We start from the raw sequence: 55,355 nt of genomic DNA on the forward strand, positions 1-55,355 counted from the left end.
ACACCACCGATGTCGTCATCCTGTGCAACCCCAACAACCCGACGGGCATGGCGTTCGGCGCCGACGCCCTGGCCGACTTCCTGGCCAGGGTGCCCTCCCACGTGCTCGTCGTGCTCGACGAGGCCTATCGTGACTTCACCGGCCCCGACCTGGCTTTCGAGGCGACGGGGTTTCTGGAGCAGCACCCGAACCTCGTTCTCCTGCGCACGTTCTCGAAGGCCTACGCCCTGGCCGGTCTGCGGGTGGGTTACCTGGTCGCGTCGGATGCCATCGTCGCGGCGGTCTCGGCGGTCCTGCCGCCGTTCCCCGTGGCGGCAGCCGGGGTGGCGGCGGCGGTCACGTCGCTCGGCGAACCCGAGGTGCGCGACGACCTCGTGCACGCGGTTCTGGCCGGGCGTGAGGCGATGACCGAGGTGCTGGTCTCGGCCGGTTTGCCGGTGGTGCCGGGGAACGGCAACTTCCTCTGGATTCCGCTGGGCCCGGCGTCGGCCGAGCTTGCGGGGCGTCTGCGCGAAGCCGGCATCACCGTGCGGCTGTTCGCCGGCGAAGGGGTCCGGATCACGGTCGGCGAGCCCGGGCTGGCCGAGGCGGTCGGGCGAGCATTGGCGATCGCCGAAACCGGCGCTTAGACTGTGAATTCATGACCGCCTCGCCGCCCGACGCGACCCAGGACGCCCCGCAGGGCCACCAGGATCCGGCTCCAGAAATCCTCGACGATTCCCTCGTCGTCACGCCGAGCCCGCCGCAGGCGCGGTCGGTGGGGATGCCGCCGCTCGGCCCGCGGATGCCGGCGCTCCGCAACGGCATCGCGACCCTGCGTCACCTCGCCGGCACGCCCGGTTCGGTGTCAGCGGGCGCGATCGCCCGGCAGCTGAACGTGCCACGAAGCTCGATGTACCAACTGCTGCAGGTGCTCGTCGACGAGGGTCTCGTCGTGCACATCCCCGAGGAGCAGGGCTACAAGCTGGCGATCGGCGTCTTCGAGCTGGGGTCGGCGTACCTCCGGCACCAGCCTCTCGAGCATCTCGCCCGCCCGCTGCTGATGAAGCTCGCCGCGCAGATCGATCAGACCACCCACCTCGGTGTGCTGCACGGGCATGAAACCCTGTACCTGCTCAAGGAGCAGCCCCCGAAGCCGACTCCCTTGGTGACGGCGGTGGGAGTGCGCCTGCCGGCGCCGCTCACGGCATCCGGCCGGGCGCTGCTCGCTTATCTGCCTCCGACCCAGCTGGCGGCGATCTTCTCGACCAAGGATCGATTCATCGACCGCACGGGCCGTGGTCCGCGGTCGTTGCGCGAGCTCAAGGTCGTGCTGGCCGAGGACCGCGACCGTGGCTGGTCGTACGAGCGGGGTTCGGTCACCGAGAACGTGTCGTGCATCGCCGCCGCCGCTCGCGACCACAACGGGATGCCCGTCGTCAGCATCGGGGTGTCGTTCGTCACTGACCGGGTCGACGACGCCACCCGCGATTCGTATGCCCGGCTGATCGTGAACACCGCCGACGCTCTCGGCCGTCGCTTCAGCGGACGCCGCCGCCAGTAGCGTTCCGCCGGCGTCACCCTGGTTCACAACTCCTGCAGTTCGTGCCCGCGGCGGCCCTGAGTGGGTCGTGGGGGCCTGCGCGGCCGCGGGTGGGCGGAGTTATGCACGTTCGCGGGTGGGCGGAGATGCGCGCGGCCGCGGATGGGCGAAGTTATGCGCCGTGGGGCGTGATGGCGGCGAAGAAGTCCGCGAAGCGGTCTGAGCCGACGGTGGGCGCCGAGCCGGCCGAGACCGCCTGGCTCAACGCGATCACCGACGAGGTGGGGGTGTGGCCGCTGGCCGCCCCAGCCCGGAGGTTCATCACCAGGGTCGGGCAGAGCATCAGGGCAAGCCTGACCACACGCTCCCAGTCGGCAGGCAACCAGCTGCGTCCGGCGAGCTCGCGCAGGAGCGGCCGCCACAGGTTCTCCTCCTTGGAGGCCAGGAAGCGCTCACGCAACGGGCTGAGCGCCCAGTCGTGCTCGACCTGCAGCCGGTCGCCGTCGCGGCGCACCGAAACGGTGTACCGCTCGGTGGCAGCGCCGGGCTCGTACAGCCAGAGTGGGTGCGCGAACACGTTGTGGAAGGTCGCCTTGACGTCGGCGAGCAGGGTGGGCACATGCCGGCCGGCGAAGGCGGGGTCGAAGGCGACCAGTTCCACGTCGTCGCCGTCGCGCGTGAACCAGATGTTGGCGTTGTGGTCATCGCCGTGCGCGATCACCGCTCCAGAGTCGGTGAGCCGCTCCGGGGCGAGTCGGTCGCCGGCCTCGTCGAACAGCGAACCGAGGGTACGGCCGTATTCGACGCCGTTGATGGTCCACTGCAGGTCGGCGAGTTCATGCCAGGGGATGCTCAATTCGCCGAGCTGGAAGTCCTGCCCCTCGTAGAAGCTCTTCACCCGGCCGCCCCGTCCGGCGGGCTGGCCGGGCGACGTCAGGCGGTGGTGGAACAGCTGGTGGAGTGGCTCCGCGGCGATCTCGGTGACGGATGCCTCGTGGAGCGTCGCCAGCAGGCACTCGGTGTTTCGCCGGTCGCGCTGCTCCTGGGCGCGCACGATCTCGTCGGCGGTTGCCGGTCGCGCGGGAGCGGACGCGCCCCCGGGGGTGCCTGGGGCAGCAAGCCCAAGCTCGTGTGCCCGTGCGACATCGGCGAGCCGGGCATCCTCCCGCAGCCGGTAGAGCAGGATCTGCCGGCCCGGTTCACCGTTGGCGAAGACCGGCACGTCGACGAGGTAGCCGTTCTCCCGCAGCATCTCGGCGTTGTAGTACTCCGTGATCGTCGTGTCCTCGCCTTCTTCGCTGTGGAACTTGAAGAAGTACCGGTCACCCTGTTCCAGCACGGCCAGCCCGTTCAGCGAGTTGAGGCTGTACTGGTCGGCATTGATACTCGCTGAGCGAACGGGAGAGCCGGTCACCTCGGAGATCAGCCGGGAAACCAGGTGCTGAGCGGTCTCGGGGTCTCCGTCGAGGATGCTCTGACGGGCCATGGTGGCGAGAGGTGGCAGCTGGCTCACGGGTGGATCTCCTTCTGGCGGCAAACATATGCGTCCTCCGAGCCTGACATCCCGGAGGTAACCTCGACTCACGGATCTGCCGCAGTCCAGTGCATTATGAAATGACGGACGCTCACCAGCGTGCGTTCCGTAGTCCCGCCCGGTTCTGAGATCTGGGACACAAGCATCCCGATCGTTCCTGCGACGGCCGCTCGGCGGCCTCTAATGGAAGGAACGACCGTGTGGAAGGAGACCATATGACGACCGCCCTACTACTCGACCGTGACCTGACGGTTCGAGTCGGCACCGTCGATCTGCCTGCCCGAGCGCCAGGAGATGTGCGCATCCGTCCTGAGTGGGCGGGCCTCTGCGGCTCCGACCTGCACGTCTTCGGGACCGGCGCCTGGGTCGACTACTGGCCGGCGGTGCTCGGCCACGAGGTCGTGGGTGTCGTCAGCGCCTCGGACGACCCGGGCGTTCCCGTCGGCAGCCGCGTGGTGGCCGATTCGCGTTACGGCTGCGGCGACTGTTCCGACTGCACCCGTTCCCCACGGTTCTGCGCCAACCTGACCTGGCTCGGTGAATCCCGGCCCGGCGGCTACGCCACCGAAATGGATGTTCCGTCCGGCAGGGTCTACCCGGTGCCCGCAGGCCTCGAACTGGACGTCGCGGTCCTCGCCGAGCCGCTGGCCGTCGTGCTCCGCGCCCTCGACGGCGTCGCTGTCGAACCCGACCGCGTGCTCGTGCTGGGCTGCGGACCCATCGGCGCGCTCATCCTCACGGAGCTGAGTCGCCGCTTCCCGTCTGCCGCTGTTTCGGTGAGCGAGCCGCAACCGGCTCGCGCCCAGGCCGCCAGCCAGCTCGGTGCCACCGTCGTGACGACGCCGGATCCGGATGCCTACGACGTCGTGATCGACGCCGCCGGATTCCCCGGCGCCCTCGGTGTCGCATTCTCGGCAGTACGCCGTGGCGGAACGGTGCTCGTCGTTGCGATCGGCGCCCACCCCATTCCTTTCACCGCCCAGGAGCTTGTGGAGAAGGGCATCACCCTGATGGGCGGAATCGGGTTCGACGACGAGGACCTTCCGCGAGCACTCGCCGCCCTGGCCGAAGCGCCGGAACGCTACGCCGGTCTCGTCACCCACCGCGTCGACCTCACCGCCTTCCCTGACTTCCTCGGCTCGCTGCCCGGCCTCAACACCGGCAAGGTGCTCGTGCGGTGCCAGGCATGACCGCGCGCCGCTACCTGATCACCGGGGGCACCAGCGGGATCGGCCGTGCCGTCGCCCGTCACCTCACGGCATCCGGCCACCGCGTCTGGATCACCGGCACCCGCACCGAAACCGTCGACGCCGCACTGGCGGAGGGGGCAGGGGTGGGCGGAAGCGCGTGCGACATCGCCGATCCCGCAGCCGTGGCCGCGGCGTTCGCGGATGCCGTCACGGCGCTCGGCGGCATCGACGGCGTGTTCGTCAACGCCGGCATCGACGGCCAGGGAGTGGAGGCCGAGAAGCTCGACCCCGAGCTGATGCGGCGCCTGTTCGACGTGAATGTGGTGGGTGTGCTGAACTGCGCCCAGCAGGCGCACACGCACCTGGACCGCCCCGGAGTGATCGTGGTGAACGCCTCGGTCAACGCCCTTCGCCCTGAGCTGCACTTCGCCGACTACAACGCGAGCAAGGCGGCCGCCCTGTCGGTGGCCCGTTCCCTTGCGTTGGAGTGGAGCGCCGGCGGGATCGCCGTCATCGCCGTCTGCCCCGGCTATTTTCCGTCCAGGATGACGAACCCGTTCCTGTCCGACCCCGAGGTGGCGCCCGGCCTGCTCGCACAGATCCCGGCCGGCCGGTTCGGCCACGACCAGGACATCGGCGCGCTGCTCGAATTCCTCCTCGGCCCCGATTCCCACTACCTCACCGGCGCCGCCATCCCCATCGACGGCGGCCGCAATGTCTGACCTCAACCCGACCACCCAGCGACACCCCAGGAGAACCATGACCAACGCAGTGAAGCCCATCCTCGAACGTGGCGCCTGGCACGAACTCGACCACGACCAGCGTGCCGACCTGACCACGCGCGGAATTGAGAAGATCTTCGATCCCGAGCTGCGGGCATCCGTGCTCGACATCATCGAGGACGTGCGCCAGAACGGCGACGCCGCGCTGGTGCGGGCCCTCGCGACCTTCGACAAGGTTGAGATCGCGCCCGAGAACATCAAGGTAAGCGCCGAGGAGTTCGCCGCCGCGCGGGCATCGCTCGACCCGAAGCTTCTCGCCGCCATCCGCGACAGCATCGCGCACGTCCGCCGTTTCAACGAACAGCTGATGCTGCACGGCAACTGGCGTTTCGAGACCGCCCCGGGTGTCATGGTGGGCGAGAAGGCCACCCCGATCGAGAGCGCGGGCCTGTTCGTGCCGAGCGGCAAGGGTTCGTATCCTTCCGTTCTGATCCAGCTCGCCACCCCGGCCGTCGTTGCCGGCGTGAAGAACATCGTCGTGGTCGTTCCGCCGGTGCCGGGCACCAACGGAACCGTCGACCCGGCGGTACTCGTCGTCGCTGACGAACTGGGCCTCACCGACGTGTTCCGGGTGAACGGCCCCGCCGGCATCGCGGCCATGGCCTTCGGCACCGAATCGGTGCCGAAGGTGCGCAAGATCGCCGGCCCGGGCAGCCCGCCCGTCGCCTGCGCGCAGATCGAGGTACAGCGCTACGGCACGGTCGGCGTCATGCTGCTCGGCCCGAGCGAGAGCCTGATCCTCGCCGACGACTCCGCGAGCGTCACGCTGCTCGCCGCCGACCTGCTCAACGAGGCCGAGCACGGCCCCGACTCGTCGAGCGTGCTCGTCACCGACTCACAGGACCTTCTCGACGCCCTGCAGGTGGAGGTCGCCCGCCAGGTGGAGCTGCTGCCGGAGCCCCGGCGCACCTACGCCCTGTCGTCGCTCGGAGTCAACGGCGGCGCTGTGCTGGCCCGAGACCTGGCCGAGGCCGCGGAGGTCGCCAACGCCTACGCCCCTGAGCACATGCAGCTCGTGGTGCGGAACGAGGAGGCGATCCTCGACCTGATCGTCGACGCGGGCGAGGTGCTGCTCGGCCAGGACACCACGGTCTCGATGGCGAACTTCGTGCTCGGCTGCCCGGCCTCCCTGCCGACCAGCGGTTACGCCAAGGTGAGCAGCGGCATCACCGCCGACGCCTTCCGCAAGCGCACCGCGATTGCGAAGGCCGACCGGGCCGGTCTCATCGCGATGAGCGAGACGGTGCTGGCTTTCACCGCGCACGAGGGATTCCCGGCACACGGCAACGCCGTGCAGATCCGCCTCGACGAATCGGCCGCGATCCAGTCATGAAGCTCACCGAGATGCTCGACCTCGTCGGCGTGCGCCGGCGGTCGACTGCCGATGGGCCGCGCGCCCTGAGGCAGGTCTTCACGACCGCGGACCTGGGCCGGAAGGCCCGTCGCGCGCTTCCGAAACCGGTGGTCGATTATCTCGACGGCGGGTCGGATGCCGAAACGAGCCTGGCCGCGAACGAGGCCGCCTTCCGCGACGTCCGTTTCCGGCCTGCCGCGCTCAGGGACGTCACGACGGTCGATACGGCGACGACGTTCCTCGGCTCCGACTACGCCCTCCCGCTCGGGCTCGCCCCGACCGGGTACACCCGGATGATCTCCCCGCTCGGCGAGACGGCGGTGTTGAACGCCGCCACCCGCGCCCGGGTGCCGTATGTGCTGTCCACCATGGCCACGACCACCATCGAGGAGTTGGCCCGAACCTCGCCGCGGGCCGAAGACCTGTGGTTCCAGCTCTACGTGCTCAAGGACCGCGGCATGACCCACGACATGGTCCGCCGAGCCGCGGATGCCGGCTCGCCGGTGCTCGAGATCGCGGTGGACACGGCGGTGTCGGGCAATCGGCTGCGTGACCGCAGGAACGGGCTGACCATTCCACCGCGGATGACCCTGTCCACCCTGTTCGACATCGGGCTCAAGCCCGGCTACTGGGCGCGGATGTCCACCCAGCCGGCCCTGGACTTCTCCAACATCCGGGCGAGTGACACGACCGGCCGGTTCAGCGGCGGGTCGATCGCCGACATCTCGGCGCAGTTCGATCCGGCGGTGACCTGGGACGATGTCGCACGCATCCGCGAGCTGTGGCCGAACAAGCTGGTCCTCAAAGGCACCCTGGGCGCCGTCGACGCGGCCACGGCGGTGTCGCTCGGGGTCGACGGCATCCACCTCTCTAACCACGGCGGCCGTCAGCTCGACCAGGCGGTGCCGCCGGTGCACCTCATCCGGGGAGTGCGAGAAGCGGTCGGGCAGGACGTCGCGGTACTCGTCGACTCCGGTGTCCGCACCGGTACCGACATTGCGATCTGCCTCGCCCTGGGAGCGGATGCCGCGTTCATCGGCCGCCCGTACCTCTGGGCCCTCTCGGCGGCGGGTGAAGCCGGCGTCGACAAGGTCATCGGCATCCTCGGTGACGAACTGCGTCGCACCATGGCTCTGCTGGGCGTGACCTCCATCGCCGAGCTCCGCGACCAGGGAGCCCAATTGCTGGAGCCCGGTCGCAGCTGACATCAGTCGATGGACGGACCGTGAACCGCCATCGCTTGGCCCGTGGGCTGAGCGATGGCGGTTCTCGCGTGGGCCGCCGAGCTGTCCGAAATCTCAGAATGTGGCGTTCCCGCCAAATGTGAGAAAGTTTTCGTTTCACGAAACATGGCCGTAACGGGCACTCCCCGAGGCGACGTACTCACGCTGATTCACGCGAAGAGGAACTCGCCCTATGTTTCGGGCTGATTAACGCCGTCCTGCGGGGCGGGAGTTCAGGCATCCTGGACCGAGTCCCACCCGCGTTCGTGGTTAAAACCGACCCCATTTCGTCACTTACGCTGACACCAGCAGTGCTGCGAAAGATCCGGCCACTTGCCTCGCGCGACCCCCTGCGTCGTTCGAATTGTCGTCTCATCCCCCACCCCCGCCAGCAATTGGAGTCGTTCCATGTTCCGTACGAGAAGCCTCGCCCTCACCGCAACCGCCGTCGCCGGCATCGTCGCCCTGTCCGCCTGTTCCTCCGGAACCTCCTCCACCGCATCGGACGAGGAGCTCACCCCGTTCACCCTCGGCACGAACTCCTGGGTCGGATACGGCCCCTGGTACGTCGCACAGGAGCAGGGCTACCTCGAGGACGAGGGAATCGACCTCGAGATCTTCAACTACGACGAAGCCGACTATGTGGCCCTCGCCACGACCGGCCAGGTCGACGGCATCAACCACTCCATCAACGACTGGCTCGTGAACTACAACCAGCACGAGTTCGAGCTGGTGCTGCTCGAAGACGTGAGCCTGACCGCCGACGCGATGATCGGTGGTGCCGGCGTCGACTCGGTCGCCGACCTCGTCGGCAAGGAGGTTGCGTTCGGTGAAGGCGGCGTCAGCGCCCTCGTCTACTACGACGCCCTGGCCAAGAACGACATCGACCCGGCTGACATCACCACCGTCAACCTCGAGCCGGCCGACGCGGGCAACGCCCTGATCGCCGGCCAGGTCGACAGCGCGGTGACCTACGAGCCGTACGTCACCACCGCCCTCACCGCCAACCCGGACTCCAAGGTCATCTACTCCGCCGGCGAGACTCCCGGCCTGATCAGCGACGGCCTGTTCGTGTCCCCGGAATACGCGGAGGAGCACCCCGAGGTCATCGAGGGCCTGGCCGCGGCCTGGGACAAGGCGGTCGCCTTCACCCTCGACAACCCGGAAGAGGCGCAGACCATCATCGGCGAGGCGACCGGCGTGCCGGCCGACCAGCGCGAGACGATGTTCGAGGGGCTCGAGTTCTACACCCTGGCCGACAGCGCTGACATGCTGGCCGACGGCGGTGCCTTCGGCGCCGACATCATGCCGTCCATCCAGGCCGCCATGCTCGCCGCCGGCATCCTCGACGCCGAGGTCGAACTCGGCGACGACGCCATCGACACGTCCTACCTCACCACGGTCCTCGACCGCTGATTTAGGGAAACACCGTGAGCAACACACTGACCCACACACGGCCGGCCGGCGTCGAGTCCCCGGGGCGCGCGAAGCCCCGCCGGCGTAAGCCCGCGTTCCTCCGGCTCGACGGCACCATCAGCCGGGCACAGGCACTCGTGCTCTCCCTCGCCGGCTTCGGCCTGATCCTGCTGGTGTGGACCCTCGTGTCGGCATCCGGCATCCTGAACGACGCACTCTTGCCCAACCCGGTCAACGTCGTCGGCCGCATCGGCGAGCAGGTGGCCAGCGGCGAGATCTGGGGTGACATCGGCATCTCGTTCCTGCGGATCATCGCGGCCTTCCTGCTCGCCGCAGTCGTCGCCATCCCGCTGGGCATCCTGATGGCCCGGATCCGTTTCTTCGAGGCGCTGCTGGTGCCCCTGTCGGAATTCATCCGCTACATGCCCGTCGTCGCCTTCGTGCCGCTGTCGATCGTCTGGTTCGGCGCGGAGGAGTCGCAGAAGCTCTTCATCATCTGGATGGGTACCTTTTTCGCGCTCGTCCTGATGGTCGTCGACGACGTTCGCCGGGTTCCGCGTGAACTGGTCGAGATCGGCCGCACCTTCGGTATGAGCGATTCGCGAGTGCTCGCTCGCATCGTCTGGCGCGGCGCCCTGCCGGGGATCTGGGACTCGCTCCGGCTGGCTATGGGCTGGTGCTGGACCTGGCTGCTCGTCAGCGAGGTCGTCGCGGCCAGCTCGGGACTCGGCTACCGCATCAACCTGGCCAAGCGTTACCTCGACACCGAGCTGATCATCGGCTACATCATCGTGCTCGGGCTGCTCGGCCTCATCATCGATCAGCTGTTGCGTCTCAGCGGAAACCGGCTGTTCAAGTACCTCGGAAAGGGCCGCTCATGAGCCTGCAATTCTCCAACCTCGGCGTTCGCTTCGGCACCGAGAAGAACCCGTTCTGGGCCGTGCGCGGCGCTGACCTGACTATCGCCGACAACGAGTTCGTGTCTGTCGTCGGGACCAGCGGCTGCGGCAAGAGCACACTGCTCTCCGTCGGAGCGGGCCTGCAGGACAAGACGGAGGGCGTGGCCCTCATCGACGGCGTGCCGATCGACGGCCCGGGTCGCGACCGGGGCGTGGTCTTCCAGAGCTACACGCTGCTGCCGTGGCTGACCGCTGCCGAGAACATCGAGTTCGCGCTGCGCGAGGTGGGCGTCGCCCGCAGGGAACGCAAGGACCGCGCGGCGGAGATGCTCGCCGCGGTGGGGCTGACCGGGTTCGCGGACCGTTACCCGGCGGAGCTGTCCGGCGGTATGCGCCAGCGGGTGGCCATCGCGCGGGTGCTGTCGTACCGGCCGACGACGCTGCTGATGGATGAACCGTTCGGTGCGCTCGACGCTCTCACGCGCCAGCTCATGCAGGAGCTGCTGGTGACAATCTGGGAGCAGACGCCGATGACGGTTTTGTTCATCACGCACGACATCCACGAGGCGGTCTTTCTGTCTGACCGGGTCGTCGTGATGACGAACAAGCCGGGGCGTGTGAAAGCCGACATCCCGATCGCACTGCCGCGCCCGCGGACGCACGAAATGGTGCGGAGCAACGAATTCGTGGCCCTGCAGGAAGAAGTGCTCGGTCACATCCGGGACGAGACCCTCCTGGTGGAGCACCTCGTCTGACGCTACTTGCATGCGGGTGCGCATAACTCCTCCGGAAGTCGGCGCCGGCCTCGGTGCATGCCGAGGCCGGCGCGGCCCAGTGCCGCTGCCGAGGGTGTACAGGCGGAGTTATGCGCACGTGCGGGCCGCGATCAGGCCAGCGTGCACCACTGTTACGACCTGCTCAGGTCGGCTCCCTAGGCTGGACGCATGACCACAGAATCGATCGCAGGGCAGACCGCTCCAGGCAGCTACGTCGAACCGGGCGAGGAGTACACCCGCGACACGAACTACATCGAGGACCGCATCACCCGCGACGGCCGCGACGGCTGGCCCGTCGAGTCTGGGCGGTACCGCCTCGTCGCAGCCCGCGCCTGCCCCTGGGCGAACCGCACGGCGATCGTCCGCCGCCTGCTCGGACTCGAGGACGTCCTCTCGCTCGGCATGCCGGGACCCACGCACGATGCCCGTAGCTGGACCTTCGACCTCGACCCGGACGGACTCGATCCTGTGCTCGGGATCCACTGGCTGCAGGATGCCTACTTCCGCCGGTTCGCTGACTATCCGCGCGGCATCACGGTGCCCGCGATCGTGGAGGTGGCATCCGGCAAGGTGGTCACGAACAACTTCCCGCAGATCACCCTCGACTTCGAGACCGAATGGACCGAGCACCACCGTGAGGGCGCGCCCGACCTCTACCCGGTCGCGCTGCGGGCCGAGATCGACGAAGTCAACGACCTCGTGTTCCGCGACGTGAACAACGGCGTCTACCGGGCCGGGTTCGCCGGATCGCAGGAGTCGTACGAGAAGGCGTACACCCGGTTGTTCGACCGGCTCGATTGGCTTGAAGAACGGCTCACCACCCAGCGGTACCTCGTCGGAGACACGATCACCGAGGCCGACATCCGCCTGTTCACGACGCTTGCCCGGTTCGACGCCGTCTACCACGGGCACTTCAAGTGCAACCGCAACAAGCTCAGCGAGATGCCGGTGCTCTGGGCCTACGCCCGCGACCTGTTCCAGACCCCGGGCTTCGGCGACACCACCGACTTCGTGCAGATCAAGCAGCACTACTACATCGTGCACTCGGACATCAACCCGACCGGGATCGTGCCCGCGGGCCCGGATGCCTCCGGCTGGCTCACCGCGCACGGTCGCGAATCGCTCGGCGGCCGTCCGTTCGGCGACGGCACCCCGCCCGGCCCGCCGCTCGAGGGCGAGCGGGTCCCGGAGGGGCACGGCGCGTAGGCGCCGCTCGCTGTTGTCCGCCGTGTAGTCACCCGGTTCGGACGGGGTCATCCGGTGCGCCGGGTGTTTTCGACCGGAACGGATGACCCGGCGGGTGTGTCGGGACCGGATGCTCCGCGGAGCCGGTGGGTGGCAGCATCCGTTGGCTGTGCGGGGGTCGGGGCGCACGGAGGGCGGCAATTACGTGCCCGTTGTCGGCGAGTGTTGCTGCCGTCGGCCGCCAAGTCACCCGGTTCGGACCAGGTCATCCGGTGCGCCGGGTGTTTTCGACCGGAACGGATGACCCGGCGCGGCACGTGAAGACCCGGCCCTTGCATATATAAGTGCGCGCTGATACATTGGCGACATGGACACCAACCTGACCAAATTGCACGAGATGACTGACAGCCAGATCCCCGCTGTGACGCGCACCGTGGGATCCCGACCCGTCGGCGGTGACGACGCCCGCGTCGCCACGCTGACCCAGACGTATCCGTTCGCCCAGGCCGAGGTCTGGAACGCGATCACCACCCAGGACCGGATCTCACGGTGGCTCGGCCCGGTCTCCGGCGACTTCAAGCTCGGCGGCCGCTACCAGATCGAGGGCAACGCCAGCGGCGAAGTGCTCGAGTGTGCCGAACCGAACACGCTGCACGTGACCTGGGAGTACGGCGGCGACATCAGCTGGGTCACCGCGACCCTCCGAGGCGACGAGAACGAGACGACGCTCGAGGTCGAGCACGTCGCCCACGTCGGCGTCGAGGACTGGAAGATGTTCGGCCCGAGCGCGGTCGGCATCGGCTGGGACATGATGTTCCTCGGCCTTGCCCTGCACCTCGGATCGGGCGACAGCCTGAACCCCGAGGAGTCGGCTGCATGGAGTGTGTCGGCCGACGGCATCCGGTTCATGTCGCGCAGCAACGACGCCTGGCGCGACGCCAACATCGCGGCCGGTGAAAGCGAGGCGGATGCCACGGCGGCGGCCAAGCGCTGCCTCGACGCGTACACGGGAGTGGAAGCCGGCCCGGACGCCTAGTGCACGCCTTCGACATCCTCGGGGATCCGGTCAGGCGCCGGATCCTCGAACTCCTCGCCGCGGGAGAGAAACCTGCGGGGGCGATCGTCGAGGCGATCGCTGAGGAATTCGGGATCAGCCAACCCGCCGTCTCGCAGCACCTCAAGGTGCTGCGAGATCACGGGTTCGCGACCGTGCGCACGGACGGCAGGCGGCGGATCTATGCCGTCGAAGCCGACCCGCTGCAGGAAGCCGACGAGTGGCTCGGCGCGTTCCGCGGCTTCTGGACCCAGCGACTCGACGCGCTCGGCACCGAGCTGAAACGGGGGAGCGGCTCCTAGTCGAAGAGGTCGGAGAGCCAGCTCTCCTTCTTCTTCTTGCGGTAGCCGTCCTGGGTGCCGTACCGGCGGTCGTTGTCGTAGGAACGGCTGTTGTCGTTGTAGTTGCGCTCGCCGTACTGCGGGGTGCCATAGTTCTGCTGGGGCTGCTGCGGCGGCACTGGCGCGACGATCGGCGCGGCCGGGGCGGCGCTCTTCGCTGCCTCGTTCTCGGCACGCTCGATGATCTTGTCGAGTTCACCGCGGTCGAGCCATACGCCACGGCATTCCGGGCAGTAGTCGATCTCGATGCCGCTGCGTTCGCTCATGACGAGCGTTGCGGAGTCAGTTGGGCACTTCATGATGTCCTCCAAGACGAAAGTTACCGGTTCATCCTAGGGACGCTGCTCGTGATGAAACTGGGAGTCGCCGCCGCGGATGGCTCTCCCAGATTCGCGCGACCCCGCGCTCGTAGACTCGGCACATGATTCGTCGACTCGCACCGCTCCTGGCCGTCCCCCTTCTCCTCCTGACCGTGGGCTGCAGCCAGGTGGGGGATGCCGCGAAAGACATCGCGAGTTCGGCCGCCTCCGAGGCGGGCTCGGCGGCGGTCGCCGAAGTGCGGGAACAGATCTGCACGCCGCTGCAGGACGGAACGGTCAGCGAGCAGGACCAGCAGGTCCTCGCCGGCCTGCTCGTCGCCGCCGAAGCCGCCGGCGTTCCCATGGAGTTTGTCACCCCGCTCGAGGAGATCGCCGAATCCGGCGACCAGGCGCCGGCCGACGCTGTCGCCGCCCTGCAGGAGGCGTGCGACACGCCCGCTCAGGGCTAGCCCTACGCGGGCTGCAGCGCGCCTTCGATCACCGCGAGGATCTCGGGCGCATCGGGAACCGTCGTCGGACGAAAGCGGTGCACCTCATCATCGGGGGTGATCACGAACTTCTCGAAATTCCACTTGACCTTGCCGGCCTTGCCGTCGGCATCCGGGGTCTTGGTCAGTTCGGCGTAAAGCGGGTGTGCGTGCTTGCCGTTGACCTTGGTCTTCTCGAACAGCGGGAAGGTCACGCCGTGGTTGATGCGGCAGGTCTCCGCGATCTCTTCGCCCTCACCCGGTTCCTGGAAGAACTGGTTGCTCGGAAAGCCGAGAACGACGAAACCGCGGTCGCGATACTTCTGGTACATCGCCTCGAGGGCGTCGTACTGCGGCGTGAGCCCGCACTTCGAGGCAACGTTGACGACGAGGACGACCTTGTCGGAGTGCTCGGCCAGTGTCGTTGTCGAACCGGAAAGGGTGGTCAGGGGAATGTCGCGAAGGCTCATAGGGCGAGCGTAGCCACGGATGCTGTGGGCTGGCCCCGGGTCACGATCGCGGCGAGCCGGCTGTCGACGATCCTAGGATGAGAGGCATGCCCGCCACCGTTCTCCTCGTGCACGGCCTACGCACCTCGGCCACTCTGTGGCGCCACCAGGAAGAGCACCTCGGCGCCCTCGGCATCCCGACCCACGCCATCGACTTGCCCGGGCACGGGTCGCGGCTGGGCGAGCGCTTCTCGGTCGAGCTGGCCCTGCAGGGCATCGGCGACGCGGTGACGGCGGCCGAGGCATCTGGCGTGAAGCCGTACCTGGTCGGGTTCTCGCTCGGCGGCTACCTCGCGATCGAATGGGTGGCGCGGAACCCCGGCCGGGTCGCGGGCTTGCTCGCGGCCGCCTGCGCGACCGTTCCCCACCCGGTCATCATGCACGGGTGGCGCGGAATCTCGAGGGTGATCGCCCTGTTCCCCGACCGGGGCCGGGCCCTCAACGACTTCACCGTGCGGCTGTTCGTGCCCCAGCCCGGCGCGACCGATGTGATCGCCGGGGGAGTGGCCCTCGACGTCATGGACGACGTGCTGCTCTCTCTGCTGTCGCTCGACCCGCTCGAGCGGCTGGCCGAGATCGACGTGCCCGTGCTGTTCGTCAACGGCCGCTTCGACCACGTCCGCGCGCACGCCAACCGCTACCTCGCCGCCACGCGCAACGGCCGGCTCGTGACGGTGCCCGGGGCCAGTCACATGGTCAGCGTGGTTCGGCCGCACGAATTCACGGATGCGCTCCTGGAGGGCTATCGCGAGGTGACGGCAACGGGCTGAATCGTTCGTTCAACAGGGTGCGCGGGTGAATTGGCACCTTCCACAGGAGGATTCGACCGACATCGACAGCTGGCTCCTGTTGAACGCGGGCGGACCCGCCAGGCGGGCTCTGAACTAACGCGCGGACCAGCCGCCGTCCATCGTGTAGCTCGCACCGGTGACCATCGCGGCGTCAGGAGAGGCCAGCCAGGCGACGAGTGACGCGACTTCGTGGGGTTCGACGAGACGTTTTATCGCGCTCTCGGTGAGCATGATCTTGGAGAGCACATCTGCTTCGGGGATGCCGTGAACCGCCGCCTGGTCGGCGATCTGCTTCTCGACGAGGGGCGTGCGCACGTAGCCGGGGTTGACGCAGTTGCTCGTCACGCCGTGCTCACCGCCCTCGAGCGCGGTCACCTTGGACAGCCCCTCGAGGCCGTGCTTCGCCGTGACGTATGCGCTCTTGAACGGGGACGCGCGCAGGCCGTGCACCGAGGAGACGTTGATGATCCGGCCGAATCCGGAGGCGTACATGCCGGGAAGGGCGGCCCGGACGAGCAGGAACGGCACCTCGAGCATGAGCGTGAGGATGCGACGGAAGTCGGCTGGGTCGAAACTCTCGATCGGGCTGATCTTCTGGATGCCGGCGTTGTTGACGAGGATGTCGACGCCGTCCATCGCGGAGGCGAGGGCGCGATCGGTCACAGCATCCGGGTCGAGCAGGTTGACGGCCCAGCTGGACCCGTTCAGCTCGCCGGCGAGTTCCGCTGCACCGTCCTGGTCCATGTCGGCGATGACGACGTGCGCGCCGCGGCTGGCGAGCGTGCGGGCGACCGCAGCCCCGATTCCGCTGGCGCCTCCGGTGATCAGCGCTCGTTTGCCGGCGAGCGGGGTCTGCGACAACCCGGTGTCAGTGGTGGGCTGGAGGATGTCGGTCATTCGAAGTCCTTGCAGGAAGAGAGGGGGGCGGATGCCGCGGGTAACGACGACCGGTCAACGCGAGCGAGCGCGCCGACCGGTCATCGAGAGGAGAGCCGGCGAGGCACGAGCCCCGCCGGCCGGGAATCAGCGCTCGACCGGAACGTTCACCGGTTCGAGACCGTGCTTGCGAGCGTCGACCGCGTCGACCTCGAACAGCGACGCGCCACGGGTCTCCCGCAGGGTGATGACCGCGACCGCCGTGATGGCGCAGGCGATGAGCAGGTAGATCGCGACAGGAACCCACGACTCGAACTGCTTGAGCAGCGCCGTGGCGATGATCGGCGCGAGCGAGCCGGCGATGATCGACGTGACCTGGTAGCCGAGCGAGACACCGGAGTAACGCATGCGGGTCGGGAACATCTCGGCCATGATCGCCGGCTGGCCCGCGTACATCAGTGCGTGGAAGCAGAGACCGATGGTGATGGCCGCGACGATGAGCACCGGGTTGAGCGTGTCGAACAGCGGGAAGGCGAAGAACGCCCAGGTGGCTCCGAGGATCGCACCGGCGAGGTACACCGGCTTGCGCCCGACCTTGTCAGACAGTCGCCCGACCTGCGGGATCACGAGGAAGTGCACGATGTGCGCGATCAGCAGGGCAAGAAGCAGCTGGCTCGTGTCGTACTCGTGCACGGTGACGAGGTAGACGATCGAGAAGCTGACGATGATGTAGTACAGGATGTTCTCCGCGAACCGGAGGCCCATGGCGCTGAGGATGCCGCGCGGGTACTTCTTGACGACCTCTTTGACGCCGTAGCTGATGGCCTTCTCGGCCTCGACCTGGGCGCGAGCCTCGAGGAAGATCGGGGCTTCGTTGACGTGGGTGCGGATGTAGTAGCCGATGACGACGATGATCGCCGAGAGCCAGAACGCGATGCGCCAGCCCCAGCTGAGGAACTGGTCCTCGGGCAGGATCCACGAGGTGGTGAGCAGCACGAGGGTGGCGAGGAGGTTGCCGACCGGCACGGCGGCCTGCGGCCAGCTGGCCCAGAAGCCTCGTGACTTGCTCGGGCTGTGCTCGGCTACGAGCAGGACGGCGCCGCCCCACTCACCGCCGACAGCGAAGCCCTGCACGAAGCGGAGGACGACGAGAAGCGCGGGAGCCCAGTAGCCGATCGAGTCGAAGCCGGGGAGGCAGCCCATGAGGAAGGTGGCGACACCGACGAGGATGATGGTCAGCTGCAGCGTGTGCTTGCGGCCGAGCTTGTCGCCGATCTGGCCGAAGACGATGCCACCGAGCGGGCGGGCGATGAAGCCGACGGCGTAGGTCAGGAAGGCGGCGATGATGCCGTCGAGCTGGCTGCCGGCGTTCGGGAAGAAGACCGCCCCGAACACGAGGCTCGCGGCCGTCGCGTAGAGGAAGAATTCATACCATTCGACGACGGTTCCGATCATCGATGCGGCGACGATCTTTTTCAGCCCGGATTTCGGACCCGTCGTGCCGGGGTCGGCCCCATCGACGCGTTTGTTGACACTCATGTTCTGTCTCCTCTGTGTCGTCTCTGACACACTGGTGGGTCGGGTTGCGCGCGCCCGAATAGGGCGACGGCCTAACTGAGTATTCGTGCAGACGCGGGGCACGACAATGCCCAGCTTTCCACAGGGCATGTGCATACTTGCAGAATGAGTTTCCTCACGACGGAGTCGCGACCCCCCAACCCCGACGACCTGCTCGTGCTGCTGGCGGTGGCGCGGAGTGGTACCTACACGGTGGCGGCCGACACCCTCGGGGTGAACCACACCACGATCTCGCGACGGATCTCTGCGCTCGAACGGGACCTCGGCGGCCGCGTGCTTTCCCGCACGGTCGGCGGCTGGGAGCTCACCGAACTCGGCAGCCGTGCGTTCGAGGCAGCGGAAAGCGTCGAGACGGCCGTGTCCCTGCTGGCCGGAGTCCCTGGTGAGGTGCAGCGCCTGTCCGGGGTGGTGCGGCTGTCGGCGACCGACGGGTTCAGCGCCTACATCGCCTCGCCGGCCGTCGCGGAACTGCAACGGGCCCATCCGAAGCTCACCGTCGAGATCATCACCGTCACCCGGCCGGTGCTGCAGTACCGGTCAGGCCTCGACATCGAGATCGTCGTCGGCGAGCCGCACGCGCACCGGGCGGAAGCCATCGAGTTGGGGTCGTACATTCTCGGCATGTACGCCTCCCGGGACTACCTCGACGAGCACGGCGTGCCGACGCGGGTGAGTGAGCTGGAGGAGCATCCGCTCGTCTACTTCGTCGACTCGATGCTCCAGGTCGATGCGCTCGACGCGCCCCGCCGGCTGGTGCCGACGATGCGTGACGCCTTCACCTCGACCAACGTCTTCGTCCACGTCGAAGCGACCCGGGTGGGGGCGGGAATCGGATTCCTGCCCTGCTTCATGGCCGACCGGCATCCGGACCTGGTGCGGGTGCTGCCCGACGAGATCCAGGAACGGCTGCCGTACTGGATGGTGCTGCGCCCGGACTCACTGCGCCGCCCAGCGGTGGCCGCGGTGGCGAACGCTCTCCGCAAGCGAACGAAGGCATTCGAGGCGCAGCTGCTCGGTCGCGGCTGAACCACGACCGCGAACCGCTGAAAATGAGGGGTGCGCGTTGCGCTCAACCCCTCATCTCCAGCAACTCGCGGCGGGTGTGGTGCGGCTACTTCTTCCCTGCGGCCGCGCCTCCGGTAGCGAACCGCTGCTGCAGAAGCACCGCGATGACGATGATCAGTCCCTTGGCGACCGCCTGCACGGAGGTGTCCAGGTTGTTCTGGGTGAACACGTTCGTCAGGGTGGCGAAGATGAGCACACCGAGCACAGTGCCGACGATCGTTCCTCGGCCACCGATGAGCAGCGTGCCACCGACGACGACCGCGGCGATCGCGTCCAACTCGTAGAGCATGCCGTGGGTCGAGGTTCCTGCGGTCGTGCGGCCGAGCATCATGATCGCGGCGATACCGACCGTGAAACCGGAGAGCACGTAGACCAACAAAAGGTGTCTCTTCACCTTGATACCGGCGAGGCGGGATGCTTCGAGGTTGCCGCCGATGGCGACCGTCCGGCGCCCGAACGTGGTGCGGTTGAGCAGAATCCAGCCGGCGACGGCGACGAGGGCGAAGATCCAGATGAGCACGGGAACCCCGAGCAGGTTCGCCCGGATGAACTCGAGGAAGTCGGTGCTGGTGACGATCTGCGTGCGCCGCCCGGAGATGAGTTCGGCGATGCCGCGCGCGCCGACGAGCATGGCGAGGGTCGCCATGAAGGCGACGACGTTGCCGTAGGCGATGACGATGCCGTTCACCAACCCGGCCAGCGCACCGACAGCGAGCGGGACGATGATCATCAGCAGCCACGAACTCTGCTCTGCCGCCGCCTGGATGGCGGGGAGGGTGGCCACCACGGTGGCCAGGCCCAACACCGAGCCCACCGACAGGTCGATGCCGCCGGCGATGATGACGAACGTCATGCCGATCGAGATCACCCCGATGATCGACGCGTAGCGGATGATGGTGAGGAAGTTGTTGACATCGGCGAAACGGTCACCTGCGGTGATCGTTCCGATGATGATCAGGGCGATGAGGGCGATGACGAGGCCGAGGTTGCGCCCAACCGATCCGCCGAGGATGCGCTTCAGAGCGCTGGGGCGCTCGGTCTGGTGAGATGCACCCGGGAGCGGCGCGGCATCCGTGAGGACGGGGGACTTCTGCTCGCTCACGCGGCACTTCCTTTCATAACGAGGTCAAGCACGCCGGGTTCATCGATGTCTCCGGCGTTCGACTCAGCGAGCACATCGCCGTCTCCGATCACGAGCACGCGGTCGGAGAGGCCGAGGACCTCTTCGATCTCGCTCGAGACGACGACGATGGCGGTTCCTTCGGCGGCGAGCCGGCGGATGAGGGCGTAGATTTCCGCGCGCGCCCCGACGTCGACGCCGCGCGTCGGTTCGTCGAGCAGCAACACGTGTGTGCCGTGCACAAGCCAGCGCGCCAGCAGGATCTTCTGCTGGTTGCCTCCGGAGAGGGTCCGTGCCGGCCGGTCGGGATCGGCCGGCCGCAGTTCGAGGGCCGAGATCTGCTCACGGGCAGCGTCTCTCTCGCCGCCTTCGTTGAGGAAGCCGCCGCGGGCGAACCGGCTGAACGTCGACAGAGTGACGTTCTTGAAGATGGGTTCGGCGAGGATGAGGCCCTGGCTCTTGCGCTCTTCGGGCGAGAACCCCATGCCCGCGTCGACGGCAGCCGTGACCGAACCCGCGCGCAGCACCTTGCCCTGGACCGAGACGGTTCCGGATGTCGCTTTACGCGCCCCGTAGATCGTCTCCAGGATCTCGGACCGGCCAGATCCGACGAGTCCGGCGAGGCCGACGATCTCGCCGGCACGCACGGTGAAGTCGACGTCGGAGAAGTGACCGCGGAGGTGGAGGTGGCTCACTTCGAGGAGGATGGGGGCGTTTCGGGGAACGGGAACGGCCTCGGGGAAGACGTTGGCGACCTCGCGACCGGTCATGAGCCGAATCAGCTCCGGCGTCGGCGTCTCTGACACCGCAAGACCGCTCGCGGTGCTGCGGCCGTCTTTGATCACCGAGATGCGGTTGCCGATCTGCCGAATCTCCTCGAGCCGGTGCGAGATGTAGACCACGGCGATGCCCTGCCTGGTCAGTTCGCGGATGACCCGGAACAGGTTCGCCACCTCGCCGGAGTCGAGCACGGCGCTCGGCTCGTCCATGACGATGAGCTTCGCGTCGTGCGAGAGGGCGCGTGCCATGCTGACGATCTGCTTGTTGGCTGCCGAGAGCTGGCCGACTTCGGTGTTCGGCGGGAGGTCGCCGTGCCCGAGCCTCGTGAGCAGCTCGCGGGTGAGCCGGTTCGCGTGGGCGACCTTCAGCATCCCGCCGGTTGAATGTTCGTGGCCGAGGAAGATGTTCTCGGCGATGCTGAGGCCGTCGACGACGTCGAGTTCCTGGTACATCGTGGCGATGCCGAGCTTGAGGGCGGCGATCGGGTCGGCGATGGTGACGGTCTCGCCCTGCCAGAGGATCTCGCCTGCGTCGGGCTGGTGCACACCGGCCAGCGTCTTGATCAGAGTGGACTTACCTGCACCGTTCTGGCCGAGTACGCAGTGGACTTCACCGGCGCGGACGTCGAGGTTGACGCCCTTGAGTGCCTGCACGCCCGCAAAGGTCTTGGTGATGCCGCGAACTTCGAGCAGCGGCGATGCATGGTCTTCTTCGATCATGCGAGCCAATCTAACACACATATGACGATCAACAATCAGAAGTCGGCCGATTTTCGCCTTACTTCTGTTAGTGTGGCATCGTCAACGTCGACATCGGCACGCGATCCGACAGCAAGACGAGTCGTGGCCCCCTCCTCGTTGGCACCTTGCGACTGACCTAACTGGAGGAAATTCACATGCTTTCACTATCAACGCGGCGTCGACTGCTCGTTGCCGCGGGCGCTTCGCTTGCTGCCGCTCTCGTGCTCACCGGTTGTACCCCGGGTGATTCCGGCACCGAAGTCGAACCGACCGGCGCATCGGCTGAAGAGAACGAGGCGGAGGGTGACACGGTCACCATCGGCTTCTCTGGCCCCGCCGCCGACCACGGCTGGCTCGGCGCCATCAACTCGGCCGCCATCGCCGAGGCCGAGAAGTACCCCGACATCGACCTCAAGGTCGCCGAGGGAACCAACGACGCTAACCTGCAGATCAGCCAGGTCGAGACGTTCATCAACGATGGCGTCGACGCCATCGTCCTCCTGCCCACCGACGGCGCCGCGCTCACCGACGTTGCCATTCAGGCGATGGAGGCCGGCATCCCGGTCATCAACGTCGACCGCGAATTCTCGAGCACCTTCGCGTCGCGCGTCACCATCCTCGGTGACAACTACGGCATGGGTGTTTCGGCCGGTACCTACATCTGCGAAAAGGTCGGCGACAACCCGGATGCCGTCGTGGCCGAAATCGCCGGAGTCGACTCGCTTCCGCTGACCCAGGACCGCAGCCGGGGCTTCGCCGACGCGCTCGACGACTGCGGACTCGAGGTTTCGAACCGTGTCGCCGCTGACTTCACTGTTGCGGGCGGCGCGGCCTCGATGGAGCAGCTGCTCTCAGCGGCACCCAAGATCGACGCGCTGTGGAACCACGACGACGACCAGGGCGTTGGCGTGCTCACGGCGGCTGACGCCGCAGGCCGCGACGAGTTCATCATGGTCGGTGGCGCCGGGTCCAAGAACGCCATGGAAGCGATCCAGGCCGGCGACAGCGTGCTGGAGGCGACGGTCATCTACCCGTCCACCCAGGCAGCTGACGGCATCCGCCTCGCCCGCCTCGTCGTCCAGGAGAAGGCGATGAGCGACCTGGTCGAGATCGAGGTTCCGAACCGCATCGTTCTGAACGCACCTGTCGTGACGAGCGAGAACGTCGAGAAGTACCTGCCGACCGCGTTCGAGTCCTAGGAAAACCGGGCGGGGCGCCCTCGGGCGCCCCGCCTTTTCGCATCACCGTTACGCCGCATCACCGCCCCCGGGCGTCGCCAGAAAGAGGAATCGTGTCAGACATCCCACCACTTCGCATTGCCATGATCGGCTACGGCTTCATGGGGGCCGCACATTCCCAGGGCTGGCGCGTCGCCCCACGGTTCTTCGACCTGCCGGCCCGGCCGGAGATGACCCTGCTCGTCGGCCGCAACGCCGAGGGCGTGTCCGCCGCGGCTGAGAAGCTCGGCTGGGCTGAAACGGCAACCGACTGGCGGGATGCCGTCGCTCGCGACGACATCGACGTCATCGACATCGTCACCCCCGGCGACTCGCACGTCGAGATCGCCATCGCCGCGCTCGAGGCCGGCAAGCACGTTCTCTGCGAGAAGCCCCTGGCGAACACGGTCGAGGAGGCACGGGCGATGGCAGATGCCGCTTCTCGCGCTGCGGACCGTGGCGTGTACGCCATGGTCGGCTTCACCTATCGTCGGGTTCCGGCCGCGACCTTCGCGCGTGACCTCGTGGCATCCGGTGCGGTCGGGGAGGTCCGTCAGGTGCGCGCCATGTACCTGCAGGACTGGCTCGTCGACCCCGAAGTGCCGCTCGCGTGGCGACTGCAGAAGCACCTCGCCGGTTCCGGTGCCCTCGGCGACATCGGCGCGCACGCCATCGACCTGGCGCAGTTCATCACCGGCCAGAAGCTCACCAGCGTGAGCGGCATGATGGAGACCTTCGTCAAGCAGCGCCCGAAACTGGCCAGCTCCTCGGGACTGGCGGGGACGGCATCCGATGAGATGGGTGACGTGACCGTCGACGACCTCGCCCTGTTCACCGGCCGGTTCGACGGGGGAGCGGTCGGATCGTTCGAAGCGACCCGCATGTCGACCGGGCGCAAGAACGCCCTGCGCATCGAGGTGGCCGGGTCGAACGGCGCGATCAGCTTCGACCTCGAAGACCTCAACTCGCTCGGCTTCTACGACGCCACGGCGCCGGCCGGGCGGCAGGGTTTCACCAAGATCCTCGTCACCGAGCCCGAACATCCCTACCTTGAAGCGTGGTGGCCCACCGGCCACATGCTCGGCTACGAGCACGGATTCTCCCACCAGGCCCGCGATTTCGTCGTGGGCGTCGTCGGCGGCACGCAGCCGACACCGTCGTTCGACGACGGCCTGCAGGTGCAGCAGGTGCTCGACGCTGTGGAGCGCAGTGCCGAATCCGGCAGTGCGTGGACCGCGACATCCGACTCGGCCGCATCGACGGCATCCGTTCGTAACTAAGGAGTACTCATGCCTCGCCCCGTCACTCTGTTCACCGGCCAGTGGGCCGACCTGCCGTTCGAAGAAGTCGCCCGCCTCGCCTCGGAGTGGGGTTATGACGGGCTCGAGATCGCCTGCTGGGGCGACCACCTCGACCCGTGGCGCTGGGACGACAAGGAGTACGTCGCCGGCAAGCTCGCTGTGCTCAAGAAGTACAACCTCCAGGTGCACGCGATCTCCAACCACCTCAAGGGTCAGGCGGTCTGCGACGACCCGATCGACCAGCGGCACCGCGACATCCTGCCCGACGTGGTCTGGGGTGACGGCGACCCGGAAGGTGTTCGGCAGCGTGCGGCGGAGGAGATGAAACACACGGCGCGGCTCGCGGCTGCGCTCGGCGTGAAGACGGTGACCGGGTTCACCGGGTCGTCGATCTGGAAGTTCGTGGCCATGTTCCCGCCGGCCTCAGAGGCGATGGTGGATGCCGGCTACCAGGACTTCGCCGACCGGTGGAACCCGATCCTCGACGTGTTCGATGAGGTCGGCGTGCGGTTCGCGCACGAGGTACACCCGTCGGAGATCGCGTACGACTACTGGACGACCGTGCGGACCCTCGAGGCGATCGGGCACCGCTCCGCCTTCGGGCTGAACTGGGATCCGTCGCACATGGTGTGGCAGGACATCGATCCGGTCGCGTTCCTCTGGGACTTTCAGGACCGGATCTACAACGTCCACTGCAAAGACACCAAGAAGCGCATCAGCAACGGCCGCAACGGGCGGCTCTCGTCGCACCTGCCGTGGGCGGACCCGCGCCGTGGCTGGGACTTCATCTCGGTCGGCCGCGGCGACGTTCCCTGGGAGAACGCGTTCCGCATGCTGAACGCCATCGGCTACACCGGCCCGCTCTCGGTCGAGTGGGAGGACGCCGGGATGGATCGGCTCGTGGGCGCCCCCGAGGCGCTCGAGTTCGTGCGGTCGCTGGCGTTCGAGCCGCCGGCGGCGGCGTTCGACGCGGCGTTCAGCGCGAAGAAGTAGGGGCTGACCACCCCCGCTGGCTGGAGGGAGCGAAGCGACCGAAGCCGAGGCCTCCGCACGAGGCCTCCTCCGCTTCAGTCGCTGCGCTCCTTCAAGCGAGCGGAGAGTGCGGCGAGTGGGGTGTGCTGGGGTGGCGCAAGCGGGACGGGCGTGGGTTCAGCGCGCGGCGGCATCCGGGCTCCATCGCGGTTGCGCGGGTCGGATGGCCTCGCGCGGGTGCAGTTGCGCCCGCGTGGAGCTAAAACACCCGCGCAGGCGGTCGTTGCGGGCGGTCGTTGCGGGCGGTCGTTGACGGGCGGATGCCGCGGGCTGCGCGACGGGACGGGCGAGGGTTTGGCGCGCGGCGGCATCCGGGCTCCATCGCGGTTGCGCGGGTCGAAACGTCTCGCGCGGGTGCAGTTGCGCCCGCGTGGAGCTATAACACCCGCGCAGGCGGTCGTTGCAGGCGGTCGTTGCAGGCGGTCGCTGACGGGCGGATGCCGCGGGCTGCGCGACGGGACGGGCGAGGGTTTGGCGCGCGGCGGCATCCGAGCTCCATCCGAGCTCCATCCGGGCTCCATCGCGGATGCGCGGGTCGGATGGCCTCGCGCGGGTGCAGTTGCGCCCGCGTGGAGCTAAAACACCCGCGCAGGCGGTCGTTGCGGGCGGTCGCTGACGGGCGGTCGCTGACGGGCGGATGCCGCGGGCTGCGCGACGGGACGGGCGCGCGTTCAGCGCGCGGCGGCATCCGTGTTCCATCGCGGTTGCGCGGGTCGGATGGCCTCGCGCGGGTGCAGTTGCGCCCGCGTGGAGCTATAACACCCGCGCAGGCGGTCGTTGCAGGCGGTCGTTGCAGGCGGTCGCTGACGGGCGGATGCCGCGGGATGCGCGACGGGACGGGCGAGGGTTTGGCGCGCGGCGGCATCCGTGTTCCATCGCGGTTGCGCGGGTCGGATGGCCTCGCGCGGGTGCAGTTGCGCCCGCGTGGAGCTAAAACACCCGCGCGGTGGGTCGTTGACGGCGGGATGCCGCGGGCGGATGCCACGGCGGGATGCCGCGGGCGGATGCCACGGGGCGGCGCGAACGGGACGGGCGTGCGTTCAGCGCGCGGCGGCATCCGCGAGGTCGACCACCATGGCTTCGACGCTCTCGGGGGAGAGCACGTGGTGGATGGCGAGGATGCTCGCGCCGAGTACTGCGGCGTTGGCGCCGACACTGGACTGGGTGATCTGCAGGTGCTGCGTGGCGAGGGGCATGGAGCGCGCGTAAACGACCTCGCGCACCCCGGCGATGAGGTGCTCGCCGGCCTGTGCCATGGCGCCGCCGACGACGATGACCGACGGGTTGATCAGGCTGATCGCCGCGTTGAGGATCTCGCCGAGGTCGCGTCCGGCCTGGCGAACGGCCTGAATCGCCTTCTGGTTGCCCGCGCGCACGAGTTCGATGACATCCTGGCTGGTCTCCGCGGGGATGCCCTGCTCGGTCAGCTTGCCGGCGAGGGCCGGCCCTGACGCGATCGCTTCCAGGCAGCCGACGTTGCCGCAGTGGCAGATCGTCTCGTTGTCGCGGGCGACCCGCACGTGACCGATGTCGCCGGCCACTCCCTGGGCGCCGCGTTGGAGCATCCCGCGTGAGATGACTCCGGCGCCGATGCCGGTGGCGACCTTGACGAAGATGAGGTGGTCGACCTGCGGCCAGGCGACCTCGCGCTCGCCGAGGGCCATGATGTTGACGTCGTTATCGACGAGTACCGGCACGCTGAAGTGTGCCTGCAGCCAGGCTGGAACGTCGAAGTTGTCCCAGCCGGGCATAATCGGCGGGTTGATCGGACGGCCGCTGGAGTGTTCAACCGGACCGGGGAGCCCGACGCCGATGGCGAGCAGGTCGTCGAGGGAGCGGCCGGCCTTCTGGACGAGAATGTCACCGGCCGAGATCACCCAGTCGAGCACAGCTTTGGGGCCGTCAGTGATGTCGATGTTGGCGGTGTCCTCGCTGAGGGGTCGGCCGACGAGGTCGCACACGGCGATGTGCACGTGGGTCGCGCCGATGTCGACGGCGAGGACCACCTTGTTGCCGGTCAGCGCGAACTGTGACGACGGGCGGCCACCGGTGGACGGCGCTGTCTGGGCCGGGCCGATGAGTCCCAGCTGCACGAGTGCGTCGATGCGCAGGCCGACGGTCGAGCGGGCAAGGCCTGTGAGGCTCGCGAGCTCGGTGCGTGTCCGCGGTCGGCCGTCGCGCAGTATCTGGAAGATATCGCTCGTTGCTGACGTTCCGAGGGCGGAGGGACTTATGTCGACCATCAGACAATTGAATCACATCGGGTGACATAAAGATGCGCGGCTTCGTCATATGTTGGCCTGCGCGCCGTCGTATGCGGCTCCTCATCTGGTCGGCGTGGGGAGACCCTGTTCGCAACAGCGGAAATTCCCGTGCCACCGACCCATTTCGGCCCCGAATCGCCCTGCCCGCCGGATTCTCCGCCGTTGCGAACGGGCGCTCTCGCAGGCGAGGAGGGTTACCGTTGGATCATGCCCGAACTGACGCTCGCCACCGCGGTACTGCCGCGCGCCGAGTGGCAGGCGCGCGAGTCCGTCCACTCGGAGCGCGCCGACGCCCTGACCGCCGACTGGCGGGTGCGCGTGCAGCGGGGCGAGAAGCATCCGATCGAGGACTTTCTCTTCACCTACTACCCGTTCAAGCCGCGGTTGTTGCGGCGCTGGCATCCCGGCGCCGGGGTCCAGTTGGCGGATGCCGTCGGCCTCGACCGCGCGGAATGGCGGTGGTACCGCGCGACGGGCGACGGCATCGTCGTCGACGCTGCAGGGTTCCTCGCCGAGAAGGCGGCCTCGGTCGACTTCATGGAGAAGTTGCTCAGCCGCACGGCGGCCCGGGTCGGCCAGTTCGGCTGCTTCGGGCTTCACGAGTGGGCGATGGTGTACCGGCAGGTCGAGAACCGGCACCCCGTGCCGCTGCGGCTCGGCCAGGCCGGCACCGACGAGGTCGTCGAGTCGCACCACATCGGATGCTCCCACTTCGACGCGTTCCGCTTCTTCACCCCCGCCGCGGTTCCGCTCAACCGGCTGCAGCCGACCCGCGACACGTCGCCGAACCTCGAGCAGCCCGGCTGCCTGCACGCCGGCATGGACGTCTACAAGTGGGCCATCAAACTCGGCCCGCTCGTGCCCGGCGAGGTGCTGCTCGACAGTTTCCAGCTCGCGCGTGACATCCGCTGGCTCGACATGCGGGCGTCGCCGTACGACATGGCGCCTTGGGGCGCCGACCCGGTCGCGATCGAGACGCCCGAGGGCAAGGCCGAGTATGTGCGGCAACAGCGCGCTTTCGCCGAGCGGTCGAACGCGCTCCGGGCCCGGCTGGTTGCGGCGATCCGGGCGGCCGTCTGAGTGTCGCGGCGGCCCCGTCGTGGGAAGATCGACGAGTCGCCTGCCGGCGACCACGACGACCGCAACACGACGAAGTGGGTACGCATGAAGATCACCGGTGCCGTTCTTGAAGAGATCGGGCGCGACCGCCCGTACGCCGACTCGCGGCCGCTGACCATCTCCGAGCTCGAGCTGGATCCGCCCGGTGCCGGCGAGGTCCTGGTGCGGATCGAACGAGCCGGACTGTGCCACTCCGATCTGTCGGTGATCGACGGCAACCGCCCCAGGCCGGTGCCGATGCTGCTCGGCCACGAGGCATCCGGAATCGTCGAGCAGCTCGGCGACGACGTCGACGGCTTTGCGCTCGGCGACCGGGTCGTCATGACCTTTCTGCCCCGCTGCGGCGACTGTGACGGATGCCGCTCCGACGGCCTGCTTCCATGCACCCCCGGCTCGGCGGCGAACAACGCCGGCACGCTGCTCTCGGGCGGGGAACGCCTCCTCCGCGACGGCACGGTCGTGCATCACCACCTCGGAGTCTCCGGATTCGCCACTCACGCCGTCGTCGACGCCCGCTCGGTCGTGCGGGTGGACGCCGACATCCCCGCCGACGTCGCCGCCCTGCTCGGCTGCGCTGTGCTGACCGGAGGCGGTGCCGTGATCAACCTCGCGAAACCGCAGCCGGGCGACTCGATCGTCGTCGTCGGGCTCGGCGGCGTTGGCATGGCAGCGCTCCTCACCGCCGTTGCGCTCGGCGCCACGGTGATCGGCGTCGACGCCAACCCCGACAAACTCGAGCAGGCGGTCGGACTCGGCGCTTCAGCCGCGTACAGCCCCGCGGATGCCGCCGACCGCGGCATCAAAGCCGCGAACGTGATCGAGGCGGCCGGCAACGTGCGGGCGTTCGAAACCGCGGTGGCGCTGACCGCCGCAGGTGGCAGGACCATCACCGTCGGGTTGCCCTCGCCGACGGCACGCGCCGAGGTGTCACCGCTCGGACTCGTCGCCGAAGCCCGGACCATCGTCGGCAGCTACCTCGGGTCAGCGGTTCCGTCGCGGGACATCCCGATCTTCGCCGACCTCTGGCGCGCGGGCCGGCTTCCGGTGGAGAAGCTCGTGTCAGCCGAGATCCGGCTCGACGAGGTCAACGCCGCGATGGACTCCCTCGCCGACGGGCACGCGCTGCGGCAGATCATCGTTTTCTGACGCCTCGGTGACGTGGGCCAGTGGCGACCTACTCGACCGGCGGGAAGGACGCGCACTACACTTCAGTCACATCCGTCACACGGAAGGACACAGCATGGTCCCCGAGATCAACTACTGGGCAGTACTCCTCGCCACCCTCTCGAGCATGGTCGTCGGCTCGATCTGGTACACCCCGAAGGTCTTCGGCAACTACTGGATGAAGGCAGCCAACGTCACGCCGTCCGGCAACGCACGGGATGCCATCCGGCCGATCCTCCTCACCCTGATCGTGAGTTTCGTCACGGCGTGGGTGCTCGCCGGGGCCACCTATCTCTCCTGGGATTTCTACGGCGGCAGCTTCTTCGTCAACGCGCTGCTCACCGCCATCATCCTGTGGGCCGGGTTCACGGCGGCGCGCTTCATCACGCATGACGCCTTCGACGGCCGCCCCACCGGCCTGACGGTGCTCAACGTCGCCCACGAGTTCGTCACGATCGTGATCATGGCGATCATCATCGGAGTCTGGCCCGCCTAGTTCGGCCGAATCTGGCCCCCGCGCGTCCGTCGCGCCCTGCCCGTGCGCGTAACTCCGCCTGGCCTGGCGTCGCGCTGAGTTCGAGCCGTGGATCGGCGCGACCGGCCCGAGCCCGGCGGCGCGGGCTGGCGGAGTTATGGGCGGGCCGGCTCAGGCGACGGCGGGCAGCGGCCGCGGCGCCTTGATGCGTGCAGCGATGGTCACCAGCAGGATCACCGCGACCGCCCCGATGGCCGTGATCGCCGTGGGAATTGAGATCAGGTCGCCGGTCAGACGCCCGAAAGCGACCCAGCCGATACCCCAGCACAGCGACGCGGCGGGCGCGAGACGGCCGCGGCCGTACAGGGCGAGTCCCACCCCGATCACCCCGGCGACGGCGATGAGCAGAACGCCCCAGAGGTCCGGCGACAGGCCCAACCCGCGGAAGCCCGCCGCAGTGAGCACCGCCGCCACATTCGCAACGGTCGCGATCGTCACCCAGCCGAAGTAGAGGCCCACCGTGCCGTCGGTCACGATGGCGTCGACGACGTTGCTCGGTCGCGTCGCGAGCGTGAGACGGAACGCCCAGGTCAGCACGATCAGAAGGATCACGATGATCGGCACGCTCGCCCACAGCAGGTCGAACTGCACACTGAGAATCCACGCGGCGTTCAGGATCAGCGACAGCGCGATCGGGTAGCCGAGCCGGCGGTGCCGTTCGGCGCGCGCCTGCGCGGGCAGCAACTGCCAGATCGCATACGCGACCAGGCCCGCATAGATCACCGACCAGATCGCGAAGGCGGGGCCGGCCGGCGCGACCGGCGTGGCATCCGCCGAGAGGGCCCCGCCCGACGCCTCGGCGATCGGCGTGCCGCCCGCCGCACCTGAGCCGATGAAGGCACCGACGATGGCGACAACGGCACTGACCAGGACGACAATCTGGCGCAGCCGGTCATTGGATGTCATGGCGCTCCCCTCAGCGCGGCTCGGTGAGCAGTCGCGCGTAGTTGGTGAGCGAGCGGGAGTAGCGCGGCAGGTGCGGCGCGAGAGCACCGAGCGCGATCGACAGGGCTTCTCGCTCGCGGCCGACGTCGGCGAGGGCGAGCGCCAGGAAGCCGGCGATGGCGTCGTCGAGTTCATCAGAGCCGGCCTCCGCCTCGCCGGTCAGCAGCGCGACGCTTTCCTCGGGGTGGCCGAGGTTGCGCAGCGAACTCGCCAGCTGGATCACGGCCTGTCGCCGACGGCCCCCGTCGAGCCCGGCGGCGAGGGCTTCGCGGTAGAGCGGCACGGCCAGGTCGGTTCGGCCGGTCGAATCGTACGATCCGGCCAGCTCGAACAGGCCCACCGGGTCACCCGGCGGCCGCTCGGCGACGAGGGCGTGCATCGTCGTGACGAAATCGCCCTCGTCGTACTCGTCGAGGTCGGCCCACAGGCCGGCCAGCCGGTCTTCCCAGTCGTTCGTATCCATGCGCGTAACGATAGCGAGTGCGGATGCCACGCCGGCGGCATCCGCACTCGGCTTCAGTTCTCCTAAGCGGCCCGGCCCATGTCGCTCTTGCGTGGCGCCCGGGCCCGCTGCGGCCCGTCGACGACGGCTCCGGTCGGGATGGTGCTGTCGCGGGCGACTCGCGCACCCGCGCCGATGCTGGCCTTCGCGCCGATGCGGGTGTGGCTGCCGATCTCGGCACCGACCCCGATGGCAGCACCGGCGCCGACGTGGACGTTGGCGCCGATGAAGACCCCGGCGGCGAGGATCGCGTCGCGGTCGATCCAGCTTCCGGCGCCGATCCAGCCGCGGCCGGCGATGTGGGCGCCGGGTTCGACGTATGCGGTGGGCTCGAGATACGTCGTCGGGTCGACCGTTGCCGTCTGGGCGACGAATCCGCGGCCGTTGCGGTGGCGGCGGTACTTTGCGATCTCGCCCGCGCGGGACTCGATCTCCTCGAATACTTTGCTCATATTCCCCTTCGGCGCACTCCGCAGTTGAGACGGATTTGTGCGCTACCGACATCAACACCGCAGGTCAGTGCACGATTCCTACTTTCAGCGTGCTCTCAGGTGGGGTGCCGGATCGCAGCGCTAGCTGTCGATTTTCTCGAGGAGCTTCTTGAGGGCATCCCGGATGTCGTCGTAGTCGTTCTGGCCGGCCCGGCTCTCGGCCGAGATGACGCCGCAGCGATGCACCTTCGTGAAGTCTCCGATCGGAAATTTGTAATGCCCCTTCGTGTCGCGGGGGTGGTCGTCGTCGACCCCGAGGTACCAGTGCGAGTAGTCCGTCCAGCTGTGTTTGTCGAGGAAGGTGTTCTCGTCGTCGGCGCTCGGGGCGTGCTCGCTCCAGTCGTCGCGTTCGTCGCGCTCGACTTTGCCGTCGGCGATCAGCTTCTTCGCCTGGCGGAACGCCGGCTGGTTCAGTTTCACGGTCATGGTGGCTCCTTTCTCCGTTTCAGCCAAGCGGCGCCGTGTCTCCCGCGCAACCCGTCGCCGCGGGATGGCTCCCCGGAGCGGGGTGCCGGGTTGGGCGGCGGATGGCGCAGGTTGGGCGGCGGCTCCCGGCGGCGCGGGTGTTTTGGCGTCGCGCGCGAGCAATTGCGGGCGCGCTCGGCTAATCGACCCGCGCGGGACCGCCCCGACCAGCGGATGCCGCCCGCCACCCCATCGGTCACCAGCGGATGCCGCCCGCCCCACCGGCCGCCGCCCCACCGGCCGCCGCCCCACCGGCCGCCGCCCCACCGGCCGCCGCCCCACCGGCCGCCGACGACACCGGATGCCGCCCCGCCGGCCGCCGATGACAGCGGATGCCGCCTACCGGCTCCGCGACGACGTCTCGATTGTGATGCCTCCGTTGGTCGTGCCGGCCGTGATGGTGCGCGTCGCCCGGCGGTCGCCCGGTACGTCTTCGGTGTCGACGCGCCCGTTGGTGGTGTTGGCGTCGATGAAGTACTCGGTTCCGTCGTCGGGTACCTCGATGTGGATCGCACCGTTCGTGCTGTTCGCCGTCACCTCGTCAGGCGCCTCGGCGAACGACAGTTGCACGGCGCCGTTCGTCGTCTGAGCCCGCACTTCGGTCGAGGCGGAGTCCTCCAGTTCGATCCGCCCGTTCGTCGAGCGCAGCACGAGAGCGCCAACCGACCGGTCCACCTCGATGCTGCCGTTCGTCGTCGACAGGGTCAGCTCGCCGGTCAGCTCCTCGGCCGTGATGGCGCCGTTCCGCCCGCTCACCGTCACGTCGAGGTCGGCAGGAAGCGCCACCTCGATTCGCACCCGGCACCGGTTGAACAGGAACCAGCCGCCGGGGCATCCGCCGCGGATCTCGGTCTCCCGGCCTGATTCGGTGGCCGTCAGGGTCGGCCGGGCTCCGGAATAGTCTCCGCGCATGGTGGCGTGGATCTCGTTGTCGTCGCTGTCGGACAGGTGGATGGATGCGTTCGGAGCGTCGACGAGGAGGCTGGAGGCGGCATCCACGTCGAGTGTGTCGCTGACGGGGTCGCCCCGGAATGCGTTGAGGGCGCCGATCGACCCGCCGGTGATGAGCCCGATGAGGACCAGCGGGATGCCGACGGCCAGCAGGACGATGAGCCCCGTCGACATCCCCTTTCGGGGCGGTGGTGGCGGGTACTGCTGCGGGTACTGCGGCGGATACGCCTGCTGCGGGTACTGCGGCGGATAGGGCTGCTGCGGCGGGTATTGCTGCGGCGGCTGTTGCGGTGGGAGCGTCATGGCGAACCTCTTCTCTCCAGTGATGTGCGAGGTCGGGTCCCGTTTCGGCCTAGGGTAGCGAGCGTCCGGCCCCGCCGGGAGGGGGTCTGTTGCACCTTCTCTCGCGTTCGAAGTGGCGCGACGGATGCCGAGAAAAAAGTGGGATTCAGGGCTTGCCGAGCGGAGCATCCGCGGTTACATTATCAATCAGTTAGTTGATCAAGGAGTTAGTTGACCATGAATCCTACGACGGATGCCGATAACCGGCTCGATCGCGCATTCATGGCCCTCGCGGACCCGGTACGCCGGGCGATCGTCGCCCGCCTGAGTCGCGGCCCGGCGACGGTGAACGAACTCGCTGAACCGTTCGCGATCTCGAAACAGGCGGTGTCGAAGCACATTCAGGTGCTCGAACTGGCGGGGCTCATCGGCCGTTCGAAAGACGCTCAGCGCCGGCCCGCGCACCTGGTGCCCGAAGCGCTGGAGCAGCTCACCGCCTGGATCGACACCTATCGGCTCACCACCGAATCAAGCTTCCGCCGGCTGGACGCCGTCCTGGCCGGCATGACAGAAGTCACCACCCCACAGAAAAGAAAGGAAGAGAAATGACGAACCCCACCACCATCACCATTCCGGAAGGACTGCCGTTCATCGAGATCGTTCGCGAGTTCGATGCTCCGGTCGAGGCCGTGTTCCGGGCACACACCGACCCTGAGCTCGTCAAGAACTGGCTCGGACCGCGGGGCTACGAGATGGAGATCGACCGTTGGGACGTGCGCCCCGGCGGTAGCTACCGCTACGTGCACCGCGACGGCGATGACGAGTACTGGTTCAACGGCGTCGTGCACTCGGCGTCGATCGAGTCGGGCATCGTGCAGACCTTCGAGTTCGAGGGCTTCCCCGGCGTCGTCAGCCTCGAGTCACAGAAGCTCGAGGACCTCGGCAACGGCCGCACGCGGGTGATCGGGCACAGCGTGTACCCCACACTCGAAGCCCGTGACGGCATGGCGGAGTCCGGCATGGAACAGGGCGTCAACGACGGCTACGAGCGACTCGACGAGTTGCTCGCGAAGGTCTCGGTCTGACCCTGACGGATGCTGCGCCACACGAGGGCGGGACGGACTCACTTCCGTCCCGCCCTTCTTTGTGAGTCCTAGTACGCGAATTGCCACATGTAACGTCGGCCCTCGAGCGCATAGCCGCGGACGGCGGCGTAGTGCGCCGCAAGCCGGAACATGAGTGTGTAGAACACGACCGGAGCGACGAACGCCCGCTGGTCGGCGGGCACGCCCGGCAGGTCGAGGTCTCGGCTGTCGACGTAGTGCGTCTGGCCGCTGTACTGGTCGAGGAACCGCTGGGCGCGTTCGGCCATCGGACGAGTTTCGTCCTCGCCCAGGAACACGATGCTCCTCGTTTCGGCGTCGAAGACCTCGAACGGTCCCTGGAAGAATTCGTCCGCGTTGATGGTGGCCGCGTGCATCCACTGCATCTCCTGGAGGAAGCAGCTCGTGAAGGTGTTGCCGGGTCCGACGAGCGGGCCCGAGGCGATCAGGTAGGTGACGGGAACGTCCTTCATGTCCTCGGCGATCTGAGCGGCCTGGCCCTCGAAGCCTTCGATCGCCGCGTCGATCGCCGCTGGGAGGGCCCGCAGGGCGTCCAGCCTGCCGGTGACGTCAGCTCCCTCACGCCGGAGAATCGCCAGCGCGAGAAGCTGGAGGACGATCTGGTTGCCCTCACCCGACTGCGAGACGAACGCCGTTTCCACGGTCTGCGCCAGCGGTCCGTCCTGCTTGAGTGTGACGGCGGCGACGGACGCACCTCGCGAAGTGGCCCATTCAGCAGCACGCACGGTCTCGGGCGTGTTGCCTGTGCCCGACAGTACGACGACAAGCGAGTCCGGTCCGACGCTGGCGGGCGCGCGGAAGTAGAACTCGTCGGAATTGATGGCGACGGACGGGATGAGGGAGTCGCGGTCCATCACGTACTGCGCAGCCTGGAGACCGACGAGCGACCCGCCGGCCCCGACCCAGAACACCCGCGTGGGCGTCTGTTCGAGTCCGGAGACGAACCCGTCGATCGAGTCCCAGAGACCGAGCGCGTGGGTCTGGGTGGCGGAGATGTTCGCGGGTGCCGGTGCGACCGGCGACGGACCGACATAGGTTCCATTTGTCATGGGTGTGCTCCTTGCTTTTGTTGCTATGAGGTGATGTGAAGGGGAAGTTGGAGGTCAGTTCCGAAACCGAACGCACCCGGCCGGGTGCAGGTCGCGGCCGCCGCCGCCGCGGCATCCGGGAGGAATGCACTCGGATCCTCGCCGCGAAGCAGCCCGACCAGGACCCGTGCGATGAACGTGTCACCGGCCCCGAGGGTGTCGATGACACTGGTCGGCGTCGCGGCCGACAGCCAGGTCTGGGTGGCGTTCGCGAGAATGGCTCCCCGATCACCGCGGGTCACGAGGGTCCACTCGGCGCCGGCAGCCGCGCTGGTGTCGAGCAGTTCCCGGAGCTGGGCCTCAGTCAGATCACCACCCGAGAACGAGGCCAGGAAGCACAGGCCCGCGACGGATGCGACGTGGCGGGCCTCCCGATGCGTCGAGAAGTCGTACGAGAGGCGCGTGGCCCGCGAGAACTCAGCGAGGGAGTCGTCGAGGCCGCTGGAGAATCCCACATGCACGGCGTCGAAATATTCCGCGAACTCGAGGTCGTTTGTATCGGGTTCGATCTCTGACACGCCTTTACCTGAGCTGAGGAAGACGCGGTCCCCGTCGACGTTGCCGATCACGCAGTACGCCGTCTGGCCCTCCTCGATCCGTAGCCGCTGGAGGTCGACGCCCTCCGCAGCAAGCGCGGCACGCAGCAGCGACCCGGCGGGGTCGTTCGCGACCGCTCCGATGTAGGCGGTGTCCGCACCGAAGCGCGCAGCGAAGACTGAGACGTTCACACAGTTCCCGCCCGGGTACATCAGGGCGCGGTCGAGGTAGCAGTCGACGACGTTGTCGCCGACTGCGACGATGCGAGGAGGCATGCCGCTACGGGGCCGGAACGCTGAAGCGGGAGAGACGGAACGTGCGCAGCAGCGGGCTCGGCGTGCCGCTGACGATCTCCTGGGCGACGAGCTCCCCGAGGATCAGCCCGAGGGTGGCGCCGCTGTGGGTGAACAGCACGTGCAGCCCGGGGATCTCCTCGACCTGCCCGGCCACGGGTTCGCCGTCGCCGGGAATGGGCTTCGGGCCGACGCCATAGCGGTCGAGTTCCAGCGACGGGTGGCCGGCGAGCACGGCGGATGCTTCGGCCAGGAGTCCCGCAATCGTGTCGTCGTTCACCTGGTACGACCCGTTGCCCAGGTCGACGACCTCCTCCTCAGACCAGCCCGAGTCGAGGACCAGCGTGCCGTTCGGAGTGGGGCGCACGGCCACACGAGGGGTGTTGAGCACCGCCCGGAGGTCGGTCTCGACTGCCCGCGTTGTGAGCAGGAGGGAGATGGGCGTCTGGTCTACGACCCGCACGCCCAGTTCTTCGAGCGCGCCCGGCACCCACGGACCTGTCGCCAGGACAACGGCATCCGCGTCGTGCACATCGCCTGCCGCGGTTCGCGCGCCGGTTGCGCGGCCGTTCGCAGTCTCGACCGTCACGCGGCCGACGTTGTCGTGCACCGCGCCGCCGGCGGCACGGAATTCGGTCAGCAGGTGCTCAATGAGCGAAGGAAGGTCCACCCAACCCTCACCGGGGTTGAAGATCGCGCCTTCCGGATTCACCGACGCGGCATCCACACCCGGTGTCCACCGCTCGATTTCGTCGGGCCGAAGCCAGATGGAGTCGTAGCCGATGGAACGCTCGTGCTGGTACCGGCCCGCATAGCTTTCACCGGGGGACGCCCAGGTGAGGCCGCCATCGAAACGGAGGAAGCGGCTGTCGCCGAGCTTCTGCCCGAGAGTGCGGTAGCGATCGATGCCGGCCATCCGCAGTGCGTGATATTCCGGTGAACGTTCACCGGCTGAGTTCAACCAGGACAGTGACCGGCCGGATGCCCCGGACGAGATCGATGACTCGGTGAGCAGGGTGACGGATGCCCCCGCCCGGGCCAGGTGGGTGGCGGTCGAGACGCCGAGGACTCCGCCGCCGATGACGACGACGCGGGGTGAGGAAGTGGGGTTTGTCATGATGTCCTTCGTGGTGAGAGAAGAGTGGAGGCGCTGACAACGCCGGTGTGATGCGGGTGTGGTCAGGATGCAGAGGAGGTCGCCGGGGCAGGGTCTGCGCTGCGCGGGTCGGCAGCGACCGCCCGGATCCGCTCGATCAGTTCGATGACCCGGAGCGAATCGTGCGGGTCGACCGGGAGCGGGTCGCCGCGGAGGAGAGCATCCGCCAGCAGCGTGTAGAACTCGTCGTACGACCCGCGCCGGGCGGGCACGCCGACGGCGTCTGCGCCGATTCCAAGCTGTCCCCACGCCGATTCCGGTTCGACGCCGTAATCGGGGTCGGCGGGCGAGGCGCCGCCGACCAGTCGGGCTTCCTGCAGATCCAGGCCCCATTTGGTGTACGCGGACTGAGAGCCCAGCACGCGGAAGCGTGGGCCGCCCTGCCCGGCGACCGAGCTCATCCACAGGTGCGTTCGCGCTCCGGAGACGTGCCGCAGCGCGACGAAGGCGTCGTCTTCGGCACTGTTGCGCGGGTTCCGTACGTCCAGTTCGGCCCAGATCTCGTCGACCTCCCCGAACAACCGGAGCGCCTGGTCGAGAAGGTGCGTCCCGAGGTCGAACAGGATGCCGCCTCCGTGGTCCGCCGTCGTCGTCGCCTTCCATTCTTTCGACGGTGTCGGCTTCCACCACTCGAACCTCGACTCGAAGCGGTGCACGTCGCCGAGGGCGCCGTCGGCGACGAGGTCCTGGAGGGTCAGGAAGTCGGCATCCCACCGTCGGTTCTGGAACACGGTGAGGGGAACGTTCTTCGCGACAGCCCGGTCGATGACGGTTCGGCCCTCGGCGGATGTCGCGGTGAACGGTTTGTCGACGACCACGGCCAGTCCGGCGTCGATCGCGCGGAGAGCGATTTCGGCATGGGTCTTCGGCGGCGAGCCGATGACGATCAGATCGAGGTCGCCCGCCTGGTCGAAGAGGTCGTCGACGGTGGGGACGACGCGGGCCGTCGGATGCTGCGCCCGCGCGGCATCCGATCTCACCGGGTCCGACGTCACGATCAGGTCGACCGAGAATTCGGGGTTCGCGGCGAGGAGCGGACCGTGGAACACGCGACCGGAGGTCCCGAAACCGATGATGGCCGTTCGGATCGGGGCCACTAGAGCACCTCCGACAGGAACAGCCGCAGCCGCGGGCTCTTCGGTTTGTCGAAGAGGTCCTCCGGGCGTCCGGCCTCGACCACCTTTCCCGCGTCCATGAACACGACCTGGTCGGCGACCCGCCGGGCGAAGTTCATTTCGTGCGTGACGACGACCATCGTCATGCCCCGCTGGCCGAGGGAGGCCATGAGGTTGAGCACGCCCTTCACGAGTTCGGGGTCGAGCGCACTCGTGACCTCGTCGAAGAGCATCACCTCTGGTTCCATGGCCAGGGCGCGGGCTATGGCAACCCGTTGCTGCTGGCCTCCGGACAGGTCGCGTGGGCGGTGGTGCGCCCGGTCCGCCAGCCCGACTTCAGCGAGGCGGTCGGCGGCGACGTCAAGTGCCTCCTGCTTGCCCAGACCCTTGACGGTGCGAAGGGCGAGCGCCACGTTCTCGAGGGCCGTGTGATCGGGGAACAGGTTGAAGTGCTGAAAGACGAGGCCGATCCGGCGGCGAAGGATGTCCGGCTTCACCGCGAGCGCACTTTCGCCCGCGAGAAGCACATTGCCGCTCTTCGGTTCGTGGAGCCGGTTGATTCCGCGAAGCAGCGTCGATTTGCCGGAGCCGGACGGCCCGATGATGCAGGTGGTCGTTCCCGGTGGAACGTTGAGGCTGACCCCGCGGATGACGTCGATGTCTCCGTAGGCCATGGACAGGTCGACCAGCTCGAGGCTGGAACCCTGGTAGACGACTCCGTCGGTGACGGGGACGGGCGATGTGTACGTCATGTGTTGCTCCCATAGGTCAGGGCGACCGGCGTCTGCGGCTGAAGTTCGTCGACTTCGTCGAGTCCGCTCTTCGGCGGTGTGGCCTTGCGTCGCCCGGTGCGGAACCGGTTGTCGAAGTAATTGACGAGGTGCGTCAACGGGATGGTGATCATCAGGTAGAAGAGGCCGGCCATCACGAGCGGCGACAGGTTTCCGGTGAGGACCGCGGCATCCTGGCCGACGCGGAAGAGTTCACGCTCGCTCACGAGGAGCCCGAGGAAGTAGACCAGGCTGGAGTCCTTGACGATCGCGATGAACTGGTTGACGAGCGCCGGCAGAACTCGCCGGATTCCCTGGGGCACGACGACAAGGCGCATCGCCTTCCCGTAACTCATGCCGAGGGCGCGACACGCCTCCAGCTGGCCGCGGTCAACGCTCTGGATGCCCGCACGGAAGATCTCGCCGATGTAGGCCGAGGCGATGAGGCTCAGGGCGAGAATGCCGAGGGGGTAGGGGGAGGGACCGAACAGCGATTGGCTGAACCGCGCGAAGCCCTGCCCGATGAGGAGGATGGTGAGGATGGCCGGGAGCCCCCGGAAGATGTCCGTGTAGATCCGCGCCGGAATGCGCAGCCACCGTGAGGTGGAGATCCCCATCACGGCCACGATCATGCCGAGAACGACACCGATGACGGTGGCTGCGATGGAGATGATGAGGGTGTTGACGAGGCCGGTGCCGAGCAATTGCGGCAGCACGACGATCATCGCCTCGAAGTCGAAGAAGGTTTTGACGATGTTGTCGAACCAGTCCATGGGATTCTCTCAGTCGTGAAAGGTAGAGGGTGGTGCGGGTATCCGCGTGAGGTCACGCGGATACCCGCAGCGATCAGGATTCAGGCGTCGGGGTCGACGTCTGTTCGGCCTTCGGCAGGTACTGCTCGGGCATCGGAGAACCGGGGAACCACTTCTCGTAGAGTTCCTTCCAGGTTCCGTCCTCCATCGCCTCGGCGAGACCCTCGTTGAGGGCTTCCACCAGCTCGGTGTTGCCCTTGGCGACGGCGAACCCGGCCGGGGCGTCGAAGGACGGGATGTCGGTGACGCTGACGAGGCCGAACTGTTCGATGTATGCCTTCGCCGACTCGTAGTCGAGGAAGTGCGCCTCGACAGTGCCGGTGTTCAGCGCGGAGATCGCCGAGTTGTTGTCGGGGAATCGCACCAGTTCGGTGTCGGGGAAGTTCTTCACGGCGTAGTTCTCCTGGAGGGTGCCCTGCACGACGCCCAGGCGCTTGCCGTCGAGGTCGTCCTCTGATTTCACCGAGGAGCCCTCGGTGCTGAGGATGGTGAGGTAGCCGGCGAGGTATCCGTCACTGAAGTCGACAGTCTGCTTGCGATCGTCGGTGATGCCGATCGCGGCCACACCCACGTCGTACTGCTTGTTGGCGACGGCGGCCAAGAGGCTGGAGAAATCCTGTCCCGTGAAGACAACCTTGTCGATGCCGACACGGTCCGCGACGTCCTTGAACAGCTCGACGTCGAAGCCGGTGAACTCGCCCTTGGCGTCGGTGAACGTGTAGGGCTTGATGTCACCGACGCTGGCGACGCGAATCTCGCCGGGGGTGATCAGGTTGTAGGGGTTCTCGTCGGTGCTGCTTGCTGCTGCTCCGCCCCCGGTTCCCCCGCCTGCTCCGCTGCAGGCGGAGAGGGTGAGGGCGACAGCAGCGGCGGCTGCGAGGATCGCAGCCTTGCGACGAATGACTTGGTACTTCACGGCGGTTCCAATCGAGGTGGGTCGGGTTGCTGGGCCGTTGAGCGACAGCTCTGTGGCTCTGGATGCTGATGGGTTTTGGGTCTTGCGGTGAGTCCGGACTCATTTGCTAAAGTGAGTCCGGACTCAATTGCTTGAGAAGGAACCTACATCGACCCCGCAAGGGTGTCAACACCCATTTTTCGGAAAGGGCGAACATGGTCGCTTCATCACAACGTCGTCGGGAAGTGACCGTCGCCGACGTCGCCAGGGAGGCAGGCGTGGCGAAAGCGACGGCGTCCCGCGCTCTGGGCAACTACGGCGCCGTCAGTGACGACGCCCGTGACCGGATCCTTGCCGCCGCGGAGGCGCTCGGATACCGCCCCAACGAGCTTGCCCGCAGCATGAACACCGGAAAATCGAAGACGGTCGGCGTCGTCGTCGGTGACATCGAGAACGGTTACTTCGCGCTCGCTCTCCGCGGGATTTCGGATGCCGCAAAGCGCGCCGGCTACGACATCATCCTCGTGAACACATCGGAAGACGTCGACGCTGAAGTCGATGCCGTCCGGCTGCTCCTCGACAAGCGGGTCGACGGAATGATCGTCGCACCGGCATCCGCTTATCGGGTCGACCACCTGCGCGACGTCTTCGATTCAGGCCGTCCGCTCGTCTTCCTCGACCGGCAGGTGGAAGGCCTGCCGGCATTCTCCGTCGGTGTCGACATCGCCCCGGCTGCACGCGCGGCGACAGCCGCCCTCATTCACGATGGGCATCGGCGTATCGCCTTCGTCTCCGCCCTGGGGACCGACGGGGATCGCTACAGCGGGCTGCCGCTCGGAGTTTCTTCGGTGGCAGATCGCCTGGTCGGCATCCTCGAAGGACTCGAGGAAATCGGCATCCCCGCCACGCCCGACCTGATTCGATACGGTGCGGACGGCCTGGAAAAGACCCGTGCGGTGATCGCTGACCTCATGGCGCTGAGCGATCCGCCGACGGCTATCCTCATGTCGGACAGCCTCGTCGCTCTCAACGTGCTGCTCGCGCTGCGTGAACTCGGGATTCAGGTTCCGAAGGACGTTTCCGTCGTCGCCTTTGATGACTTCGACTGGGCTGCGCTCACCAACCCGCCGTTGACCGTCGTGGCGCAGCCGATCTACGAGGTTGGCGTTGCCGCCGCGGACGTCCTCATCCGACTGATGCGCGGGCAGACCCCGGAGGAGACAACGGTCCGGCTTCCGGCGTCGCTGGTGCGGCGGGACTCGATCGGCCGGGTGGCGGTCGCCGGGAGGTAGTCCCGGTCAGACCTCGGCGCGGCGCCGACTCCGCGGCTCCGGCGGGGGCGGCACCTCTTTGGCAGCGATCACCGCGCTGAAGGCAATGGTCTCGAGCCCGCGCTTCGTCGCGACCGCGCAGTGAGTGTCGTCGGCGCGGAGGAACCAGCCGAGAGCATCCGTCGCCTGACCGTCGGCAAGCTGATGCCGCACGACGACGCGGGTGCCTTCGGTCGTTCCGCGGAGGAACGCGACCGCCTCGTCGCCTAACATGCGGAATCCGGGGTGAGCAGCATCCCTCCAGCCTGCCATGCGCTGGCGCAGTGTTCGCAACCTCGGAGATCCGGCGCCGACGGGGCCGATACGGGCGCATAACGGCTTGCAGCCAGCGATTTTCCGCAGTTGCGAACGGCGCCTGACCCCTAGCCGACCCGTCGAGCGGCGGCGTACCCTGATCTCGCCATTCACGTCGAACGAGAGGACACCCCATGCCTGACATCACGGTCACGACTCCCGGCGCACCCTGCTGGCTCGAACTCACCACTTCCGACCCGGCCCGGTCGCAGGAGTTCTACAGCGCCCTCTTCGGCTGGGACGCCGCAACCGGCGACGAAGTGCTCTACGGCGGCTACGTCAGCTTCAACTCAGGCAATCGGCGCGTTGCCGGGGCGATGAAGAAGCAGGACGACGCGCCCTACCCCGACACATGGTCCGTGTACCTCCTGACGACGGATGCCACCGAAACCGCCGCCGCGATCGCCGAGGCCGGCGGGACGAACATGTTTGAGCCGATGAGCGTTCCGGAGATGGGCGTGATGGGATTCGCGACCGACGCCACCGGCGCCACCGTCGGCTACTGGCAGTCGGGGCAGCACACGGGGTACCAGGTGGAACGGGAGCATGGCGCTCCGGTGTGGTGTGAGTTGCTCGCCTCCGACTTCGACAAGGCTGTCGAGTTCTACGAGAAGGCGTTCGGCTGGACCCTCAAGAACGAGGACACCGGCGATGACTTCCGCTACATGGTGTTCGAGAAAGACGGCCAGCAGCTCTGCGGCATTTACGACGCCGCCCAGATGCTCGCCGGTGAGCCGCCCACCTGGGCCGTGTACTTCGGGTCGTCGGACGTCGACGCGACGGTTGCCCAAGCCCTTGAACTCGGGGCGACGATCAAGGACGAAGCCACCGACACCCCGTACGGCCGCATCGCGACGTTCACCGACCCGACCGGGGCCGTCTGCCGGGTGATGTCGATCTGATCGCGTCGACGGGTGCCGCGGGTCGAACGGTCAGGCGGCCCATTCGAGCAGGCGGTCGACCGGCCAGGTGGTCACGATCCGCTCGGCCGGGATGCCGTGCGCCTCGGCCCGCGCGGCGCCCAGATCGATGAGGCCGAGTTGTCCCGGGGCGTGCGCGTCGCTGTCGATGCTGAACAGGCATCCGGCGTCGCGCGCGATCGCGAGCAGGTCGTCGGGCGGGTCCTGCCGCTCGGGGCGGGAGTTGATCTCCACGGCGACATCGTTCTCGGCGCACGCGGCGAAGACCCTGGCCGCGTCGAAGGTGGATTGCGGTCGCGTGCCACGGCTGCCCTGGATGAGGCGACCGGTGCAGTGGCCCAGCACGTTGGACTGCGGATGCCGGATGGCCGCGAGCATCCGTCCGGTCATCTCGGCCGAGTCCATCCGCAGTTTCGAGTGGACGCTGGCGACCACGAGGTCGAGGCGGTCGAGCACCTCGTCGGACTGGTCGAGTTCGCCGTCGAGGAGGATGTCGACTTCGATGCCGGTGAGCATCCGGAAGCCGTCGAACGACGCGTTGAGGTCGTCGAGCTCGAGAAGCTGCTGCTCGAGGCGCTCGGTGCTGAGTCCGTTCGCGACCCGGAGCGACGGCGAGTGGTCGGTCGCCACCAGGTACTCGTGGCCGAGCCGCTCGGCGGTGCGCGCCATTGAGGCGAGGTCGGTGGTGCCGTCTGACCAGGTGCTGTGGCTGTGCAGGTCGCCCTTGAGTTGCGCCCGTAGGGCCTGGCCGGTGTCGGTGACCGGGCCACCGATCCTCTCGCGGAGGTCGGCGAGGTAGTCGGGGACGCTGCCGGCGACGGCCTGCTCGATCACCGTGTACGTGGTCGAGCCGATGCCCTTGGTGCGCTTGAGGCGGCCGTCGGCGACGCGGGCGGCGATCTCGTCGTCGCTCAGCGGCGCGATCGTGACGAGTGCGGCGCGAAACGCCTTGGTCTTGAACGGTGAGGCGAGGTCGCGTTCCAGCAGGTAGGCGATCTCGTCGAGCGCGTCAGTGGGTCGCATGGTCACTCCCGGGCTGGTTCATGGCACGAGCGTACGGCACCCGTGTCGACGGCCCTACTGGTACGTGATCAGGTCGGGGGCGGGGGAGACCGAACTCATCGTCTGCTCGGGTGACAGCATCGGGAGGTCTTCGTCGTAGAAGTTCTTCCAGCCCCACGCGATGCCCTGCGGAGCGTCGCGGTGCAGGTTCGCCCACGTCGCCTGCTTGTCGCCCTGGCCGCCTTGCCCGTCGGCGTGGATGAGGATGGACACTTCGGGCCGGGTGAGGTCGAGCGAAAGGCGGTCGGAGATCATGGCCGTCCGGAACTGGTGCAGCACGAGCATCTTCTGCGGGAGCCCCTTCTCGTTGGTCAGGTCGGCAAGCCAGGTGGTCACGCTGTTGACCTCCGCTGCGCTGACGGTGCCGATCTGCCGGAGCGGAACCTGGTCGGGGCCGAGACGCCACTCGGGGTCGAGGGCGAGCCCGACGTTGGGCAGCTCGAGGAGCGACTGGTACTGCTTCGCCTGGGTGAGGAAGTCGGTGCGTCCCGGCTGCAGGTCGATCACGACGTACAGGCCTGCGGCGGCTGCGGCATCGACAAACGGGCGCAGTTCCTCGACCGGCAGTTCGTTGGAGTAATTGCCGTCCTTGCCGGCTCCGGCTGCCGCGACCGTCGCGATGATCTCAAACATCGGTACAACGGTCTTGTCGGTGAGGGCGGCGTATGGGGCTGCGTGTTCGCGGGCGCGCTGAACCGAAGCCTCGGCGTTCTGCTCGCCGAGCACGCCGAGGACACCCGTGCTGGGCGTGCCGTACAGCGCGACGAACTGATGTTGCGGAAACAGCAGTTGACCGCCACCCGGCAGCTGCACGCCGCTTCTGGCCGTGCGCACCTTCCAGTCCAAGGCCGGCTGAGTGGCGAGGGCGGTTCCGATGGCGAGGGTCTTCGTGGTCGTCGACGCGTGCAGGGCGTCGATGACGGATGCGTGCGCCTGCGGATTCGGTGACGCCTCGGGAAGAAGGTGCACCGGGACACCAGCGGCCCGCGCCGTGGCGATAGAGGCGAGCTGGGCGGGGCCGTCGATCGCGAGCGCCACGGTGTCGTCCAGGGGCGACGCCCGTTTGGGCTGGGCTATCGGCGCCGCCTTGGACTCACCTGAATCGTCGGCCTCTGCCGGTTCGTGCGCGACGAGGGTGGCGGCGAAACCCGCGGGGTCCTGGGCGGTGGACTTCTCGAGTTGGAGGCCGGTTGCCTTTTCGACGGCAGCGTCCGTGGCCTTCACGCGCTCGACGGTGAGGCCTGACTCGTCGTCTTCAGCCGGCGGCTGGACCTTGCCGATGAATAGGGCGGTGGTGGTCCCGAGTCGCTCCAGCTCGGCTTCCAGCGCGTCGGCGTCGTTCGTCTCCGGTGCGTCCGTCGGGTCAGCGGTCGGGCCTGGTACGGCGCTGCTCGGGTCCGTCTCGGCCTCGGTGCCGGTCGTCTTGTCTTTCTTTCCCTTTGCTGCGTCGCCGATGAGCAGCGGCACTCCCAGGCCGATCGCGGTGCGCGCGGCCAGCTCCTGGGTGACCGCGTCACCGGTCGGGGCGACGATGGCGAGTGGGGAGGAATCGAACAATTCCCGACTCGTGGCGACGGATGCCGCCCGGTCGTTCGCCGCGTCGACGACAGTCAGCGCGGCATCCGGGTTCGAGGTTTTCACCGCCGCGTCCGGGGACGTTTTTGCGGTGCCTCCCGGGGCGCTTGCCGTGCATGCGGTCAGCGCGAGGAGGCCGGCGAGGGCCAGGGCGGTCGGGCGAGCGAGCCGGCTGAGAAGTGGCATGCCTCCACGGTATGTCACCCGGTCGAGGGATGTGCAACCGACTCGCGTGTTGCCGATGGCTGCTCCGAGGTGAAGCACGCCAGAAGGTGAAGGATGCAACGTAGACCTGCCGCGGGTGTATCCGCAAGGGCGTTGCCGATCTTTTCTCGCATGACAGAGTTTCATCACTGACGCACGGGGGGGTGAAGTCATGGACGGCACACGGTCTGACTTTCTCGCGCCAGCCCGGCTGATCCTCCTTTCGCTCGGCCTCGCCGCCGTCTGGATCTGCATCAGCCTCTTCGTCGGCACCAATTCGGCCCGCGCTGACGAAGCCGATTCGCATGCGTTCCTGGGGAGCGCGCGAGTCGCAAATACCGCGGTGACCCCACTGACCGATGTCGCAAATACCGCGGTGACCCCACTGACCGATGTCGCAAAGGCCGCGGTGACCCCGGTGACGGACGCCGCAATCGTTCTCGACGCGCCCGTAGCCGCTGTCGCGCCAGCTGTCCGGTCCACGGTGGCCCCGGTCGCCGACGTCGTGGCGTCGAAGCCGGTCTCGCGCGCGGTTGCGCCAGTGGCCGTGGCGATCGACACCGTCGCCGCGCCGGTTGTCGCGCCGGTCGCCGCCGAGGTCGCGCCCATCGTCCGCCCCGTGGCCGCAACGGTCGGCTCCGTTGTCGAGGCCCTGCCCGCTGCCGATCGGCTACCCAAAGTCTCCGATCTGCTCGGTGAGGCACCGCTCGCCGACGTGACGGCTCCCGTCACTGCGCTTGTCGACGATGTTCTTATCGGTGTAACCGCGCCGGTCACCGACGGTGTCTTTCCTACATTGCCCTCACTTCCTTCCGTTCCCGGCCTGCCGTCGCTGGACGGCCCAGCCGCTACCAGCCCGCCGTCCGCCGGCCTTCATGGCGCGGCAACGACGTCGGTGTCCGAGGCGTTCGTCGCGCCGGGTGACCGCGCAGCGTCCGCGCTCGCCGTGGCTGGACCGGCGGCATACACTTTCTCCGCGGCCGCGATCTCATCGTGGGCCGCCACACTGAACTCCGGGTTGGGCGTCAGCCCCGCAGCGTCCGCCCGGCCTCATCCGGACTCGGTGCCCCGGGGTCCGGCGGAGAACGGGAGTTCGGCATTGCCGAGCACCCCGCCCGCAAGTGGCTTCGCAGCAGCGGGAGGACCATCCGGCCCGCCCTCTGCAGCAGAACTTGCATCCTCCTTCTCGATGGCGCTGATCTCAGGTGCCCTCCTTTCCCGTGCTGAGAACGACGTACTTCCCTCGCCCCTCGCACTGGAACTCTCCTCTACTCCTGACTGACGACGGTTCGCCCCGCGAATTCTGTGGGAAACGAACACTCTCCTCCCAACCTGTGGAGGGGCATCCGTCATTCAACTTTTGAGGAGTAAGACCATGAATCGAACAACCGCGAGGTGCCTGTACGGTGTCCTCCTAGCCGGAGGACTCACTCTCCTCGGCGCCACGGCGGCTCAGGCCGCAGATACCTCCGGTGACGGCGGTGTGCTTTCGGGCACCCTCGTTGACACGGCGGTATCGATCCCCGCGAGCATCGGCGGGAACGCCGTCAGCGTACTCGGGGACTCCCAGTCGGAATCCGCCTCTGGCGCCAGCGCTCCGGCGTCCGTCCCCGCCAGCTCGTCGACCTCCGGAAACGACAGCATCGCGAGCGGTAGCCAGGTCACCGGCGTGATCAGCGTTCCGGTTACCGTCGGCGGCAACTCGGTCGCCGTCCTCGGCGATGCAACTTCGACGGATGCCTCCACTCCGGCTGCACCCGCCCCCACTGCCTCTGATGCGTCAACATCGGGGAATGACAGCGTTGGTGGAGGCACCCAGGTCGCCCCGGTCGTGTCGGCTCCGGTGACGATCGGTGGCAACTCCGTCGCCGTCCTCGGCGACTCCGCTTCGACGGATGCCGCCACTCCAGCGTCGGATTCAGCCCCTGGCGGTGATACTTCGGCCACCACGAGCGGTGACGACAGCATCGCCGGAGGAAGCCAGGTGGCGCCGACCGTGACCGCTCCGGTAACGGTGGGCGGAAACGCGGTCAGTGTGATCGGCGACTCGGCGACGTCAGGCGCAACGAGCGGCACGTCGGCCGGAGGGGCGTCGACGCCCGCTGGTTCGTCAGATTCCGTGACGTCGGGTGATGACGGTGTGCTGAGTGGGACGCAGGTTGCTCCGGCCGTCAAGGCACCAATCGGTGTCGGCGGTAACGCGATCAGCGTCATCGGCGACTCGGCGACTACAGGTTCGTCGGCTGGTGCCCCTTCGGCACCGGTTGGTTCCTCGGACTCGACAACGTCGGGTGATGACGGTGTGCTGAGTGGGACGCAGGTTGCTCCGGTCGTCACGGCACCAATCGGTGTCGGCGGTAACGCGGTCAGCGTCATCGGCGATTCGACGACTGCGGGTTCGTCGGCTGGTGCCCCTTCGGCACCGTTTGGTTCCTCGGATTCGACAACGTCGGGTGATGACAGTGTGCTCGGTGGTACCCAGGTTGCTCCGGTCGTCACTGCTCCGGTTGGTGTCGACGGTAACGCGATCAGCGTGATCGGCGACTCGGCGACTACAGGTTCTTCGGCTGGTGCCCCTTCGGCACCGGTTGGTTCCTCGGATTCGACAACGTCGGGTGATGACAGCGTGCTCGGCGGAACTCAGGTTGCTCCAGTGGTCACGGCACCAATCGGTGTCGACGGTAACGCGGTCAGCGTGATCGGCGACTCGGCCACCGGTTCACCCAGCAGCGGTCCTTCGACTCCGGCGGCACCGGTCGTTGGTACGACAGTTCCGACCGTGCCTGCCGCGCCGGTGAACCCGACGGTGCCAACTGCGCCGACGACGCCAACTGCCCCTGCTTTTCCGACGGCGCCGAGCAGCCTGGGCGCCTCGAGCATCCAGAGTGCTCCCGCGGTGCTCACAGGGTCCGCGACTGCGGTGCCCGCTGGGGCGGCCGGCTCGTTCGCTGCGGGTAACTCCGCCACCGGCGTGACGTCGGCGTCTGCTGTCACGCGAGTGGCGGCATCCGCCGGGCCGAACCTGGCGGAAACCGGCTCGAGTACCGCCGGGCTCATGCTCTGGTTCGCGACCCTGATGCTGTTGGGCGGAGCGGCCATCGCTCTGCGCAGCCGCAAGCTGGCAACGCAGCAGGTCTGACGCATACTGAATAGCCCGGTCGGCTCACGCCGGCCGGGCATTCGGCGTGCGCGCGACCGAGGGTCATGAACGGCTCAGGCTGACAAGGGGTTGACCGGCCCGCACCGCTGCACGGACAGTGTCGGGCATGAGCACCGACACCGACCAGACGAGAAGAGCCACGCGACAGGGGTCGCACGGCCCCGCCCCCAACGTGCACCTCGACGCCGAATACGTGCTGCCGATTCGTTGGTCGGAGCACCGCCCCGGCGATGCTCTCGAACTCACCGACTACCTCGCCGGCCTGGCAAACCACCTCGACGTCACCGTGGTCGACGGCTCGCCCGACGATATCTTCGCTACCAACCACGCGCTCTGGGCCGACCTCGTGCGGCACGTGAAACTCGATGGTCCCGGCACGCCCAACGGAAAGGTTGCGGGCGTGATGGCCGGCCTCCGCGTGGCCCGTCACCAGGCAGTGATCCTCGCCGACGACGACGTGCGTTACGACCTCCCCGGCCTCGAACGCATGATCGCCGCACTGCAGGACGCCGACCTCGTCAGGCCGCAGAACTACTTCACCGCACTGCCCTGGCACGCCCGCTGGGACACAGCGCGCAGCCTGCTCAACCGCGCCGTGGCATCCGACTATCCCGGCACGATCGGGGTGAACCGCGACCTCCTGCTCGATCTCGGCGGCTACGCCGGCGACATACTGTTCGAGAACCTGGAACTCATCCGGACGATCCGCGCCGCAGGAGGCAGGGAGCGGCGGCTGGACGACCTTTTCATCGGCCGGGTGCCGCCAACCGCCGTGCATTTCGGGCGCCAGCGGGTGCGTCAGGCGTACGACGACTTCGCCCAGCCGGGCCGCCTCGCCGTCGAACTCGCCCTCCTTCCGATGCTGGGGTGGAGCATCCGTCACCCGGCCCGTCTCGCCGGCATCGCCGCTGTCGCGATGGCGCTCGCCGAATGGGGTCGACGGCGGGCGGGCGGTACCCGTGTCTTTCCCCCGACGAGCGCGCTATGGGCGCCGGCCTGGTTGCTCGAGCGTGCGGTGTGCGTCTGGCTCGCCGTCGGTTCACGGATGCTCGGGGGCGCGAAATACCGCAACGTGCGACTGAGAACGGCGGCCCACTCGACGGCCGTCTTGCGGCGCAAGCTGCAGCCAATGGGGCTACCGTCGTCGCGGCGCTGAAAACGGACGCGGGTGCCGGTCCCTATCGGGGCGGCAACGTCTCCGTCGCCGTTCGAGGGACGCAAAACGCTACTAAAAACCCTGGATAACAGCAGTTTGCGTCCCTCGAACGACCGCATCGGGCGGGTACCGCCGGGCCGCGGCTCGCCATCGGACCCCCGCATGACAGCATGGGGAGCCGATGAACCTGGAGGCAGAATGACCACGACGATGCGGGCTGTCGAATACGAAGGCGCCGGTGGGCCGGAGGTGATCCGTCTGGTCACCAGACCGCGGCCGGAACCGGGGCCGGACGAGGTGCTGGTCAAGGTCACCGCCGCAGGATTGAACCGCGCCGACGTGCAGCAACGCCGCGGCGTGTACCCGCCGCCGCCCGGGGCACCCGATATCCCGGGCCTCGAGGTCAGTGGGACGGTCGCCGCTATCGGGCGGGACGTCTCGGGGTGGGAGGTGGGAGCATCCGTCTGTGCGCTTCTCAGCGGCGGCGGGTATGCCGACTATGTCGTCGTGCCGGTCGGGCAACTGCTGCGTGTGCCCATGGGGATCGGCCTGGTCGAAGCGGCGTCGCTGCCCGAAGTGGCCTGCACGGTGTGGTCGAACCTCTTCATGACCGCCGGGGTCACGGCCGGCGACTGGGTGCTGATCCACGGTGGCGCGGGAGGCATCGGCACGATGGCCACCCAGATGGTCGCGGCGTTCGGGGGTCGCCCGGTGGTGACCGCCGGCAGTGCGGAGAAACTCGAGTACTGCCGCGGTTTCGGCGCTGTGGCGGGGATCGATTACCGCGAAGAGGACTTCGTCGAGCGGATGCGAGAGATCACCGACGGCCACGGCGCCGATGTGGTGCTCGACGTGGTCGGTGCGTCGTACCTGGAGCGCAACATCCGTGCCCTCGCGATCGGTGGGCGGCTGGTAGTCATCGGTCTGCAGGGTGGAGCGCGAGCCGAACTGAACCTGGGATTGCTGATGTCGCGGCGCGCAAGCGTCACGGGCACCACGCTGCGTGCCAGACCGGCCGTTGAGAAGGCCCAGATCGTGGCCGAGGTCACCGAGCACGTCTGGCCGCTGGTCGAAGCGGGAACCCTGCGCACCGCGGTGGAGGCGCGTTACCCGCTCGAGCAGGTCGTCGAAGCACACGAGCATTTCGACTCGGGACGTCACACCGGCAAGATTTTGCTCACGATGTGATGTCGATTGTGCCAGGCCTTGAACCGTGTCGGTGGTTAGGGCTTGAATGGTCCTGAGTAGGTGCCAGGGGGCATCGATCAGTGGGGAGGGGTCCCATGCGTGACGCCATGGTTCGAGCAGACGTGTCGGCATCCGGAGCGTACGCGGGGGACCACCCCCATCTCTCGGAGTCGCTCAACGCCGAGGGGCTTCTGGCTCTGCTCGCGTACGAAGAGGCCCATGGCAATCGCAGCGCCATCGTCCAGGCGCTGACCGAGCGCCTCGCGGCGGTGCGCAGCGGAATCGAACCGCGAGGACCGCTGGGTGCAGGTCTGCCCGCGGCGCCGGTCGAGTAGCGCGTGAAGGTCAGCTTCACCGCACCGCTGTGGGCGTGGAGCGGAAACGCCGCCTGGTATTTCGTGACCGTGCCCGGTGAGGTGAGCGACGACATCCGTGACCGGCCGCGGATGCCACGTGGCTTCGGAGCGGTGAAGGTGCGCGTCACCGTCGGCGGCTCGACCTGGGACACGTCCGTGTTTCCCGACAGCAAGGTCGGGGCGTACATTCTTCCGGTGAAGAAGGCGGTGCGGGCGGCGGAGGGCATCGGCGAGGGAGAGCCCGTCGACGTGCGGCTGGAGTTGATCTAGCCGTAGAGCGAAAATCGTTCGGTTCAGCCGAGGCCGGGCGGGCTAGCATCAGGCATGGAATCCAACACGGGCAGAGTCGCACTCGTCACCGGTGCCTCATCGGGGATCGGTGCCGAAACGGCACGACACCTCGCTGACCTCGGCTTCACGGTCTATGCCGCAGCGCGACGCGTCGACCGGATGTCGGACCTCGCGGCGCGTGGCATCCGCACCGTTTCGGTCGACGTGACCGATGACGCGTCGATGGTCGCGGTCGTCGACCGGGTGATCGCCGAGGCTGGCCGGGTCGACGTGCTCGTGAACAACGCCGGATACGGCTCGTACGGTGCGCTCGAGGATGTGCCGCTGAGCGAGGCGCGGCGCCAGTTCGAGGTCAACGTGTTCGGGCTGGCCCGGCTCAGTCAGCTGGTGCTGCCGCACATGCGGGCGCGCAGGGACGGGTACATCGTCAACGTCTCGTCGATGGGTGGCAAGATCTGGGAACCGCTGGGCAGCTGGTATCACGCAACCAAATTCGCCGTCGAGGGACTCAGCGACAGCCTCCGGGTCGAGGTGGCGCCGTTCGGCGTGAAGGTGGTGGTGATCGAGCCGGGGGTGATTCGATCGGAATGGTCCGGTATCTCGGCCGACACCCTGGAGGCGTCGAGTGCGGGCTCCGCCTACAGCCGCCAAGTCACGGCGATGGCGCGGGCGCTGCGTGGGGCGAATGCGAACCGGATCGCGTCAGGCCCGGACGTCGTTGCCGCAGCCATCGGCAAGGCCGTCACGACGGCGAAGCCGCGCACCAGGTACGCGGTCGGCGGCGGCGCGCGGTTCATCCTCTTCCTGAACCGGGTCCTGCCCGACCGTGGGTTCGACCGCTTCATTCGGCGGGCTTACGGGATGCGCTGAGCCCCACGCCGGCCGGGGGCCCCATGGCGCTGCACCCCGTGCGTTCGTTAGTCTCCCTTCATGTCGGACGACAGCGCGGATGCCACGGACGTCGTCGCCGCGCCCCTCCCGACCGGCTGGGCCCGCCTCGGTCCGCACAAGTGGTCGATGGGACTCGCACAGAAGATCGGGCCCTCGATCGCCATCGGTGGCTATCTCGCTGCATTTGTGACGGCCCAGTTCCTCCGCGGCGTCGATTGGCCACTCGCCATCGCGGTCGCCGTTCTCGTCCTCGGCGCGTTCGTCGCGGCGGTCGCTCTCTTCATCCACCTGCGATTCCCGCAGCCGTGGGTCAACTTCGACACCGGCGAGATCCGGACCGGACGCTACACGGCATCCTTCGTCGACATCGACTTCGCCCGGCTCTTCGCGGCGCCGAAGAGAGGGTCGCGGATACTGACGTTTCAGGTCGGCGTGACGAAGGGCCCCCAAGTCATCGTTCGGCTTCGCGACGCGAAAGACCAGCTCCTCGCTCCGGAGACCGCGCGATTGCTCACCGAGGTGCTGCGACGGTCGAGCGTGCGGATGCCGCAATCGAACGACGATCCGACGGGGCGCTTCGCCCGCTACAACTTTCCTGGATATCTCACTCTCGAGGACGCGATCGCGGTGGTCGAGTCGCCGCCTGGGCCGAAGGATCCACTGCCCGTCGAATCGGTCATCTGAGCTACGACTTTGCGGGCGCTGGATGCGTTCAGTGTGCGCGAATCGATGTGAGGAGCGCCGTTGGGGTCGATTTGCGCCCGTCGAACCCGTGATCAGTGCTGAGCGGCAGGCCCGATCACAGAGGGAGCGGCAGCGCCGGGCCCGGATCCAGAATTCCGGCCTCGCCCCGCGGAGTCACGACTCGAACACCGAACGGCGACACCAGCCGCAGCCCCACATCCGTGCCGATCGGCTCGCGCTGCCCACCCGAATGCACGACGTCGTCGCCGACCACGGTCAGTTGGCTCGCGTGGCAGCGCAGCGCCGCCGTCACCACCGCGCGGTGCGACGACAGCGCAAACCACTCCGCATCGGCGGCCGGCACCTCGAGCAGTTCGCCATACGGAATCTCCAGCAGAGCGGATGCCGCCACCGCGGCATCCCGGATTCTCACGTGGTCGGGGTGGCCGTATCCACCGCCCGAGTCGTAGCTGATCACGAGCGACGGCCGTTCAGCAGCGAGCACCGCGGCCACGTCGTCGACAACCTCGCTGAGCGGCGCGACCGAGAGGGCATCGGAATCCGCGTCGCCGGCCGGACCGGCCAGCCCGGGCCGGATCCACTCCATCCCGGAGTCCCGGTAGCGTCGGGGCGTCAACCCGGCAGCGCGGGCCGGCGCCGAGC

57 protein-coding genes (2 of these 57 running past the window's edge) are annotated in these 55,355 nt (G+C 67.9%); 33 read left to right on the forward strand and 24 right to left on the reverse strand.

Translation table 11 applies throughout. From position 1 onward, the window contains the following. Positions 1 to 629, forward strand: the 3' portion of a protein-coding gene (locus tag ABIE24_RS06410) for an aminotransferase class I/II-fold pyridoxal phosphate-dependent enzyme (protein ID WP_354497890.1). It extends 460 nt beyond the left edge of the window; 629 of the gene's 1,089 nt are visible here — the last part of the coding sequence; the start codon falls outside the window, past its left edge; the stop codon is at positions 627 to 629. Positions 630 to 640: 11 nt separating this feature from the next. Further along, positions 641 to 1,543 carry an IclR family transcriptional regulator gene (locus ABIE24_RS06415; RefSeq protein ID WP_354497892.1) on the forward strand — a complete coding sequence of 301 codons (903 nt, stop codon included), beginning with the start codon at positions 641 to 643 and terminating at the stop codon, positions 1,541 to 1,543. A gap of 151 nt (positions 1,544 to 1,694) precedes the next feature. Here the strand turns inward: ABIE24_RS06415 and ABIE24_RS06420 are convergent, their stop codons facing one another. Then, positions 1,695 to 3,035: a hypothetical protein gene (locus ABIE24_RS06420; RefSeq protein ID WP_354497894.1), complete on the reverse strand. Its 1,341-nt coding sequence runs from the start codon at positions 3,033 to 3,035 to the stop codon at positions 1,695 to 1,697. A 236-nt stretch (positions 3,036 to 3,271) separates the two neighbouring features. Here ABIE24_RS06420 and ABIE24_RS06425 point away from each other — a divergent pair, with 236 nt between their 5' ends. From ABIE24_RS06425 to ABIE24_RS06470, 10 genes are all read left to right on the forward strand, one after another. Beyond that, entirely contained in the window at positions 3,272 to 4,246 is a 975-nt protein-coding gene (locus ABIE24_RS06425; protein ID WP_354497896.1) for a zinc-dependent alcohol dehydrogenase, read from the forward strand. Continuing rightward, positions 4,243 to 4,968, forward strand: coding sequence for an SDR family NAD(P)-dependent oxidoreductase (locus ABIE24_RS06430; protein ID WP_354497897.1), 726 nt, complete (start codon positions 4,243 to 4,245; stop codon positions 4,966 to 4,968). The genes ABIE24_RS06425 and ABIE24_RS06430 overlap by 4 nt, the downstream gene beginning before the upstream one ends. 37 nt (positions 4,969 to 5,005) lie before the next feature. Next, complete coding sequence (hisD, locus tag ABIE24_RS06435; RefSeq protein WP_354497899.1) at positions 5,006 to 6,361, forward strand: histidinol dehydrogenase; 1,356 nt, start codon at positions 5,006 to 5,008, stop codon at positions 6,359 to 6,361. Then, positions 6,358 to 7,587, forward strand: coding sequence for an alpha-hydroxy acid oxidase (locus ABIE24_RS06440; protein WP_354497901.1), 1,230 nt, complete (start codon positions 6,358 to 6,360; stop codon positions 7,585 to 7,587). The genes hisD and ABIE24_RS06440 overlap by 4 nt, the downstream gene beginning before the upstream one ends. A 426-nt stretch (positions 7,588 to 8,013) precedes the next feature. After that, positions 8,014 to 9,021: an ABC transporter substrate-binding protein gene (locus ABIE24_RS06445; protein WP_354497903.1), complete on the forward strand. Its 1,008-nt coding sequence runs from the start codon at positions 8,014 to 8,016 to the stop codon at positions 9,019 to 9,021. 14 nt (positions 9,022 to 9,035) lie between these two features. Then, on the forward strand, positions 9,036 to 9,902 hold the full coding sequence (locus ABIE24_RS06450; protein ID WP_354497905.1) for an ABC transporter permease: 867 nt from the start codon (positions 9,036 to 9,038) through the stop codon (positions 9,900 to 9,902). Then, a complete protein-coding gene (locus ABIE24_RS06455; protein ID WP_354497907.1) occupies positions 9,899 to 10,675 on the forward strand; it encodes an ABC transporter ATP-binding protein in 777 nt (258 codons plus the stop codon). Before ABIE24_RS06450 ends, ABIE24_RS06455 begins: the two co-directional genes overlap by 4 nt. A gap of 189 nt (positions 10,676 to 10,864) precedes the next feature. Beyond that, positions 10,865 to 11,902 carry a glutathione S-transferase family protein gene (locus tag ABIE24_RS06460; protein WP_354497909.1) on the forward strand — a complete coding sequence of 346 codons (1,038 nt, stop codon included), beginning with the start codon at positions 10,865 to 10,867 and terminating at the stop codon, positions 11,900 to 11,902. A gap of 346 nt (positions 11,903 to 12,248) precedes the next feature. Further along, a complete protein-coding gene (locus ABIE24_RS06465; protein ID WP_354497911.1) occupies positions 12,249 to 12,917 on the forward strand; it encodes an SRPBCC domain-containing protein in 669 nt (222 codons plus the stop codon). Further along, the gene (locus tag ABIE24_RS06470; protein WP_354497913.1) at positions 12,917 to 13,237 is read left to right on the forward strand and encodes an ArsR/SmtB family transcription factor; all 321 of its coding nucleotides are present in this window, start codon (positions 12,917 to 12,919) and stop codon (positions 13,235 to 13,237) included. The genes ABIE24_RS06465 and ABIE24_RS06470 overlap by 1 nt, the downstream gene beginning before the upstream one ends. Here ABIE24_RS06470 and ABIE24_RS06475 read toward each other — a convergent pair. After that, positions 13,234 to 13,575, reverse strand: a complete 342-nt coding sequence (locus ABIE24_RS06475) for a TFIIB-type zinc ribbon-containing protein (RefSeq protein ID WP_354497915.1) — start codon at positions 13,573 to 13,575, stop codon at positions 13,234 to 13,236. The two genes, ABIE24_RS06470 and ABIE24_RS06475, sit on opposite strands and share 4 nt — an antisense overlap. Before the next feature lie 122 nt (positions 13,576 to 13,697). On the opposite strand from ABIE24_RS06475, the gene ABIE24_RS06480 reads away from it, so the two are divergent. Continuing rightward, positions 13,698 to 14,045: a hypothetical protein gene (locus ABIE24_RS06480; protein ID WP_354497917.1), complete on the forward strand. Its 348-nt coding sequence runs from the start codon at positions 13,698 to 13,700 to the stop codon at positions 14,043 to 14,045. Positions 14,046 to 14,047: 2 nt separating this feature from the next. Here ABIE24_RS06480 and ABIE24_RS06485 read toward each other — a convergent pair whose 3' ends face one another. Beyond that, positions 14,048 to 14,533, reverse strand: coding sequence for a glutathione peroxidase (locus ABIE24_RS06485; protein WP_354497919.1), 486 nt, complete (start codon positions 14,531 to 14,533; stop codon positions 14,048 to 14,050). Positions 14,534 to 14,619: 86 nt separating this feature from the next. On the opposite strand from ABIE24_RS06485, the gene ABIE24_RS06490 reads away from it, so the two are divergent. Then, positions 14,620 to 15,342, forward strand: a complete 723-nt coding sequence (locus tag ABIE24_RS06490; protein ID WP_354497921.1) for an alpha/beta fold hydrolase — start codon at positions 14,620 to 14,622, stop codon at positions 15,340 to 15,342. A gap of 114 nt (positions 15,343 to 15,456) precedes the next feature. Here ABIE24_RS06490 and ABIE24_RS06495 read toward each other — a convergent pair whose 3' ends face one another. Further along, a complete protein-coding gene (locus ABIE24_RS06495) occupies positions 15,457 to 16,260 on the reverse strand; it encodes a 3-hydroxybutyrate dehydrogenase (RefSeq protein WP_354497923.1) in 804 nt (267 codons plus the stop codon). Positions 16,261 to 16,386: 126 nt separating this feature from the next. Next, the gene (locus tag ABIE24_RS06500) at positions 16,387 to 17,778 is read right to left on the reverse strand and encodes an MFS transporter (protein WP_354497925.1); all 1,392 of its coding nucleotides are present in this window, start codon (positions 17,776 to 17,778) and stop codon (positions 16,387 to 16,389) included. Between the two features lie 144 nt (positions 17,779 to 17,922). Between ABIE24_RS06500 and ABIE24_RS06505 the strand changes: the two genes are divergently transcribed. Next, a complete protein-coding gene (locus tag ABIE24_RS06505) occupies positions 17,923 to 18,843 on the forward strand; it encodes a LysR family transcriptional regulator (RefSeq protein WP_354497927.1) in 921 nt (306 codons plus the stop codon). A gap of 85 nt (positions 18,844 to 18,928) precedes the next feature. Here ABIE24_RS06505 and ABIE24_RS06510 read toward each other — a convergent pair whose 3' ends face one another. Together ABIE24_RS06510 and ABIE24_RS06515 are read right to left on the reverse strand one after the other, a co-directional pair. Then, the gene (locus tag ABIE24_RS06510; RefSeq protein ID WP_502916247.1) at positions 18,929 to 19,984 is read right to left on the reverse strand and encodes an ABC transporter permease; all 1,056 of its coding nucleotides are present in this window, start codon (positions 19,982 to 19,984) and stop codon (positions 18,929 to 18,931) included. Further along, positions 19,981 to 21,501 carry a sugar ABC transporter ATP-binding protein gene (locus ABIE24_RS06515; RefSeq protein ID WP_354497929.1) on the reverse strand — a complete coding sequence of 507 codons (1,521 nt, stop codon included), beginning with the start codon at positions 21,499 to 21,501 and terminating at the stop codon, positions 19,981 to 19,983. Before ABIE24_RS06515 ends, ABIE24_RS06510 begins: the two co-directional genes overlap by 4 nt. A gap of 176 nt (positions 21,502 to 21,677) precedes the next feature. Between ABIE24_RS06515 and ABIE24_RS06520 the strand changes: the two genes are divergently transcribed. The 3 genes from ABIE24_RS06520 (at position 21,678) to ABIE24_RS06530 (ending at position 25,033) form a co-directional block, all read left to right on the forward strand. Next, on the forward strand, positions 21,678 to 22,721 hold the full coding sequence (locus tag ABIE24_RS06520) for a substrate-binding domain-containing protein (RefSeq protein WP_354497931.1): 1,044 nt from the start codon (positions 21,678 to 21,680) through the stop codon (positions 22,719 to 22,721). 122 nt (positions 22,722 to 22,843) lie between these two features. After that, on the forward strand, positions 22,844 to 24,019 hold the full coding sequence (locus tag ABIE24_RS06525; protein ID WP_354498127.1) for a Gfo/Idh/MocA family protein: 1,176 nt from the start codon (positions 22,844 to 22,846) through the stop codon (positions 24,017 to 24,019). Positions 24,020 to 24,028: 9 nt separating this feature from the next. Continuing rightward, complete coding sequence (locus ABIE24_RS06530) at positions 24,029 to 25,033, forward strand: sugar phosphate isomerase/epimerase family protein (RefSeq protein WP_354497932.1); 1,005 nt, start codon at positions 24,029 to 24,031, stop codon at positions 25,031 to 25,033. Between the two features lie 1,079 nt (positions 25,034 to 26,112). Here ABIE24_RS06530 and ABIE24_RS06535 read toward each other — a convergent pair. Next, the gene (locus ABIE24_RS06535; RefSeq protein WP_354497934.1) at positions 26,113 to 27,315 is read right to left on the reverse strand and encodes an ROK family transcriptional regulator; all 1,203 of its coding nucleotides are present in this window, start codon (positions 27,313 to 27,315) and stop codon (positions 26,113 to 26,115) included. Between the two features lie 228 nt (positions 27,316 to 27,543). Between ABIE24_RS06535 and ABIE24_RS06540 the strand changes: the two genes are divergently transcribed. From ABIE24_RS06540 to ABIE24_RS06550, 3 genes are all read left to right on the forward strand, one after another. Beyond that, a complete protein-coding gene (locus ABIE24_RS06540) occupies positions 27,544 to 28,416 on the forward strand; it encodes a 3-methyladenine DNA glycosylase (RefSeq protein ID WP_354497936.1) in 873 nt (290 codons plus the stop codon). 84 nt (positions 28,417 to 28,500) lie between these two features. Beyond that, the gene (locus ABIE24_RS06545) at positions 28,501 to 29,601 is read left to right on the forward strand and encodes an alcohol dehydrogenase catalytic domain-containing protein (protein WP_354497938.1); all 1,101 of its coding nucleotides are present in this window, start codon (positions 28,501 to 28,503) and stop codon (positions 29,599 to 29,601) included. Between the two features lie 94 nt (positions 29,602 to 29,695). Further along, positions 29,696 to 30,115 (forward strand): DUF1761 domain-containing protein, encoded by a 420-nt coding sequence (locus ABIE24_RS06550; RefSeq protein WP_354497940.1) that lies wholly within the window; start codon positions 29,696 to 29,698, stop codon positions 30,113 to 30,115. Between the two features lie 150 nt (positions 30,116 to 30,265). On the opposite strand, the gene ABIE24_RS06555 is transcribed toward ABIE24_RS06550, so the two are convergent. The 5 genes from ABIE24_RS06555 to ABIE24_RS06575 form a co-directional block, all read right to left on the reverse strand. After that, on the reverse strand, positions 30,266 to 31,060 hold the full coding sequence (locus ABIE24_RS06555) for a TspO-related membrane protein (RefSeq protein ID WP_354497942.1): 795 nt from the start codon (positions 31,058 to 31,060) through the stop codon (positions 30,266 to 30,268). 10 nt (positions 31,061 to 31,070) lie between these two features. Further along, complete coding sequence (locus ABIE24_RS06560; RefSeq protein ID WP_354497944.1) at positions 31,071 to 31,562, reverse strand: tetratricopeptide repeat protein; 492 nt, start codon at positions 31,560 to 31,562, stop codon at positions 31,071 to 31,073. Positions 31,563 to 31,624: 62 nt separating this feature from the next. Further along, on the reverse strand, positions 31,625 to 32,053 hold the full coding sequence (locus ABIE24_RS06565; RefSeq protein WP_354497946.1) for a transferase: 429 nt from the start codon (positions 32,051 to 32,053) through the stop codon (positions 31,625 to 31,627). A 120-nt stretch (positions 32,054 to 32,173) separates the two neighbouring features. Beyond that, on the reverse strand, positions 32,174 to 32,518 hold the full coding sequence (locus ABIE24_RS06570) for a hypothetical protein (RefSeq protein WP_354497948.1): 345 nt from the start codon (positions 32,516 to 32,518) through the stop codon (positions 32,174 to 32,176). A gap of 378 nt (positions 32,519 to 32,896) precedes the next feature. Next, positions 32,897 to 33,811 carry a DUF4097 family beta strand repeat-containing protein gene (locus tag ABIE24_RS06575; RefSeq protein ID WP_354497950.1) on the reverse strand — a complete coding sequence of 305 codons (915 nt, stop codon included), beginning with the start codon at positions 33,809 to 33,811 and terminating at the stop codon, positions 32,897 to 32,899. A 216-nt stretch (positions 33,812 to 34,027) separates the two neighbouring features. On the opposite strand from ABIE24_RS06575, the gene ABIE24_RS06580 reads away from it, so the two are divergent. Next, the gene (locus tag ABIE24_RS06580) at positions 34,028 to 34,399 is read left to right on the forward strand and encodes an ArsR/SmtB family transcription factor (RefSeq protein WP_354498129.1); all 372 of its coding nucleotides are present in this window, start codon (positions 34,028 to 34,030) and stop codon (positions 34,397 to 34,399) included. Further along, complete coding sequence (locus tag ABIE24_RS06585) at positions 34,396 to 34,875, forward strand: SRPBCC family protein (RefSeq protein ID WP_354497952.1); 480 nt, start codon at positions 34,396 to 34,398, stop codon at positions 34,873 to 34,875. Before ABIE24_RS06580 ends, ABIE24_RS06585 begins: the two co-directional genes overlap by 4 nt. 68 nt (positions 34,876 to 34,943) lie before the next feature. Here ABIE24_RS06585 and ABIE24_RS06590 read toward each other — a convergent pair whose 3' ends face one another. The 7 genes from ABIE24_RS06590 to ABIE24_RS06620 all read right to left on the reverse strand — a co-directional run bounded on the left by ABIE24_RS06590 (position 34,944) and on the right by ABIE24_RS06620 (position 41,601). Beyond that, a complete protein-coding gene (locus tag ABIE24_RS06590) occupies positions 34,944 to 35,963 on the reverse strand; it encodes an SIS domain-containing protein (protein ID WP_354497954.1) in 1,020 nt (339 codons plus the stop codon). Positions 35,964 to 35,986: 23 nt separating this feature from the next. Next, positions 35,987 to 36,814: a PfkB family carbohydrate kinase gene (locus ABIE24_RS06595; RefSeq protein ID WP_354497956.1), complete on the reverse strand. Its 828-nt coding sequence runs from the start codon at positions 36,812 to 36,814 to the stop codon at positions 35,987 to 35,989. Positions 36,815 to 36,818: 4 nt separating this feature from the next. Next, positions 36,819 to 38,018: an NAD(P)/FAD-dependent oxidoreductase gene (locus tag ABIE24_RS06600; protein WP_354498131.1), complete on the reverse strand. Its 1,200-nt coding sequence runs from the start codon at positions 38,016 to 38,018 to the stop codon at positions 36,819 to 36,821. Beyond that, complete coding sequence (locus tag ABIE24_RS06605) at positions 38,012 to 39,085, reverse strand: Gfo/Idh/MocA family protein (protein WP_354497958.1); 1,074 nt, start codon at positions 39,083 to 39,085, stop codon at positions 38,012 to 38,014. Before ABIE24_RS06605 ends, ABIE24_RS06600 begins: the two co-directional genes overlap by 7 nt. Then, positions 39,085 to 39,855 carry an amino acid ABC transporter ATP-binding protein gene (locus ABIE24_RS06610; protein WP_354497960.1) on the reverse strand — a complete coding sequence of 257 codons (771 nt, stop codon included), beginning with the start codon at positions 39,853 to 39,855 and terminating at the stop codon, positions 39,085 to 39,087. The genes ABIE24_RS06605 and ABIE24_RS06610 overlap by 1 nt, the downstream gene beginning before the upstream one ends. Beyond that, on the reverse strand, positions 39,852 to 40,646 hold the full coding sequence (locus ABIE24_RS06615; RefSeq protein ID WP_354497962.1) for an amino acid ABC transporter permease: 795 nt from the start codon (positions 40,644 to 40,646) through the stop codon (positions 39,852 to 39,854). Before ABIE24_RS06615 ends, ABIE24_RS06610 begins: the two co-directional genes overlap by 4 nt. Positions 40,647 to 40,719: 73 nt before the next feature. Beyond that, complete coding sequence (locus ABIE24_RS06620) at positions 40,720 to 41,601, reverse strand: ABC transporter substrate-binding protein (protein WP_354497964.1); 882 nt, start codon at positions 41,599 to 41,601, stop codon at positions 40,720 to 40,722. Between the two features lie 194 nt (positions 41,602 to 41,795). Here ABIE24_RS06620 and ABIE24_RS06625 point away from each other — a divergent pair, with 194 nt between their 5' ends. After that, positions 41,796 to 42,872: a LacI family DNA-binding transcriptional regulator gene (locus ABIE24_RS06625; RefSeq protein ID WP_354497966.1), complete on the forward strand. Its 1,077-nt coding sequence runs from the start codon at positions 41,796 to 41,798 to the stop codon at positions 42,870 to 42,872. Between the two features lie 6 nt (positions 42,873 to 42,878). Here ABIE24_RS06625 and ABIE24_RS06630 read toward each other — a convergent pair whose 3' ends face one another. Next, on the reverse strand, positions 42,879 to 43,124 hold the full coding sequence (locus ABIE24_RS06630; protein ID WP_354497968.1) for a putative acetyltransferase: 246 nt from the start codon (positions 43,122 to 43,124) through the stop codon (positions 42,879 to 42,881). A gap of 215 nt (positions 43,125 to 43,339) precedes the next feature. Between ABIE24_RS06630 and ABIE24_RS06635 the strand changes: the two genes are divergently transcribed. Continuing rightward, on the forward strand, positions 43,340 to 44,107 hold the full coding sequence (locus ABIE24_RS06635; RefSeq protein WP_354497969.1) for a VOC family protein: 768 nt from the start codon (positions 43,340 to 43,342) through the stop codon (positions 44,105 to 44,107). A gap of 30 nt (positions 44,108 to 44,137) precedes the next feature. Here the strand turns inward: ABIE24_RS06635 and ABIE24_RS06640 are convergent, their stop codons facing one another. Both ABIE24_RS06640 and ABIE24_RS06645 read right to left on the reverse strand, forming a co-directional pair. Beyond that, entirely contained in the window at positions 44,138 to 45,148 is a 1,011-nt protein-coding gene (locus ABIE24_RS06640; RefSeq protein ID WP_354497971.1) for a PHP domain-containing protein, read from the reverse strand. Between the two features lie 54 nt (positions 45,149 to 45,202). Next, a complete protein-coding gene (locus ABIE24_RS06645; protein WP_354497973.1) occupies positions 45,203 to 46,948 on the reverse strand; it encodes a hypothetical protein in 1,746 nt (581 codons plus the stop codon). 190 nt (positions 46,949 to 47,138) lie between these two features. On the opposite strand from ABIE24_RS06645, the gene ABIE24_RS06650 reads away from it, so the two are divergent. From ABIE24_RS06650 to ABIE24_RS06685, 8 genes are all read left to right on the forward strand, one after another. Continuing rightward, complete coding sequence (locus tag ABIE24_RS06650) at positions 47,139 to 48,248, forward strand: hypothetical protein (RefSeq protein ID WP_354497975.1); 1,110 nt, start codon at positions 47,139 to 47,141, stop codon at positions 48,246 to 48,248. Positions 48,249 to 48,341: 93 nt separating this feature from the next. Continuing rightward, positions 48,342 to 50,105 (forward strand): beta strand repeat-containing protein, encoded by a 1,764-nt coding sequence (locus ABIE24_RS06655; RefSeq protein ID WP_354497976.1) that lies wholly within the window; start codon positions 48,342 to 48,344, stop codon positions 50,103 to 50,105. Between the two features lie 127 nt (positions 50,106 to 50,232). Next, positions 50,233 to 51,282, forward strand: coding sequence for a glycosyltransferase family 2 protein (locus tag ABIE24_RS06660; protein ID WP_354497978.1), 1,050 nt, complete (start codon positions 50,233 to 50,235; stop codon positions 51,280 to 51,282). A 198-nt stretch (positions 51,283 to 51,480) separates the two neighbouring features. Next, entirely contained in the window at positions 51,481 to 52,470 is a 990-nt protein-coding gene (locus tag ABIE24_RS06665) for an NAD(P)H-quinone oxidoreductase (RefSeq protein ID WP_354497980.1), read from the forward strand. 95 nt (positions 52,471 to 52,565) lie between these two features. After that, positions 52,566 to 52,805 (forward strand): DUF8129 domain-containing protein, encoded by a 240-nt coding sequence (locus ABIE24_RS06670; RefSeq protein WP_354497982.1) that lies wholly within the window; start codon positions 52,566 to 52,568, stop codon positions 52,803 to 52,805. Positions 52,806 to 52,808: 3 nt separating this feature from the next. Next, entirely contained in the window at positions 52,809 to 53,096 is a 288-nt protein-coding gene (locus ABIE24_RS06675; protein WP_354497984.1) for a DUF1905 domain-containing protein, read from the forward strand. A 54-nt stretch (positions 53,097 to 53,150) separates the two neighbouring features. Continuing rightward, positions 53,151 to 53,987 (forward strand): oxidoreductase, encoded by an 837-nt coding sequence (locus ABIE24_RS06680; RefSeq protein ID WP_354497986.1) that lies wholly within the window; start codon positions 53,151 to 53,153, stop codon positions 53,985 to 53,987. Positions 53,988 to 54,047: 60 nt separating this feature from the next. Next, a complete protein-coding gene (locus ABIE24_RS06685; RefSeq protein WP_354497988.1) occupies positions 54,048 to 54,692 on the forward strand; it encodes a hypothetical protein in 645 nt (214 codons plus the stop codon). Between the two features lie 115 nt (positions 54,693 to 54,807). On the opposite strand, the gene ABIE24_RS06690 is transcribed toward ABIE24_RS06685, so the two are convergent. After that, on the reverse strand, positions 54,808 to 55,355 hold the 3' portion of the coding sequence (locus ABIE24_RS06690) for a PIG-L deacetylase family protein (RefSeq protein ID WP_354497990.1). 268 nt of this gene lie beyond the right edge of the window; 548 of the gene's 816 nt are visible here — the last part of the coding sequence; the start codon falls outside the window, past its right edge — the gene reads right to left on this strand; it ends in the stop codon at positions 54,808 to 54,810.

Source organism: Mycetocola sp. 2940, assembly GCF_040548835.1.
Taxonomy (GTDB): domain Bacteria; phylum Actinomycetota; class Actinomycetes; order Actinomycetales; family Microbacteriaceae; genus Mycetocola_A.

Coding starts and splice junctions, on each gene's coding strand:
- ABIE24_RS06430 (WP_354497897.1), top strand. CDS start 4,243: ATGACCGCGCGCCGCTACCTGATCACCGGGGGCACCAGCGGGATCGGC.
- ABIE24_RS06540 (WP_354497936.1), top strand. CDS start 27,544: ATGCCCGAACTGACGCTCGCCACCGCGGTACTGCCGCGCGCCGAGTGG.
- ABIE24_RS06530 (WP_354497932.1), top strand. CDS start 24,029: ATGCCTCGCCCCGTCACTCTGTTCACCGGCCAGTGGGCCGACCTGCCG.
- ABIE24_RS06525 (WP_354498127.1), top strand. CDS start 22,844: ATGATCGGCTACGGCTTCATGGGGGCCGCACATTCCCAGGGCTGGCGC.
- ABIE24_RS06515 (WP_354497929.1), bottom strand. CDS start 21,501: ATGATCGAAGAAGACCATGCATCGCCGCTGCTCGAAGTTCGCGGCATC.
- ABIE24_RS06660 (WP_354497978.1), top strand. CDS start 50,233: ATGAGCACCGACACCGACCAGACGAGAAGAGCCACGCGACAGGGGTCG.
- ABIE24_RS06575 (WP_354497950.1), bottom strand. CDS start 33,811: ATGACGCTCCCACCGCAACAGCCGCCGCAGCAATACCCGCCGCAGCAG.
- hisD (WP_354497899.1), top strand. CDS start 5,006: ATGACCAACGCAGTGAAGCCCATCCTCGAACGTGGCGCCTGGCACGAA.
- ABIE24_RS06445 (WP_354497903.1), top strand. CDS start 8,014: ATGTTCCGTACGAGAAGCCTCGCCCTCACCGCAACCGCCGTCGCCGGC.
- ABIE24_RS06635 (WP_354497969.1), top strand. CDS start 43,340: ATGCCTGACATCACGGTCACGACTCCCGGCGCACCCTGCTGGCTCGAA.
- ABIE24_RS06570 (WP_354497948.1), bottom strand. CDS start 32,518: ATGACCGTGAAACTGAACCAGCCGGCGTTCCGCCAGGCGAAGAAGCTG.
- ABIE24_RS06555 (WP_354497942.1), bottom strand. CDS start 31,060: ATGACATCCAATGACCGGCTGCGCCAGATTGTCGTCCTGGTCAGTGCC.
- ABIE24_RS06630 (WP_354497968.1), bottom strand. CDS start 43,124: ATGTTAGGCGACGAGGCGGTCGCGTTCCTCCGCGGAACGACCGAAGGC.
- ABIE24_RS06505 (WP_354497927.1), top strand. CDS start 17,923: ATGAGTTTCCTCACGACGGAGTCGCGACCCCCCAACCCCGACGACCTG.
- ABIE24_RS06590 (WP_354497954.1), bottom strand. CDS start 35,963: ATGACAAATGGAACCTATGTCGGTCCGTCGCCGGTCGCACCGGCACCC.
- ABIE24_RS06415 (WP_354497892.1), top strand. CDS start 641: ATGACCGCCTCGCCGCCCGACGCGACCCAGGACGCCCCGCAGGGCCAC.
- ABIE24_RS06610 (WP_354497960.1), bottom strand. CDS start 39,855: ATGACGTACACATCGCCCGTCCCCGTCACCGACGGAGTCGTCTACCAG.
- ABIE24_RS06560 (WP_354497944.1), bottom strand. CDS start 31,562: ATGGATACGAACGACTGGGAAGACCGGCTGGCCGGCCTGTGGGCCGAC.
- ABIE24_RS06545 (WP_354497938.1), top strand. CDS start 28,501: ATGAAGATCACCGGTGCCGTTCTTGAAGAGATCGGGCGCGACCGCCCG.
- ABIE24_RS06495 (WP_354497923.1), bottom strand. CDS start 16,260: ATGACCGACATCCTCCAGCCCACCACTGACACCGGGTTGTCGCAGACC.
- ABIE24_RS06640 (WP_354497971.1), bottom strand. CDS start 45,148: ATGCGACCCACTGACGCGCTCGACGAGATCGCCTACCTGCTGGAACGC.
- ABIE24_RS06440 (WP_354497901.1), top strand. CDS start 6,358: ATGAAGCTCACCGAGATGCTCGACCTCGTCGGCGTGCGCCGGCGGTCG.
- ABIE24_RS06550 (WP_354497940.1), top strand. CDS start 29,696: ATGGTCCCCGAGATCAACTACTGGGCAGTACTCCTCGCCACCCTCTCG.
- ABIE24_RS06455 (WP_354497907.1), top strand. CDS start 9,899: ATGAGCCTGCAATTCTCCAACCTCGGCGTTCGCTTCGGCACCGAGAAG.
- ABIE24_RS06460 (WP_354497909.1), top strand. CDS start 10,865: ATGACCACAGAATCGATCGCAGGGCAGACCGCTCCAGGCAGCTACGTC.
- ABIE24_RS06465 (WP_354497911.1), top strand. CDS start 12,249: ATGGACACCAACCTGACCAAATTGCACGAGATGACTGACAGCCAGATC.
- ABIE24_RS06585 (WP_354497952.1), top strand. CDS start 34,396: ATGACGAACCCCACCACCATCACCATTCCGGAAGGACTGCCGTTCATC.
- ABIE24_RS06650 (WP_354497975.1), top strand. CDS start 47,139: ATGGACGGCACACGGTCTGACTTTCTCGCGCCAGCCCGGCTGATCCTC.
- ABIE24_RS06475 (WP_354497915.1), bottom strand. CDS start 13,575: ATGAAGTGCCCAACTGACTCCGCAACGCTCGTCATGAGCGAACGCAGC.
- ABIE24_RS06535 (WP_354497934.1), bottom strand. CDS start 27,315: ATGGTCGACATAAGTCCCTCCGCCCTCGGAACGTCAGCAACGAGCGAT.
- ABIE24_RS06680 (WP_354497986.1), top strand. CDS start 53,151: ATGGAATCCAACACGGGCAGAGTCGCACTCGTCACCGGTGCCTCATCG.
- ABIE24_RS06565 (WP_354497946.1), bottom strand. CDS start 32,053: ATGAGCAAAGTATTCGAGGAGATCGAGTCCCGCGCGGGCGAGATCGCA.
- ABIE24_RS06625 (WP_354497966.1), top strand. CDS start 41,796: ATGGTCGCTTCATCACAACGTCGTCGGGAAGTGACCGTCGCCGACGTC.
- ABIE24_RS06595 (WP_354497956.1), bottom strand. CDS start 36,814: ATGCCTCCTCGCATCGTCGCAGTCGGCGACAACGTCGTCGACTGCTAC.
- ABIE24_RS06480 (WP_354497917.1), top strand. CDS start 13,698: ATGATTCGTCGACTCGCACCGCTCCTGGCCGTCCCCCTTCTCCTCCTG.
- ABIE24_RS06685 (WP_354497988.1), top strand. CDS start 54,048: ATGTCGGACGACAGCGCGGATGCCACGGACGTCGTCGCCGCGCCCCTC.
- ABIE24_RS06665 (WP_354497980.1), top strand. CDS start 51,481: ATGACCACGACGATGCGGGCTGTCGAATACGAAGGCGCCGGTGGGCCG.
- ABIE24_RS06655 (WP_354497976.1), top strand. CDS start 48,342: ATGAATCGAACAACCGCGAGGTGCCTGTACGGTGTCCTCCTAGCCGGA.
- ABIE24_RS06670 (WP_354497982.1), top strand. CDS start 52,566: ATGCGTGACGCCATGGTTCGAGCAGACGTGTCGGCATCCGGAGCGTAC.
- ABIE24_RS06490 (WP_354497921.1), top strand. CDS start 14,620: ATGCCCGCCACCGTTCTCCTCGTGCACGGCCTACGCACCTCGGCCACT.
- ABIE24_RS06425 (WP_354497896.1), top strand. CDS start 3,272: ATGACGACCGCCCTACTACTCGACCGTGACCTGACGGTTCGAGTCGGC.
- ABIE24_RS06500 (WP_354497925.1), bottom strand. CDS start 17,778: ATGAGTGTCAACAAACGCGTCGATGGGGCCGACCCCGGCACGACGGGT.
- ABIE24_RS06520 (WP_354497931.1), top strand. CDS start 21,678: ATGCTTTCACTATCAACGCGGCGTCGACTGCTCGTTGCCGCGGGCGCT.
- ABIE24_RS06580 (WP_354498129.1), top strand. CDS start 34,028: ATGAATCCTACGACGGATGCCGATAACCGGCTCGATCGCGCATTCATG.
- ABIE24_RS06485 (WP_354497919.1), bottom strand. CDS start 14,533: ATGAGCCTTCGCGACATTCCCCTGACCACCCTTTCCGGTTCGACAACG.
- ABIE24_RS06645 (WP_354497973.1), bottom strand. CDS start 46,948: ATGCCACTTCTCAGCCGGCTCGCTCGCCCGACCGCCCTGGCCCTCGCC.
- ABIE24_RS06615 (WP_354497962.1), bottom strand. CDS start 40,646: ATGGACTGGTTCGACAACATCGTCAAAACCTTCTTCGACTTCGAGGCG.